At 70.4% G+C, this 53,915-nt stretch carries 42 protein-coding genes and 1 pseudogene (1 of these 43 cut by a window edge); 22 read left to right on the top strand and 21 right to left on the bottom strand.

Going from position 1 to position 53,915, the window contains the following annotated elements:
• Positions 1-521: 521 nt before the first annotated feature.
• A complete protein-coding gene (locus IE226_RS34970) occupies positions 522-881 on the top strand; it encodes a GvpU-like protein (protein ID WP_190085488.1) in 360 nt (119 codons plus the stop codon).
• A gap of 285 nt (positions 882-1,166) precedes the next feature.
• Positions 1,167-1,547 carry an FKBP-type peptidyl-prolyl cis-trans isomerase gene (locus IE226_RS34965; protein ID WP_190085487.1) on the top strand — a complete coding sequence of 127 codons (381 nt, stop codon included), beginning with the start codon at positions 1,167-1,169 and terminating at the stop codon, positions 1,545-1,547.
• 75 nt (positions 1,548-1,622) lie between these two features.
• On the opposite strand, the gene IE226_RS34960 is transcribed toward IE226_RS34965, so the two are convergent.
• Positions 1,623-2,366, bottom strand: coding sequence for an MBL fold metallo-hydrolase (locus tag IE226_RS34960; protein ID WP_229871723.1), 744 nt, complete (start codon positions 2,364-2,366; stop codon positions 1,623-1,625).
• A gap of 268 nt (positions 2,367-2,634) precedes the next feature.
• On the opposite strand from IE226_RS34960, the gene IE226_RS34955 reads away from it, so the two are divergent.
• Entirely contained in the window at positions 2,635-3,039 is a 405-nt protein-coding gene (locus IE226_RS34955) for a MerR family transcriptional regulator (protein ID WP_190085485.1), read from the top strand.
• 54 nt (positions 3,040-3,093) lie between these two features.
• On the opposite strand, the gene IE226_RS34950 is transcribed toward IE226_RS34955, so the two are convergent.
• A complete protein-coding gene (locus tag IE226_RS34950) occupies positions 3,094-4,650 on the bottom strand; it encodes a glycoside hydrolase family 32 protein (RefSeq protein WP_190085484.1) in 1,557 nt (518 codons plus the stop codon).
• 176 nt (positions 4,651-4,826) lie between these two features.
• On the opposite strand from IE226_RS34950, the gene IE226_RS34945 reads away from it, so the two are divergent.
• From IE226_RS34945 to IE226_RS34930, 4 genes are read left to right on the top strand one after another with little or no spacing between them, the layout of a single operon-like run.
• Positions 4,827-6,245: an extracellular solute-binding protein gene (locus IE226_RS34945; RefSeq protein WP_190085483.1), complete on the top strand. Its 1,419-nt coding sequence runs from the start codon at positions 4,827-4,829 to the stop codon at positions 6,243-6,245.
• Positions 6,242-7,186 carry a carbohydrate ABC transporter permease gene (locus IE226_RS34940; RefSeq protein ID WP_190085482.1) on the top strand — a complete coding sequence of 315 codons (945 nt, stop codon included), beginning with the start codon at positions 6,242-6,244 and terminating at the stop codon, positions 7,184-7,186. The genes IE226_RS34945 and IE226_RS34940 overlap by 4 nt, the downstream gene beginning before the upstream one ends.
• Before the next feature lie 24 nt (positions 7,187-7,210).
• Positions 7,211-8,035 (top strand): carbohydrate ABC transporter permease, encoded by an 825-nt coding sequence (locus IE226_RS34935; protein WP_190085497.1) that lies wholly within the window; start codon positions 7,211-7,213, stop codon positions 8,033-8,035.
• Positions 8,032-9,453, top strand: a complete 1,422-nt coding sequence (locus IE226_RS34930; RefSeq protein ID WP_190085481.1) for a glycoside hydrolase family 32 protein — start codon at positions 8,032-8,034, stop codon at positions 9,451-9,453. Before IE226_RS34935 ends, IE226_RS34930 begins: the two co-directional genes overlap by 4 nt.
• Positions 9,454-9,571: 118 nt before the next feature.
• Here the strand turns inward: IE226_RS34930 and IE226_RS34925 are convergent, their stop codons facing one another.
• Positions 9,572-10,621: a LacI family DNA-binding transcriptional regulator gene (locus IE226_RS34925; protein WP_190085496.1), complete on the bottom strand. Its 1,050-nt coding sequence runs from the start codon at positions 10,619-10,621 to the stop codon at positions 9,572-9,574.
• Between the two features lie 166 nt (positions 10,622-10,787).
• Here IE226_RS34925 and IE226_RS34920 point away from each other — a divergent pair, with 166 nt between their 5' ends.
• A complete protein-coding gene (locus tag IE226_RS34920; protein ID WP_190085480.1) occupies positions 10,788-11,822 on the top strand; it encodes a LacI family DNA-binding transcriptional regulator in 1,035 nt (344 codons plus the stop codon).
• 218 nt (positions 11,823-12,040) lie between these two features.
• Here IE226_RS34920 and IE226_RS34915 read toward each other — a convergent pair whose 3' ends face one another.
• Positions 12,041-13,426, bottom strand: coding sequence for a glycoside hydrolase family 32 protein (locus IE226_RS34915; RefSeq protein ID WP_190085479.1), 1,386 nt, complete (start codon positions 13,424-13,426; stop codon positions 12,041-12,043).
• 162 nt (positions 13,427-13,588) lie between these two features.
• On the opposite strand from IE226_RS34915, the gene IE226_RS34910 reads away from it, so the two are divergent.
• From IE226_RS34910 to IE226_RS34900, 3 genes are all read left to right on the top strand, one after another.
• A complete protein-coding gene (locus IE226_RS34910) occupies positions 13,589-14,935 on the top strand; it encodes an oligosaccharide MFS transporter (protein WP_190085478.1) in 1,347 nt (448 codons plus the stop codon).
• A gap of 104 nt (positions 14,936-15,039) precedes the next feature.
• Positions 15,040-15,993, top strand: a complete 954-nt coding sequence (locus IE226_RS34905) for a carbohydrate kinase family protein (RefSeq protein ID WP_190085477.1) — start codon at positions 15,040-15,042, stop codon at positions 15,991-15,993.
• Between the two features lie 185 nt (positions 15,994-16,178).
• A complete protein-coding gene (locus IE226_RS34900) occupies positions 16,179-17,366 on the top strand; it encodes a beta propeller repeat protein (RefSeq protein ID WP_190085476.1) in 1,188 nt (395 codons plus the stop codon).
• 76 nt (positions 17,367-17,442) lie between these two features.
• Here IE226_RS34900 and IE226_RS34895 read toward each other — a convergent pair whose 3' ends face one another.
• Complete coding sequence (locus IE226_RS34895) at positions 17,443-17,997, bottom strand: cytochrome b (RefSeq protein ID WP_190085475.1); 555 nt, start codon at positions 17,995-17,997, stop codon at positions 17,443-17,445.
• 241 nt (positions 17,998-18,238) lie between these two features.
• On the opposite strand from IE226_RS34895, the gene abc-f reads away from it, so the two are divergent.
• Entirely contained in the window at positions 18,239-19,891 is a 1,653-nt protein-coding gene (gene abc-f, locus IE226_RS34890; RefSeq protein WP_190085474.1) for a ribosomal protection-like ABC-F family protein, read from the top strand.
• 87 nt (positions 19,892-19,978) lie between these two features.
• Here the strand turns inward: abc-f and IE226_RS34885 are convergent, their stop codons facing one another.
• Together IE226_RS34885 and IE226_RS34880 are read right to left on the bottom strand one after the other, a co-directional pair.
• On the bottom strand, positions 19,979-21,064 hold the full coding sequence (locus tag IE226_RS34885) for a sensor histidine kinase (protein WP_190085495.1): 1,086 nt from the start codon (positions 21,062-21,064) through the stop codon (positions 19,979-19,981).
• Positions 21,057-21,752 (bottom strand): response regulator transcription factor, encoded by a 696-nt coding sequence (locus IE226_RS34880; RefSeq protein ID WP_190085473.1) that lies wholly within the window; start codon positions 21,750-21,752, stop codon positions 21,057-21,059. Before IE226_RS34880 ends, IE226_RS34885 begins: the two co-directional genes overlap by 8 nt.
• A gap of 86 nt (positions 21,753-21,838) precedes the next feature.
• On the opposite strand from IE226_RS34880, the gene IE226_RS34875 reads away from it, so the two are divergent.
• Both IE226_RS34875 and IE226_RS34870 read left to right on the top strand, forming a co-directional pair.
• Positions 21,839-22,909, top strand: a complete 1,071-nt coding sequence (locus IE226_RS34875) for an endonuclease/exonuclease/phosphatase family protein (RefSeq protein WP_190085472.1) — start codon at positions 21,839-21,841, stop codon at positions 22,907-22,909.
• A gap of 118 nt (positions 22,910-23,027) precedes the next feature.
• Positions 23,028-23,660 (top strand): DUF2461 family protein, encoded by a 633-nt coding sequence (locus IE226_RS34870; protein WP_229871722.1) that lies wholly within the window; start codon positions 23,028-23,030, stop codon positions 23,658-23,660.
• Positions 23,661-23,703: 43 nt separating this feature from the next.
• On the opposite strand, the gene IE226_RS34865 is transcribed toward IE226_RS34870, so the two are convergent.
• From IE226_RS34865 to IE226_RS34855, 3 genes are all read right to left on the bottom strand, one after another.
• Positions 23,704-24,075 (bottom strand): iron chaperone, encoded by a 372-nt coding sequence (locus tag IE226_RS34865; RefSeq protein WP_190085471.1) that lies wholly within the window; start codon positions 24,073-24,075, stop codon positions 23,704-23,706.
• A gap of 83 nt (positions 24,076-24,158) precedes the next feature.
• Positions 24,159-25,082: a hypothetical protein gene (locus IE226_RS34860; RefSeq protein ID WP_190085470.1), complete on the bottom strand. Its 924-nt coding sequence runs from the start codon at positions 25,080-25,082 to the stop codon at positions 24,159-24,161.
• A gap of 10 nt (positions 25,083-25,092) precedes the next feature.
• A complete protein-coding gene (locus tag IE226_RS34855; protein ID WP_190085469.1) occupies positions 25,093-25,488 on the bottom strand; it encodes a hypothetical protein in 396 nt (131 codons plus the stop codon).
• A gap of 81 nt (positions 25,489-25,569) precedes the next feature.
• Between IE226_RS34855 and IE226_RS34850 the strand changes: the two genes are divergently transcribed.
• Positions 25,570-29,352: a CHAT domain-containing protein gene (locus IE226_RS34850; RefSeq protein ID WP_190085468.1), complete on the top strand. Its 3,783-nt coding sequence runs from the start codon at positions 25,570-25,572 to the stop codon at positions 29,350-29,352.
• Between the two features lie 182 nt (positions 29,353-29,534).
• Here the strand turns inward: IE226_RS34850 and IE226_RS34845 are convergent, their stop codons facing one another.
• A complete protein-coding gene (locus tag IE226_RS34845) occupies positions 29,535-30,449 on the bottom strand; it encodes an NmrA family NAD(P)-binding protein (protein WP_190085467.1) in 915 nt (304 codons plus the stop codon).
• A gap of 100 nt (positions 30,450-30,549) precedes the next feature.
• On the opposite strand from IE226_RS34845, the gene IE226_RS34840 reads away from it, so the two are divergent.
• On the top strand, positions 30,550-31,125 hold the full coding sequence (locus IE226_RS34840) for a TetR/AcrR family transcriptional regulator (protein WP_190085466.1): 576 nt from the start codon (positions 30,550-30,552) through the stop codon (positions 31,123-31,125).
• 38 nt (positions 31,126-31,163) lie between these two features.
• Here the strand turns inward: IE226_RS34840 and IE226_RS34835 are convergent, their stop codons facing one another.
• Complete coding sequence (locus tag IE226_RS34835) at positions 31,164-33,251, bottom strand: NACHT domain-containing protein (RefSeq protein WP_190085465.1); 2,088 nt, start codon at positions 33,249-33,251, stop codon at positions 31,164-31,166.
• Between the two features lie 456 nt (positions 33,252-33,707).
• Between IE226_RS34835 and IE226_RS34830 the strand changes: the two are divergent.
• The 4 genes and pseudogenes from IE226_RS34830 (at position 33,708) to IE226_RS34815 (ending at position 39,300) form a co-directional block, all read left to right on the top strand.
• Positions 33,708-35,272, top strand: a pseudogene (locus IE226_RS34830) (adenosine deaminase family protein).
• Between the two features lie 333 nt (positions 35,273-35,605).
• Positions 35,606-37,243: an NAD-dependent malic enzyme gene (locus IE226_RS34825; RefSeq protein WP_190085464.1), complete on the top strand. Its 1,638-nt coding sequence runs from the start codon at positions 35,606-35,608 to the stop codon at positions 37,241-37,243.
• Between the two features lie 290 nt (positions 37,244-37,533).
• Positions 37,534-38,133 carry a GOLPH3/VPS74 family protein gene (locus tag IE226_RS34820; RefSeq protein WP_190085463.1) on the top strand — a complete coding sequence of 200 codons (600 nt, stop codon included), beginning with the start codon at positions 37,534-37,536 and terminating at the stop codon, positions 38,131-38,133.
• 339 nt (positions 38,134-38,472) lie between these two features.
• Positions 38,473-39,300 carry a S1 family peptidase gene (locus IE226_RS34815; protein ID WP_229871721.1) on the top strand — a complete coding sequence of 276 codons (828 nt, stop codon included), beginning with the start codon at positions 38,473-38,475 and terminating at the stop codon, positions 39,298-39,300.
• Positions 39,301-39,341: 41 nt separating this feature from the next.
• Here IE226_RS34815 and IE226_RS34810 read toward each other — a convergent pair whose 3' ends face one another.
• Positions 39,342-41,240, bottom strand: coding sequence for an SMI1/KNR4 family protein (locus IE226_RS34810; protein ID WP_190085461.1), 1,899 nt, complete (start codon positions 41,238-41,240; stop codon positions 39,342-39,344).
• A 206-nt stretch (positions 41,241-41,446) separates the two neighbouring features.
• On the opposite strand from IE226_RS34810, the gene IE226_RS34805 reads away from it, so the two are divergent.
• The gene (locus IE226_RS34805) at positions 41,447-42,184 is read left to right on the top strand and encodes a D-Ala-D-Ala carboxypeptidase family metallohydrolase (RefSeq protein ID WP_190085460.1); all 738 of its coding nucleotides are present in this window, start codon (positions 41,447-41,449) and stop codon (positions 42,182-42,184) included.
• 148 nt (positions 42,185-42,332) lie between these two features.
• Here the strand turns inward: IE226_RS34805 and IE226_RS34800 are convergent, their stop codons facing one another.
• The 8 genes from IE226_RS34800 to IE226_RS34765 all read right to left on the bottom strand — a co-directional run bounded on the left by IE226_RS34800 (position 42,333) and on the right by IE226_RS34765 (position 52,522).
• On the bottom strand, positions 42,333-43,238 hold the full coding sequence (locus tag IE226_RS34800) for an aminoglycoside phosphotransferase family protein (protein ID WP_190085459.1): 906 nt from the start codon (positions 43,236-43,238) through the stop codon (positions 42,333-42,335).
• Between the two features lie 134 nt (positions 43,239-43,372).
• Positions 43,373-44,209, bottom strand: coding sequence for an EamA family transporter (locus IE226_RS34795; protein WP_190085458.1), 837 nt, complete (start codon positions 44,207-44,209; stop codon positions 43,373-43,375).
• Positions 44,210-44,215: 6 nt separating this feature from the next.
• Entirely contained in the window at positions 44,216-44,743 is a 528-nt protein-coding gene (locus tag IE226_RS34790; protein WP_190085457.1) for a MarR family winged helix-turn-helix transcriptional regulator, read from the bottom strand.
• Positions 44,744-44,880: 137 nt separating this feature from the next.
• Positions 44,881-48,072 (bottom strand): glycoside hydrolase family 38 N-terminal domain-containing protein, encoded by a 3,192-nt coding sequence (locus tag IE226_RS34785; RefSeq protein WP_190085456.1) that lies wholly within the window; start codon positions 48,070-48,072, stop codon positions 44,881-44,883.
• 86 nt (positions 48,073-48,158) lie between these two features.
• Positions 48,159-49,337: a glycoside hydrolase family 76 protein gene (locus tag IE226_RS34780; protein WP_229871720.1), complete on the bottom strand. Its 1,179-nt coding sequence runs from the start codon at positions 49,335-49,337 to the stop codon at positions 48,159-48,161.
• Between the two features lie 52 nt (positions 49,338-49,389).
• Positions 49,390-50,250 (bottom strand): carbohydrate ABC transporter permease, encoded by an 861-nt coding sequence (locus tag IE226_RS34775; RefSeq protein ID WP_190085455.1) that lies wholly within the window; start codon positions 50,248-50,250, stop codon positions 49,390-49,392.
• Between the two features lie 2 nt (positions 50,251-50,252).
• Positions 50,253-51,212 (bottom strand): carbohydrate ABC transporter permease, encoded by a 960-nt coding sequence (locus IE226_RS34770; protein ID WP_190085454.1) that lies wholly within the window; start codon positions 51,210-51,212, stop codon positions 50,253-50,255.
• The gene (locus IE226_RS34765) at positions 51,209-52,522 is read right to left on the bottom strand and encodes an ABC transporter substrate-binding protein (RefSeq protein WP_190085453.1); all 1,314 of its coding nucleotides are present in this window, start codon (positions 52,520-52,522) and stop codon (positions 51,209-51,211) included. The genes IE226_RS34770 and IE226_RS34765 overlap by 4 nt, the downstream gene beginning before the upstream one ends.
• Before the next feature lie 289 nt (positions 52,523-52,811).
• On the opposite strand from IE226_RS34765, the gene IE226_RS34760 reads away from it, so the two are divergent.
• Positions 52,812-53,915, top strand: partial view of a class I mannose-6-phosphate isomerase gene (locus tag IE226_RS34760; protein ID WP_190085452.1) — the 5' portion only. Its footprint extends 606 nt past the window's final position; only the first 1,104 of its 1,710 coding nucleotides appear in the window; the start codon lies at positions 52,812-52,814; its stop codon lies beyond the right edge, outside the window.

Below are 53,915 nucleotides of genomic sequence, written 5' to 3'. Positions count from 1 at the left end.
CGGCGGCGCACCACTCGCGATCATCAAGGAGTACATCGAGAACCAGAAGCGCCCTGGATGAGGCAGACAGTGCAGACCCGTGCGCACGTGCGGGTCAGAGCAGCGTTAAGAAGCGCTTCCGGCCCTGAAGGGCCGGGGTTCCGCGCTAGATCCCGCTGAAGCGTGCTCGTATCTTCCGCCGCGATACGCGTCCGACTCCACGAACTCCTCGTACGCCCACTCATCCACGGCGTAGCGCGCCGGTGCGGTGCAGCGCGCGGGAGAACACCACTCCGGGTGCTCCATGACGCCACCGGTAAAGACTTCAGTCTGCTCGTGCACGTGCCCATTCTCCGTCCCCCCGCCACCGAAGCTCCCAGCACAGGCGTCGCGGGCTCGTACTCCTGCTCCCTGGCAGACATCGTGCGGTCACGCCACCCGCCCCACCTTGACGACGGCACCCTGTGAGCGCTCGTCCTCCCCGATATCGCCGCGGCACCGCCGCTCAAGAAGCCGGCGGGCGGGGGAATATAATCTCGCCCATGTCGAAGCCTGACGATCTGCTCGTTGACGTCGCCGCCCTGGTGGAAGCCGGGCAGAGCAACCAGATGTCCCTGACCGTGGTCACCGGTGGTGCTGTCATCACCGGCCGCCTTGCTCCCGAGGCGGTGTGGAGGCAGAGGGTGTCGGAGGTGCTGACAGACTCGGACCGCCTGGCAGAGTTCTCCGCCGTCTTCGATGCCCCCTCGAAGAAGGACGAGCCGCCTGCGTACCTGCACTTCCACGTCGCCCGCATTCTGCAGGGAACCGTGGGGATCCCCGAGACGGGCGGGATGTACCGCGTGGCGATCGAAGACATCAGCGCCTGGACCGTGGGCGACTTCAGCTATTCCGACCACTGAGCAACCGCTCGGCACGAGCCCGCTGCACGCGACGGGGCCCGACCGGCTCGCGCCGGGAGGGCCCCGCTACTGTCCAGGTGCCGGCTCGTACCCGGGCAGGAGTACGGGCTCGGCGTACCCACGACGGGGCACGCCCCGTCACGCACGGCGGGCACCGTCCTGCGTCGGGTTCACGCACTACAGGAGAACCGCCTTCACCGCAGCACGATGATCTACCCCATAGAGTGATCCTGCGCCCGGCTGGTCCGTGTGGGGGCTTTTGGGCGGCGAGCGAATGAGGCGGCGATGAGTGAACTGACGAAGCCCGAGATCGACCTTCCGGAGGGGGATGCTCCCGCCGAACTGACCATCCGCGACCTCGTCGTCGGGGAGGGCCTCGAGGCGAAGCCGGGCAGAGTTGTCCAGATTCACTACGTCGGGATCACCTTCGCGTCCGGGGCGGAATTCGACGCCTCCTGGGACCGGGGCCAGACGTTCAAGTTCGCCGTGGGCGGCGGTAAGGCCATCAAGGGCCTGGACCGCGGGGTGAGAGGGATGAAGGTCGGTGGCCGGCGCGAGATCATCGTTCCCCCGCGCCTCGGCTACCGCAACCAGTCGCCCTCACCGCTGATCCCGGCAGGCTCGACACTCCTCTTCGTCGTGGACCTGCTCTCCGTCGCAGCCTGAGATCCCGCAGCATGTCGATGTGGTCGGTGTGCTGGGCAACGCCGGCAGCGAAGTCGCGGATCGAGGCAGGGTCCGTCAGGTCACAGGCAACTGCTGGGCCGCTCGGTGGTCGTGGGTCGGGATGATCGTGACTCGGTTCCTGGCGGCGTGCAGGCGGTGCAGCGTCCGGAAGGTCTCGTGCCGGTCGTCGTCTGCGAGCCCTCCGGGGTAGCCGGCCTTTTGCCGGATGAGGTCGATCTGGTCGGTGTGCCAGGCTGCGTCGCCGGCGAGCAGTACCCAGCCCGTTGCCGTGTGCGCCAGGACTCCGACGCTGCCAGGGGTGTGTCCTGCGAGGTCGACGAGCACGACGGAACCGTCGCCGAAGAGGTCGTGGCTGGCGGAAAACGTGAGGATCGGCGGGCCGTCCAGTTCGTAGGGGACGATGCCCCGGCCGCGCAGGGCCTCGCGGACGCCTCCTACGGGAGCGATCGAGCCCCGCATGACCCAGTCGTGTTCACGGCGGTGCAGATGTACCGGCAGGTCGGGAAGATCGAGGAGGCCGCATACGTGGTCCCAGTGCGCGTGCGTCGGCAGCGCGAAATCCAGGCCAGCGAGCGGTCGTTCGCGCAGTGCGGTAACGGTGGGGACGGTGGCGGCCGGGGGACGCATCGTGACCCGCAGGATCGCCGGCAAGTCGGCAACAGCGCGGCTGTCGACATCGAGGCAGACGCTCGGATCCACGACGAACGTCGCTTCCGGGTGTGTGATCACGAACGACAGCAGGGAATTCGCGATGCGTCGCGGCTGCCGCAGCCCTTCCACGATCAGTGCGGTGGGCACGGACCGTGGCACCTGTCGCAGTGCGGAGACGGTGACCGAAACCGCCGTGTCCGGTAGCCCCGCGTCGGTCAAACCGCGCAGGAACCGCTGATCGGGGCGTCGGGGACGGACAAGACCCGTTGCCAGACTTGCAACCGCGCCACAGCATGCGGCCAGCGTCGGTGATCTCACAGCGTCAGACATCGCAGTGTTGTCCCTCTCGCGATCGGGTGGTGCGTTCGATGACGGGACGGTATAACTTCAGGCCGACCTGAAGTAAAGGGGTGTGATGTCCGCAGTGGAGTCGAAGATCGGCGATGCGGCTGCCTTGCTCGGGGTGGCCACCCATGTCCTGCGACACTGGGAAGACATCGGGTTGCTCACCCCGCGCCGGCTGCCCTCCGGGCATCGCGTCTACGACGACCAGGCCATCGGCCAGGCCCGCCTCATCCAGATCTGCCAGCGGGCCGGGCTGTCACTCTCCGAGATCGGTCAACTTGCCGCGGGGGAACGGGGCGACCGCATCGGTCTGGTCAACGCGAAGCGCACCCGGATCGCCGAACGCATGGCCGACCTCGAACTGGCTGACCGGTTCCTGGCCCACCTGGTGCGCTGCGTACACCCGGTCATCTCCGACTGTCCGGAGTGTTCCGCTCTGGTGGAGCGGGGCGCGCGATCAGCGATCACCCGGTGACGCGGCATGAGCGGGCGCCCGCCCCCGTTCCGCAGGGGCGCCCCGCCGCACCGCTCAGACGGTGAACTCCCGGATCACGGTGTTCCTGAAGACCGCCTTGCCGTCGATCGTGAACAGCGCGAGCCGGGTGTCCGTGAGGTAGGGGAACGCCTCCATCGAGTGGGTGTGGCGGCCGTCGTCGAAGAACACCTCGACCGAGGTGCGATCGACCAGGACGCGCAGCCTGACCTTGTGGGCCGATGCGTCGAAGGGGGTCTTGCTCTCCTGCCACTTGCCGGAGGTGTCGGGGTTGGCGGCGCCCCGGCGGTTCACGAAGGCGTAGTCCCCGTACACGCCCGCGTCGATGTGCCGGCTGCCGTCGGCGGACCTGCGCAGCTGGACGCCCGCGCCGGTCAGCTGGTCCCAGGTGATATCGGTGGACAGTTCGTACGCCGTACCCGTGTAGTCGAGTACCAGTTGGCCGTCGACGGACACGTCGCCGAGGTCGACGGTTCGTGAGACGTGCTGGTCCAGGGCTTGCACGGGGCGGGATGCCAGGTAGTGGGTGCCCGATGCGGCGCGGTGCAGGGTGATCTCGCGGACGATCGAGTCCGTGCCGTTGAAGCCGTCGGTGTCGATGGTGGGGGTGGTGTTGGGGTAGTCCCAGTTGTTGAGCCAGCCGATCGCGTAGCGGACGGCCGGGTCGACGTCGCCGTTCGGGGCGTGCTTTTCGAAGGTGACGGCGCCGTACCAGTCGAAGCCGTGGTCCAGCCACTGCGGTTCCGGCGCGTCGGGGGTGAACGTGGTGCCGTCGAACTCGCCTGTCCAGTACGCGTAGGTGTTGGGCAGGCCGGCCGCCTTGCCGTTGGCGCTGACCCCGAGCACCCATTTCGCGGTGCCGCCGTCGGCTGTGGTGATGCGGAACAGGTCGGGGCACTCCAGGACGCCGATGCCCTCCTTCACGAAGCCGCCGACGTACGTCCAGTCCTTGAGGTTCGCGGAGTGGTAGAAGCCGACCTTGGTGTGCTCGGCGAGCACCATCACCCAGCGGCCGCGCTCCTCGTCCCGGATCACCTTGGGGTCGCGGAAGTCCTTCACGCCCGGGTTGGGGACGGCCGGGTCCGTGCCGTGGTTTTTGAAGGTGCGGCCTTTGTCGGTGGAGTACCACAGGTACTGGGCCTGGGTGTTGGCGGTCTGGTCCGGCTCCATGGTGGCAAGGACGACGACCGCTCCCGCGCCGAAGCCCGCGGTGTTGTCCGCGTCGACCACGGCGGAGCCGGACCAGACGTCGCCGTTGAGGGTCGTGTCCTTGGGGATCGCGATGCCCCGGTCCTTGAACGAGACCAGGTCGGTGCTGGTGGCCAGGCGCCAGGCCGTGCCGGTGGTCGTGCCGCCGGCCAGGTAGTCGGCGTTGTAGAGGTAGTAGTAGTGGTACTCGCCGTCGATCCAGATCGGCTTCTGCGGGTCGTTCTTCCATTGGTCGGGGACGCTGAAGTGGTACTCGGCGCGGTAACTCGCGCCCCGCTTGCCGGGCTTGCCGGGGCGGGCGGCCGCCGGTCCCGCGGGTATCGCGGCCAGCGCCGCGCCCACGGCTCCGACCCGGATCAGCGCCCTTCGGCTCATGTCACGCATCGTTCCTCGCTTCTCTCCTGCCGCCGTGGCCACGGTGGTCCACGCTGGATCAGGACTGTAGACCTAACTCGTTAAAGGTCAAGCGATCGGGAGGGTTGACAGGGGAGTTACCCGGTTCTCATCATCTGGGTCACAGTTCTTTACTAACACGAGTTAGGCCCCTACGAGAGGCCCCGATGACCGACTCACCACACTCAGGTCTCCCCCGCCGCACCCTGCTCCGTTACGGCGGCTACGGCGCCGGCGCCGCCGCACTCGCCGGCACCGCCGCGAGCTGGGACCGGCTCACCGGCGCCGACATCCCCGGCCGGGACGGCGACTCCCTTGTCGTCGCCACGCTCGGCTCCGCCTTCGACCCGGCAGCGCAGCGCGCTCTGCGCGAGGGCTTCCAGAAGCTGCACCCCGACATCAAACTGCGCCTGCTGCCGATCCAGGCCACCGACTGGTCCGACTTCTTCGCCAAGATCCTCACCCAGATCGCCGCGGGCACCCAACCCGACCTCGTCTACGTCGCCACCGAGGGCGTGCAGCTCTTCGCCCAGCGCCTCGGAGTGCCGCTCGACACCTGGGTCAAGCGCGACGCGGACGAGCTGCGCGAGTACTTCGCGGACGTCCATCCCTCGCTGGTCGAGTCGATGATGTACGAGGGCAGCCTTTATCAGCTGCCGGTCGAGTTCAACGCGGCCGACATGTATCTCAACACCGCGGTTCTGCGGAAGGCCGGCGCCGAACTGCCGCCGCCCGACTGGACCCGCGACCAGTTCACCGCGCTGCTCAGGGAGTTGAAGCGCGGCGGCGGCTCCCACTTCACCCCGTACTTCTGGACCAACCGCCTGTGGGGCGGCGTCGTCCCGTGGCTGTTCGCCAACGACACGAACGTCCTCGCCGAGTCCAAGGCACCCGGCGGCGACTGGCTGTGGAACGACTTCTACCCGGCCGACCAGCGCCGCGGCCGGGGCGGCGGTTACCGCTGGCGCACTCCCCTGGCCACCCATGAGCGCGTCGAGGAGGTCTACGACTATCTGGCCTCGCTCATCCGGGACCGGCTCTGCTCGCGCCCCGAGGGCGGCAACGGCGACAACCTGGTCGGCGTCTTCTCCACCGGCCGCGTCGGCGTCACCCCGGCGGGCGGCTTCTGGGCAGGCGGACTGCACGACGCGGGCATGCGGCGCACGGGCTACGACGTGCAGCACTTCCCCCGCTGGCGCACCCAGCGCCACCAGTTCGGCGCCGCCGGCTATGCGCTTCTGCGTACGTCGAAGAAGCAGGACGCGGCCTGGGAGTTCATCAAGTACTCCGTGCGCAAGGACGTCCTGGCCGAGCTCTTCCTGGCCAACCAGACGACCCCGGCACGGCGTTCGATGGTCCAGGCGGCCCGCTACGCCAAGACAGGGCCGACGAACTGGCAGGTCTTCTACGACACCCTCGACAAGTTCCCCACCACAGGACCGATTCCGGCACCGCCGCAGGTCGCCGAGGTCGAGCAACTCCTCCTCAAGCACACCGGCACCGCGCTCGGCGATCCGCGCGGGGTGCGTCCCGCGCTGCGGCGGCTGCAAGGCGATCTGGAGAAGGCCATGGAGCGTGACGTATGACGACCACCCAGCACAGGGCAGAGGCCAAGGCCGCCGTCAGGAAGCCGGAGCCCCGGCCCAGCGCACGGGAGCGCGGAACACGCCTCCTGGCCGCGCTCTTCCTCGCGCCGACCGTCATCGGCGTCCTGGTCTTCACCGTCGTACCGATCGCCGGGTCCGTCGTCCTGAGCTTCTTCCACTGGAACGTCATCGACTCGCCGACGTTCGCGGGGACCGACAACTACCGCGCGGCCTTCACCGACGACACGGTCCTCGTCTCCTTCTCCAACACCCTCGTGTTCATGTTCTTCGCGGTCGCCCTGCAGCTGCTGCTCGCGCTCGTCCTCGCCCTCGCGCTCGACAACCGGCTGCCCGGCTGGCTGCGTTCGACGTTCCGCTCGGCGTTCTTCTTCCCGCTCGTGCTGTCCGCGGCATCCATCTCGGTGGTCATGAAGTACCTCTTCAACCAGGAATTCGGGGTGATCAACTGGCTGCTCGGCCATGTCGGCATCGACCCGGTCCCCTGGCTCACCTCGGAGGACTCCGCGATGGCCGCGGTCGTCCTGGTCTATGTGTGGCAGCAGTTCGGCTTCTCCTTCCTGCTCTTCGTCGGGGGCCTCAACAACATCCCCAAGGAGATCCACGAGGCCGCGTCGCTGGACGGCGCCACCGGCATCCGCAAGCACCTCGCCATCACCCTGCCGCTGCTCTCGCCCACCCTCCTCGTCGCCTCGGTGGTGGGCATCATCAACGCCCTCCAGGTCTTCGAGCAGCCCTACGTCCTGACCGACGGCGGACCCGGCGATTCCACCCGCACCGTCGTGATGGTCATCTACCAGAGCGCATTCGAGCAGCTTCGGTTCGGCGAGGCCTCGGCGGTCGGCGTGCTGCTCTTCGCCCTGATCCTGGCGGTCACGGCACTCCAGTTCCGGCTCAGCCGGCGATTCGTCCACTACCAGTAGGCCCGGGTGATCCCTGTGAACCGTATGACGTACGGCCTGTCCTCATGGGCGCGGATCGCCGGTCTGGGCGTCGTCGCGCTGCTCACCCTCGGCCCGGTGATCTGGACCGTGTCCACCTCGCTGCGGGCCCCCGCCGAGTCCTTCGACCTGCCCCCGCAGATCATTCCGTCCGCGCCGACGACCGAGGCCTACAGCCAGGTCTTCGCGCAGATCGACGTATGGCTGTTCGCGCTCAACTCGACCCTGGTGACCGCGCTGATCGCGGTCGGCCAGATGATCACCGCGGGTCTTGCCGGTTACGCCTTCGCACGCCTCGAATTCCGTTTCAAGAAACCGCTGTTCGGGCTCGTCCTCGCAACGATGATGGTGCCGCTGCAGGTCACGATCGTGCCGGTGTTCCTGATCCTGAAGTCCATGGGCCTGACCGACACACTGCTCGGGCTGATCATCCCCGCCTGGCCCACCGCGTTCGGGACGTTCCTGATGCGGCAGTACTTCCTCGGCATGCCCAAGGACCTCGGCGAGGCGGCGATGATCGACGGCGCGGGGCCCTGGCGGATCTTCCGCTCGGTGTACGCGCCGCTGGCCGCGCCGGGCCTGGCCATCGTGGGCGTCCTCGCCTTCAACTACCACTGGAACGAGTTCTTCCGCCCACTGATCCTGGAGACGTCGACCGACAACTTCACGCTGCCGCTCGGCCTGGTATCCCTCCAGGGCAACCTCGGCACCGGATCCGTGTCCGTGGTCCTCGCGGGCGTCGTACTCTCCATGATCCCCGCCATCGCCGTCTTCGCCGTCGGCCAGCGCCCGCTGCGCGAGGGCATCACATCCGCAGGAGTGAACCGTTGAGAAATCCCCGCACCGACACCGACGTCCACGCCCCGCGCTTCCGGGTCAGGCCACCCGCGAACTGGATCAACGACCCCAACGGCCCCTTTTACTGGCACGGCCGCTACCACCTCTTCTACCAGCACAACCCCGACGCTCCGGTGCACGCCAACATGCACTGGGGCCACGTCTCCAGCGCCGACCTCGCCCACTGGGAGCACCACCCCATCGCGCTCACCCCGACACCGGGCGGCCCGGACGAGGGAGGCTGCTGGTCGGGATGCGTGGTGGACGACGCGGGCGTGCCCACCGCCGTCTACACCGGCGTGGACCTCGCACATACCGGGCTCGGCACCATCTGCCTGGCCCACGCGTGCCCCGACTCCCCGGATCTGACGGCCTGGGTCGCGCTGCCCGAGCCGGTGGTCTCCGCGCCGCCACCGGGCCTGGACGTGACGATGTTCCGCGACCCGTTCGTCTTCGAGCACGGCGGGCGCCGCTGGGCACTGGTCGGCGCGGGCCACGCCGACGGCACGCCGTCGGTCCTCCTGTACGACTGCCACGACCTCACGTCCTGGCGCTTCGCCGGGGTGTTGGCGGACGGGCACGACCCGGTGGCTCAGAAGGCGTTCGGCGGCGGCGCGGTGGGCTGGGAATGTCCGCAGCTCTTCGAGGGGCACGGCGGCGACTGGACGCTGGTGGTGTCGCTGTGGGACGGCTCTCCGATGTCGACGGCCTACCTGACCGGCCATCTCCTCACGTCCGGCGATGGCACCTTGACCGGCTTCACGCCTCGCGCCGGTGGCCCGCTCGATCTGGGCAGGGACTGCTACGCGCCGGCCGTGCTGCACGACACACAAGCGGGCCGGAATCTGCTGTGGGGCTGGGCCCGGGAGGCGCGGGGGCAGCAGGAGGTGGACGACGCGGGCTGGTCCGGTGTCCTGACGGCGCCGCGGGTCATCGACACCCACCCCGACGGCACCATACGCGTCAGCCCGGCACCGGAGCTCAAACTCCTGCGCGCCCGGACGCCGTTCGTGACGCAGGCGGGCAGTCGTACGCCGCTGCCTCTCGCGTACGACATCGAGGTCAGCGCCGTCGCGTCCACCACGGTCACGCTGCTGCGGGCCGCGTCGGGCGCGGAGCTGACGCTGAGACTCGACCCGGCGGCGGGCACGGCGACGCTGGTTCGCACCGGTTGGCCCCGCGCACGGCCCGACGACTCGGCACCGATCACGCTGACGACACGTCCAGCCCCACCCGGGGGACTTGACGTCCGCATCCTGGCCGACGGCTCCCTGCTCGAACTCTTCGTGGCGGACCGCGCGGTGGCGACAGAACGTATCTACCGACGCCCGGACGACGTCGCCGAGCTGACGGTCGCCGGAGAGGGCGCGCGGGTCACCGGCTGGGAAGTCATGGCGCCCGGGCACGAGTGAGCGAGCCTCGGCCAGGCACGCCCCGAAGAAACGCGGGAGGGACTGCGGCACATGCGGCTACGGCGCGTGGGCGCGACTCCGCCACCACGCGCCCGCGGACGGACCGCGCCCCGCGCCCTCACGCACGAGGCGGCCCCACCGAGTCACGCACCACCACCGGACACTTCAGACGCCGGACCTCCACGGCAGGCGGTGTGGCGTTCTCTATGGCGTCCAGAAGCAGCCCCGTCGCCACCTCGCCCATGGCACGGTGCGGCAACGCGACGGTGGTCAGCGGCGGGTCCAGGAACCCTGCCATGTGCTCCTGATCGTCGTAGCCGACCAGCGAAAGTTCACCGGGGACATCGATGCCGAGCCGGGCCGCGGCGTGCAGGACGCCCGCCGCGACCCGGTCGTTGTAGCAGACGATGCCCGTGGGGCGCCGCTCGGCGGGCACACCGTCCAGCAGGCGCATCGCTCCCGCGTAACCGGCGGAGATCTCGCCTCCGCCGCGCACGATCCGGTCCTCGCCGACGCGCTCTCCCACCGTCCGCAGCGCGTCCCGGAAACCGCGCAGGCGCTCCGCCGACGCGATGTCGTCGAGCCCGCCGACCAGGGCGATCCTGCGGTGCCCGGCGTCGAGGAGGAGCTTGGCCGCAGCCCGGCCGCCGGACCGCTCGGCGGGGATCACCGCGGCCAGCGAGCCGTCGTCGGGCAGACAGTTGGCGAGCACCGCGAAGGTGCGCTTCAGGCCCGCGGGGACACGGACGGAGCGCAGGGACATGGCGGCGTAGATGATGCCGTCCACCCGCCGGTCCAAAAGCTCGGCGATGGCCGCTTCCTCCTTGGCGAGGTCGCCGGTGGAGTCGACGGTGAGCACCAGGTGCTCGCGGTCCCAGGCGGTCTCCATCGCGCCGCGCAGCAGCGCCCCGGCGAACGGCGACGAGGCGATGTGGTCGGTGACCAGGCCGATCACGGCCGTTCGACGGCGGCGCAGGCCGCGGGCGACGGCGTTGGGCCGGTAGCCCAGTTGCTCGGCGGCCTTGCGGATGCGCCCCTGGGTCGCGGGAGAGAGATTGCCTTCGGCCCGGCCGTTGAAGACGAAGGAGACGGCGGTGTGCGAGACACCGGCAAGACGCGCGACGTCCTTCGACGTCGGCCGCTCGGGCCTGCCCGCGTCCCTGCTCACGCTGTCGGCGTTCTCGATGTTCCCCGCCCCCCTTCGATGCCGCACGGCTGTTCCGCCTTGATCCACGTCAGCCTAGCCGCGCCCCCTGTGTCGCGACACGGCCGGACGCTCCGGCGATACTGGCGGTCACGATTGTCGCCCGCAGTCACCCACCAGGAGGAGACACTTGAGCCGCCCCACCGCCCGCGATGTCGCCGAGCTTGCCGGGGTGTCACGCGCCGCCGTGTCTTTCGTCTTCAGCGGGCGCGCCGCGGGGAATCTCTCCGCCAAGACCCAGGCGCGGATCAGGAAGGCCGCCGATCAGCTCGGTTACCGCCCCGACGAGGTGGCGCGCTCGCTGCGCAAGCAGCGCAGCGCGGTGATCGGACTGCTCAGCGACGAGATCGCGACGAGCCCGTTCGCCGGCCGTCTTGTACTCGGCGCGATGGAGGCGGCCCGTGAGCGCGGGCACCAGGTGCTGCTCATGGAATCCCGCCTCGACCCGGCCGCCGAGTCGGAGGCGGTCGCCGAACTGCGGGCCCGCCGGGTGGACGGGATCGTGTACGCGACGATGTCCATGCGCCGCACCGCCGTACCCGATGGCATCGATCCGTCCCGCACGGTGCTCGCCAACTGCCTGCCGCGCGAGGCCGGTTCGTACGCTTCGGTGGTGCCGGACGAGCGCAAAGGCGGCCGTTCCGCGGTGAACGTGCTCATCGAGGCGGGGCACCGTGACATCGCGCTGCTCGGCGGCTCGACCGGCGACATCGCCGCGTCGGACCGGACACGCGGCTTCCGCGACGGACTGCGGGCCGCCGGGATCACCGCCCGCGAGGAGTGGGTGATCCGCGCGGGCTGGCAGATCGACGAGGGGTACGCGGCGGCGCTGCGGGTGCTCGACCATCCTGCCCGGCCGACGGGCGTGGTCTGCGCCAACGACCGGGTGGCCACGGGCACGCTGCTCGCCGCGGCCCGCCTGGGCATCGACGTACCCACCGAACTGTCGGTGGTCGGCTACGACGACCAGGACCAGATGGCCGACCACTTGGTCCCCGCCCTGACGACGATCGCGCTCCCGCACCACGAGATGGGCGCGACCGCGGTCCGCATGCTGCTCGACGCCTCCGAAGCGGATGAGCCGGTGGACCGGGAAGCCGCGCGCCGCCTGCCGTGCCCGGTGGTCGCCCGGGACTCGGTCCGCCCGCCGGCAGGGGCACGCTGAGGGGCCAAAGCGGCGCGCTCCCGCAAGAACCGGGGACCTCAACGGCGGGACTTGCTCCGGGATGAGGCGGGGTACGGATCGATCCGGATGCGTCCCCGATGACATACGCGGCGCCCGTGCTGCACTCCCGGGTCGGCGGCAGCAGGTGGCGCCTGCGGTCTCACTGCACCAGCAGGCTCAGGCCGCTGTGCAGGAAGCGGTACCGGTAGTGCCAGGGATCAGGGCCTGCTGTCGTACATCCAGGCCCGCGTCTCCACCTCCGCCGAGCCCCGGACCACCGTCACCCCGTATCGCCCCGTGGGGGCGGGATACACCTTCTCCGTGAGCATCGCCCGCTCGTCGACGAACGCCTCGATCAGCGGGCCGTCCACCAGGACCCGCAGGTGGGATCGTGTGCCGCCGGGCACGGTCGCGATCGCCTCGGGCGTGCGGGGCAGCGGATGCAGGGCCGTCGCGGGGGTGGCGGTGCGGTCCAGGACCAGTGTCCCGCGGGTGGGGTTCAGCCTGAGGGACACCGCGGCGCCGAGGCTCAGGACGATCTCGCTGTCGGGCCGGTCGACCCGTACGTCGAGTTCGATCTCGTACGCCGCGGGCAGCTCCGCGCCGACGGGCAGCGGTGTCCCGCGCAGCGCGGTCAACTCGCGGGCGGGGACGAGACGCAGGGTGCCGTCCGGGTGCACGCCGATCTCGCGCGGGTGGGTGAGGCAGCCCGCCCAGCCCGCTGCCCGGGACTCCTGCTCGGTGCGTGACTCCCAGCTCCAGCCCCACAGCAGGGTGCGGTCGTCCTCGACCAGGGTGGTGGGGGCGTAGAAGTCCCTGCCGTGGTCGAGCATGCCGCCGGTCGCGGGCACGAAGCGCAGGCCATCGCCCGCCGCCCGCAGGTCGCCGACGAGATACGACGTCGAGTACGTGATGTCGTCGATCCACAGCGAGAGGAGCAGCACCCAGCGACCGTCGCCCGTCGGCAGCAGTGCCGGGCACTCCCATGCCGTGGCGGGTCCGGCGATCCGGCCCGCCACCGGGTCGGCGCCGTCGACGAGCGAACCGGCGTAGGTCCACTCGGTGAGCGAGTCCACGCGGTAGAGCAGCACGTCCCCGGTGCCGCTCCCCCGGTGTCCCGCGCCGATCAGGGCCCAGCGTTGCCCTTCGCGGGAGAAGAGGTACGGGTCGCGGAAGGCGACGAGGTCGAGGCCGGGCGGTGGTCCTGCGACGACCGGCTCGGGGTCGGCCTTCAGCTCGGTGATCAGGTCGTCCGTGGCGCGGGCCAGCATCACCGAGCCGATGCCGTCGTCGCGGTCCATGCCCGTGTAGACGGCGGTGGGCACCCCGTCGTCGACGACCGCGCAACCGGACCAGGCGCCGCGTCCGTCCCGGCCGCCGGGGGTCGGTGCGAGCGCGATGCCCTCGTCGGTCCAGGTGACCAGGTCGGGGCTCGACGCATGGCCCCAGTGGATGTCGCCCCAGACCGGAGCGCCGGGGTTGTGCTGGAAGAAGAGGTGGTAGCGGCCGGCGTGGAAGAGCGGTCCGTTGGGGTCGTTGCACCACTGCCCGGCGGCAGGACGTACGTGGTGGCTCGGGATGTTCCGGTCGTCTGCCTCAGTCATGGTGATGTCACTTTCTTGAAATCGGCCTCTTGCCAACCGGAACCTAACACGTGATAGTTGACCCGCCCTAGCACGTGTTAGGAAAGGCCAGGAACAGTTCGTTCCGGCATCATGAGCCGGCGCTGCGCGGGACACCGCAGTGCCCAGCGCGAGGGAGCGCCCATGACCACCCAGAGCCCGGCGGCCCAGAGCCCGGCAACCCGGGGCCGAGCGGCCGAGAGCCCCGCCGCGACCACCCCGGGGAAAAGCAGGCGCGGCCTGAACTTCACCCTGATCAGCGCGGCACTCTTCATGTTCTTCGTGACCTGGTCGCTGTCCTGGTCACTGTTCTCCATCTGGCTCACCCAGGACATAGGCCTGAGCGCGGGCCGCAGTTCCCTGGTGATCAGCGCCAACGCGATCGGCTGCCTGGTGACCATGCCGGTCTACGGCTTCGTCCAGGACCGCCTCGGCTTGCGCAAGAACCTCCTGTACTGGATCGGCGGCCTGATGCTGCTCGTCGGCCCGATGTACATCTACGTCTACGGCCCGCTCCTGCAGAGCCATTTCGCGCTCGGCCTGATCGTCGGCTCCGCCTATCTGGCCATGGCGTTCGCGGTCGCCGTCGCCACGCTGGAGAGCTACGCCGAACGGCTCGGCCGCTTCCACGGCTTCGAGTTCGGCCGGGCCAGGATGTTCGGCTCGCTCGGCTGGGCCGCTGCGACCTTCTTCGCGGGGCGCCTTTTCAACATCGACCCGGACCTGAACTTCTGGGCCGCCTCCGTCGCCGCCGCCGTCTTCGTCGTGCTCCTGGTGGCCATCCGCGTGACGAACGGCCGCCGGGCCGCCGCCGTCGACCACGCCGCTTCATCCGTCTCGGCCGCCGACGTGAAGTCGCTCCTCACATACCCGGCGTTCTGGGGGCTGCTGCTCTTCGTGGTCGCGGTGACGGCGACGTACAACACGTACGACGCGATGTTCCCCTCGTACTTCGCCTCGCTCTTCTCCACCACCGCCGACGGCAACCGCATGTACAGCGACCTCAACTCCGTCCAGGTCTTCCTGGAGGCGGGTGGCATGGCGCTCGCGCCGTTCCTGGTCAACCGGTTGGGGCCGAAGCGGTCACTGCTTGTCTCCGGCTGCGTCATGGCGACCCGGATCTGTCTGTCCGGCCTGGTCACCGATCCGGCCGCGATCTCCGCGGTGAAACTCCTGCACGCGGTCGAGCTGCCGATCATGCTGATCGCGATCTTCAAGTACATCAACCGGCATTTCGAGCCCCGGCTCTCGTCCTCGATCTACCTCGTCGGCTTCCAGCTGGCGACGCAGCTCGGCGCGGCCGCCATCTCCCCGCTCGCGGGCATCGGCTACGACAGCATCGGCTACGCCCACACGTATCTGATCATGTCGGGCTTCGTCGCCGCCTTCACCCTGATTTCGGTCCGCACGCTGCGGGCCGACGGGAAGGGACTGCCGCAGACCGTGGCGCCGGTGGCCACGGAACCCGCTCCCGAACCGGCCAGGGTCTGAACCCCTCCCCTCCGCACGAACAGCTCCAGCACCAACAGCTCCAGCACAAGCAGCCATGCACGAGCGAGCCTCTGCACACGCGGCTGCGCGAAAGGAAAACCCCTGTGATCGTCGTCGCCGGTGAAGCACTGATCGACCTGGTGCCGCAGGACCAGGGTGACGTGACCGCGCCCCTGCTGCCCGCGCGCGGCGGCGGCCCCTACAACACGGCCATCGCACTCGGGCGGCTCGGGGCGGGGGTCTCCTTCTGCTCGCGGATCTCGACCGACGCGTTCGGCACCTCGCTCGTCGAGCGGCTGCGCGCCGAGCGGGTGGGCACCGGACTCATCCAACGCGGCCCCGAGCCGACCACGCTCGCCCTCGCCTCGATCGACGCGGGCGGCTCGGCGGCGTACGGCTTCTACGTCGAGGGCAGCGCGGACCGGCTTTTCGAGCTGCCGGGCGAACTGGCCGCCGACACACGGGCGTTGTCACTCGGGACGTGTTCGCTCGTCCTCGAACCGGGGGCGAGCGCGTACGAGGAACTGATGCGACGGGAGGCGGAGCGCGGGATCTTCATCGCACTCGACCCGAACATCAGGGCCGGCCTCATTCCGGACCCGGACGCCTACCGGGCCCGTTTCCAGAGCTGGCTGCCGCATGTCTCCCTGCTGAAGCTGAGCGAGGAGGACGCGGCCTGGCTGGGGCCCGACGTCGGGGGATGGCTCGCGGCCGGACCGGCCGCCGTCGTGATCACCCGCGGCGGCGACGGCCTGACGGTCTTCACCCGGGACGGCCGGGAGCTCTCCGTGCCCGGCGAACGTATCGACGTCGTGGACACGATCGGCGCGGGCGACACCGTGAACGCCGCGCTGCTGTACGCGCTGTCCGAGCGCGACCTCCTTTCGGCGCGGGCCCTTGCCCCGGTCCCCGACCACACCTGGCGGGAGGTGCTCGCCTTCGCCGCCCGCGCCGCTGCGATCACCTGCTCACGGGCGGGGGCTGAGCCGCCGTACGCGAGTGAGATGCGAAACGGCGCCGGCGCCTCCCGACAGATCCCGCGAGCAAGCGCCTGGTGAGCATCGGATCGGCGCCTCCGACAGCACAGCTATCCGCCGGGGTCTTCAGGGCCCCGCCGATGAGCGCGCCGGATCCCGAAGCAGGACTTGAGCGGGTCAGATCCCGCCGCCCGCGTCGTAGACTCCCGATCACCTAGGGGAAGGTGACTCACATGCGGCGGTGGCTTGCTACGGCACTGGGGTTGGTGACAGCCCTTGCGGCGACCGGCTGCGGAGGCGCGAGCGACGCGCCGCCGGCCAAGCCCCATGGCAAAACGCCCAACGCCTGGACCTACGGTTACGCCGCCAAGGATCTCAACTCCTCCGGCGTCAATATCGCCGCAGTCTCGGCCGACGATGCCTGGGCCATCGCCGTGCAGCCGGTGACGGGGCAGATCGACAACCAGACGATGACCCTGCTCCGCTACGACGGAACCTCCTTCCGCCCCCAGAAACCGCCGCCCGGCATCGAGACGTCCAAAGGCGGTTCCTACCGTCTGGAAGCCTCATCGCCCGACGACGTCTGGCTGTTCCAAAGCAGGATGGAGACAGGTCTGTATATCGCGCACTGGGACGGAACGCGGTGGAAGCAGGTCGCCGCCCCGGACGGCATCACGGGCGTCAGCGATGTCGCGGTCCTGGGCCCGGACGACACCTGGGTCGCGAACGGAACCGACAGCATCCGGCATTGGGACGGCGCCCGCTGGACGGTGATGTCGCTGCCGGCCCCGGTGGAGTTTCTCGCCGGCAAGCCCGGCGGCGACGTGTGGGCGTCCGGACGTACCGAGGACGCGGAAGACCGGCTTGCCTACGGCGGCCCCGTGGTCCTGCACCGGGACGGCAAGACCTGGAAGAGGGAGCACCTGCCGGCCGTCGTGCCCCCGGCGGGGCTGTCCGCCTCGCTGGGCGTGAGCCCGATGGCGCTCTACGCGCCGGCACCGGACGACGTCTGGGCCATCAGCCGCCTGGCCGGGGAGGACGACAACGGGGACGCCGTCTATCTCAAGCCGTTCGCGCTGCACTGGGACGGCACCCGTTGGAGCAAGGCGTCGCCCGACGACTGCGGCCCCTGCGGTGTCCCGGCCGGTGACACCGTGCTGACCGCGACCGGCATGCACGGAGACAACGGCGACGGCGACACCGTGCTCTTCTCGCCGCGCCACCGCCCGGCGCACGGCACCCCGCGAAAAATCGGCCGGCCCCCGTATACCGCAGGCCACAGCGGCAAGGTCACCGCGACCGACCGCAAGCAGAAGCTGCGGTTGCGGGAGATCACGTCGATTCCCGGCACGAGCGAGGTGTGGGGCATCGGTTCGATCACGCTGGAAGGGCACGGCGATGCCAACTTCAGCCGTGCCGTGATACTCCGCTATGCCGCGGGCGCAGCGAAGTGACGGCAGGGCGGCTCTTGCACTGCCACAGCCCCGGGCCGGTGCCGGCGTGACCTGAGCGACTATCAGAGCGCGCACTTCAGACCATGCGGCGCAGCAGACCGTCGCGGTTGAGCAGTTGGTGTTTGAGTACCAGCCCGACGTGCAGCGCGAGCGCCGCGAAGAAGGCGATGTGCGCGCCGATGTGGGCGACGAGCAGGTCGTCACCGGAGAGCACCAGGGCGATACCGGTGAGCGGGATGGCGAACGTGGCCGCGTACAGGACGGTTTCGGTGCCGTGTGCCAGGCGCCGCTCCCGCGGGGTCAAGGCCGGCGCCCAGGGAGGGAGCGGCGTGGCCAGCCGCCACGCGAGCCGGGCGGCGCCCAGGAGCAGCACTGTTGCCCCCAGTACGACGTGCACGGTGAGCAGCATGTCGTCGCCGATGGGGTCGTACCCGTCTTCTCCGCCACGGCCCCGCCCCCGGCCGGGGTCCCCGCTCCGTCCGCGCCCCCGGCCACGGCCCCGGCCGCTGTCGTCGGCGTCGAGCAGGTAGCCCACCGCGAACTGCGCGGCCATCGCCACGAACACCGTCCAGTGGAGCACCTTCGTGACGATCCCGTAGCCGTGCGCACCATTGCGCAGCTGATAGCTCATCCCGACAGCGTGCCCCGCCACCCGCTTCCCCAGGCGTACGGCGGTCAGACGGAAGGTCGCCCGCGGAACACGAACGTGGCGCCCCGCAAACACATTGAAACGAGACGCTTCGTCTTGTTAAGGTGGGGTCATGGCTTTCCTCTTCTTCGTCTGAGTCCGGGCACGGCCCCTGCCGCCGTTTCTGCTGCCCGTAGACGCCCGTAGATGCCCGTAGACCCTTCGTACACCCGGGGAAAGTCCTATGCGCGACCGCGCTCATACCGCCCTGCCCACCACCGCCCCATCCGTGGCGCAGCTGTCCGTCAAGTCCCTCACCAAGTCGTACGGCACCCGCACCATCCTCGACCAGGTCTCCTTCACCGTCCGGCCGGGCGAGAAGGCCGCCGTCATCGGCGAGAACGGCTCCGGCAAGTCCACCCTGCTGCGACTGCTCGCCGCGGCCGAGACGCCGGACGCCGGGGAGGTCACCGTCCGCTTCCCCGGCGGTATCGGCCACCTCGCCCAGACCCTCGCACTCGATGCGGACTGCACCGTGCAGGACGCCGTCGACCTTGCTCTGAGCGAACTGCGCGCCATGGAACGAAGACTGCGCGCGGCAGAGGAGTTGCTCGCCGACGCGTCGGACGAGGAACTCACCGCGTACGGCGACCTGTTGACCGCATACGAGGAACGCGGCGGATACGAGGCGGACGCCCGGCTGGATGCCGCCATGCACGGGCTCGGCCTGGCCCGGATCACCCGGCAGCGCCTGCTGGGCTCACTGTCCGGCGGCGAGCAGTCGCGCCTCGCGCTCGCCTGCGTCCTGGCCGCCGCCCCCGAACTGCTGCTCCTGGACGAACCGACCAACCACCTCGATGCGGCGGCCGTGCGCTGGCTGGAGGAGCACCTGCGCGCACACCGCGGCACCGTCATCGCGGTCACTCACGACCGCGGTTTCCTGGAGCGCATCGCCACCACGATCCTTGAGGTCGACCGGGATGACCGCACCGTGCGGCGGTACGGCGACGGCTGGGCCGGCTACCGCGCCGCGAAGGCCGCCGCCCGGCGCGGAGCCGAGCAGCGGTACGCGGACTGGGTCGAGGAGGTGGCCTGCACGGAGGAGCTGCTCGATGCCGCGGGCAGGCGGCTGGTCACCACCGGCCGGGACCCGAAGCAGGGCTTCGGCAAGCATCGCCGCTCGAGCGAGGCCAAGCTCGGCGGGCAGGTGCGCTCGGCGCGGGAGCGCCTGGATTGGCTGCGGCGCAACCCGGTGGCGGAGCCGCCGGTACCGCTCCGGTTCACGACGGCACTGGCATCGGCGACCGGCGGCCAGTCCCCGGGTGCACTCGCCGAGCTCGACCACATACGGGTCGGGGAACGGCTGCGCCTGGACGGGCTGCTGACGATCGAGCCCGCAGGGCGCCTCCTTGTCACGGGCGAGAACGGCGCGGGCAAGACGACGCTGCTCCGCGTCCTGGCGGGCGACCTGCAGCCGGACGGGGGCACGGCGCGCCGCCCCGCCCGGATCGGCTACCTCGCCCAGGAACTGCCCGGGCACGCCACGCGGCTGCCGCTGCTCGCCGCATTCGCCGCCGGACGGCCCGGACTGCCGGAGGAGTACGCCGAACAGCTCCTGTCCCTGGGCTTGTTCCGCGAGCAGGATCTGCACGTCCCGGTCGCAGCCCTGTCCGTGGGACAGAAGCGGCGGCTGCAGATCGCGACCCTGGTGACCCGGCCCGCGGACCTCCTCGTCCTCGACGAGCCGACCAACCACATCGCACTCGACCTGGTCGATGACCTTCAGACGGCGCTCGCGGCGTACCCGGGGGCGGTGGTCGCCGTCTCGCACGACCGTGACTTCCGCGCGCGCTTCGAAGCCGAGCAGCTGGAACTGCACGCCGGCCGCAGGCGCTGAACCGCTCCGGGAGTACCTCAAGCCCGCGGTCGATCACTGGCGGACGACGCCCTTCGCCGCCGGCTTGAGCCGCTGATACCAACCGACTCATCCTCCTGGTGCCGCGGGCAATTCCACGGTGATGCGAAGCCCGCCGTCGGGGCGTGGGGCAAGCGTGAGGGTTCCGTCGTGTGCCTCGGTGATGGTCTTGACGATGGCCAGGCCCAGGCCGACGCCTGCCTGGTCGGCGTGGATGCGCTCGGTGCCGCGCTGGAAGGGTTCGGTGAGGGTCGCGACCAGCCGGGGGGTGAGCTGCTCGCCGGTGTTCTCGACCGTGAGCACCACGGCCTCGGGGCGGACGCCGGTGTGGACCCAGACGGTGCCCTGGCGCGGCAGGTTGTGGACAATCGCGTTGTGGACGAGGTTCGTGGCGAGCTGCAGCAGGAGGGCCGGCGAACCGGTCACGGGGGCGATGTCGCCGCTGGTCTCGAGGACGACGCCGTGCTTTTCCGCGAGCGGGTGGAGCGTTTCGGCTGCTTCCTCCGCGACGAGTGACAGGTCGACGTGTTCCGGGGTGAAGGACCGCTGCTTGGCGCGGCTGAGCAGGAGCAGTGCCTCGGTGAGGTCGATGGCCCGGGTGTTGATGGCGTGGAGGCGGTCGACGAGTTCGCCGCTGTCGTGCTGCGGATCGGCGCGGGCGACATCGATGAGCGCCTTCGAGATCGCCAGCGGGGTACGCAGCTCGTGGGAGGCGTTGGCGGCGAATCTCTGCTGTTCCGCGACATGTGCTTCGAGCTGCGCGAGCATCATGTCGAAGGTGTCGGCGAGTTCGCGGAACTCGTCCTTGCGGCCCGGCAGACGGATCCGGTGGGACAGCGATCCGGCCGCGGCCGCGCGGGTGGCCTGGGTGATGCGGTCCATGGGCGCGAGCATGCGGCCGGCGAGCAGCCATCCTCCCAGGAGACCGAAGACCAGGAGGAACATCATGACCGCGGCTGCCGTCGGCGCGAACCCGCGCACGAGGTCGGTGCCCGGACTCTGTTGCCACGCCCCCTCATCGTTGGTCCGCAGCCATCCCTTGCGCAGCAGGAAAAAGCCCGCGGCACCGAGCAGCAAGGCCCCCGCAAGCATGAGGAACCCGGCGTAGCTGAGGGTGAGTTTGAGGCGCACGCTCCAGCCGGGCTGCCTATGCACAATCATCGCTCCCGCGCCCGGTGGCGGGCGTCGTGTCGATGCGGTAGCCGACGCCCGGCACGGTGGCGATGAGCCAGGGTTCGCCGAGGCGTTTGCGCAGGGCGGATACCGTGATGCGTACGGCGTTGGTGAACGGGTCGGCGTTCTCGTCCCACGCGCGCTCCAGGAGCTCTTCGGCGCTGACGACACCGCCTTCGGCGGCGACGAGGACTTCGAGGACCGCGAACTGTTTGCGGGTGAGCGCGATGTAGCGGTCGTCGCGGTAGACCTCGCGGCGGAACGGATCGAGGCGCAGGCCCGCGATCTCTCGCACCGGTGGCCGGTTGTGGGCGCGTCTGCGATCCAGGGCCCTGAGCCTGAGCACGAGCTCCAGGAGTTCGAAAGGTTTCGTGAGGTAGTCGTCGGCGCCGAGTTCGAACCCGGATGCCTTGTCGTCGAGCCGGTCGGCCGCGGTGAGCATGAGGACGGGCATGCCGCTGCCGGAGGCGACGATGTGTTTGGCGATCTCGTCGCCGGAGGGGCCGGGAATGTCGCGGTCGAGGACGGCGATGTCGTAGGTATTGACATTCAGTAGCTGCAGAGCGGTGTCGCCGTCACCGGCGATGTCGGCCGCGATCGCTTCCAGGCGCAGGCCATCGCGGATGGCTTCTGCCATATAGGGCTCGTCCTCGACGATCAAGACACGCATGCCTCAAGGCTACGAGGCGGCACATATCGCCGGTGTATCGAAATCCGCATACGTGCCGGCAACACCAGGGTGCTTTCACTGGCGCCATGCCGCGTACTCCAGCACCAGCACCAGCACGATCGACGGCCGGACAGGGCGGCGCGGCGGTCGACGACGAAAGACCCCAGCCCGCGGGCGGCTCCCGGCCGGGCCCGTGGAAGCGCGGCCCGGTACTCACGGCGTGTGCGCTGCTGCTCGGCCTGCTCCTGCTGCTGCACCAGAAGCTCACGGACTGGGCCGGTCTGGGCAGTCTGGTGGAGACCTTCCTGCCGTGGTTCGGTCTGCTCGTCCCGGTGCTGCTCGCCGCGGCGCTCCTGCGCCGTTCCGCCTCCGCGCTGCTGGCGCTGCTGCTTCCGGCCGTGGCGTGGGTGAGCCTCTTCGGCGGGCTGCTCGGCGACAAGTCCCATGGGAGCGGCGACCTCACCGTCGTCAGCCACAACGTCGCCGCCGAGAACCGCGACCCGGCCGGCACCGCCCGTGAGCTGGCCGCCTCCGGCGCGGACCTGCTGGCACTCGAGGAGCTGACCGACCAGGCCAAGGGCACGTACGAGAAGGAGCTCGCGGAGGCGTACCCGCACCACACCGTGCAGGGCACGGTCGGGCTGTGGAGCAAGCTGCCGCTGTCCGGCACCCGGCCGGTCGACGTCCTGAGGGGCATGGTCGGCCCGCTGGCCAAGAAGCTGCGGCCCGAGAACATCCCGGTCGACCCGCCCAGGGCGCTGCGCACCACCGTGACCACCAAGCAGGGGCCGCTGGCGGTGTACGTGGCCCATCTGGGTTCGGTCAGGGTGACGGCCGGAGACGGCTTCTGGACGGACTCGCGCGACGCCGGCGCGACGAAGCTCGCCAAGGCGGTCGCCGCCGAGCGCAGCGAGAGGGTGCTCGTGCTGGGCGACTTCAACGGCACCATGGGCGATCGTGCGCTCGACGGCCTCTCCTCGCAGTTGCGCTCGGTCCAGGACGTGGCCGGGGACGGCTTCGGCTTCAGCTGGCCGGCGAAGTTCCCGGTGGCGCGGATCGACCACATCCTGGTCCGCGGTGTGGAGCCGAACAGTGCGTGGCTGTTGCCGGCCACGGGCAGCGACCATCGGCCGGTGGCGGCCGGGATCAGCTGGTGAACGCCGCGTGATTTACGGCGATCACATGCGTAGACGGCCGGGCGGCGCAGGGCGATGAGCACGAGGACCTCACTCCGCTCGCTCCCCGCGCGGACCGTGCGTGGGCTAACCTGCCCGCATGCGCGGAGAGTTCACCGGCTGGCCGGAGCAGGCCATGGACGTGTTATGGCAGCTCCAGGGCGAACCGACCCACGCGACCCGCGAGCGCTGCAGGGCGGACCGCGAACGTCTGGTGCGGCAGCCGATGATCGCCCTGCTCAACGAGGTCGCGGACGCCGACCCCCGATACCAGGACTTCTCCGTCTGGCACTACCGCACCAACTCCTGGTGGTGGCAGCACCAGAGCGCGTTGATCCGGCTCGGCCGCAAGATCGAGATCGGCCTCCGGTTCTCCCTGGACGGCCTGCGGATCCAGGGCGCCTGGTGGTACCCCGATCCCGGCCAGGTGGACATGTTCCGCACAGCCGTGGCCTCCGAGGGGAGCGGCCGCGAACTGTCCGCCATCCTCAATGAGGTGCAAAAGAAGGGCTACGACATCTCCGGGGACGTGATGAAACGCCCTCCCCGCGGCTATCCGACGAACCACCCCCGTACGAACCTGCTGCGCCACCGTTCGCTGATCGCCGCCCGTCCCCTCGGCTGCGAAGAGTGGCTGCACACCCCCGAGGCCGTCGACCGGGTCCTGTCGGCCGCCGCCGATCTGGACGCCCTGCTGATGTGGCTGGTCCGCCACGTAAAGCGCGCCGCCTGACGTCACGAGGGCGCGGCATGGCACGGGAGGGGCGGCGGTGCGCTCACATCCACAGCACGCCGTCGTCCTCGTGTTCGCGGACGCGGTAGGCGATCATCCGGCGGAGAAGGTCACTCGGCACCGGGCTGCCGTAGGGGAGCTTGACCGTGCCCTTGCCTGTTTCCATGGCGCTGAGTTCGGTGTCGAAGGCCTCGCGGGTGCTGGGCGTGAACGCGAAATTCGCGTGCTTCGCGTGGCCGCTGATCATGAACAGGATTGTGCCCGACGGGTGCACCCAGGCGGGATGGCCCCACTTGATGGCCTCCTGCGCCTCCGGCACGGCCTCACGGACCAGTGCGTGCAGTTGCTGGAGCAGGTCGCGGGCCAGGCCGGTGAACTCGTCGATGTACGCGTCGATCGTCCGGGGCTTGTTCACGTCGCCAGTCTGGCAGGCCCTGCGTGTGATCCGGCCCGTGCCACGCGAGATGACACGCCGTGGAGCCGACCCTGCCCGCGCTCTCACTCGGCTTTCCTGAACAGTTCCGACATCCGGTCCCCCGTCTCGTGGTCGAGCAGCCCCGTCGAGTCCGCCCCGGTCAGGCCGATCCGCTCGGCCAGTTCCCGGCCGTGGACGTCTACGGCGGCCTCGATGAGTCCGGCGAGCGCCTCCAGGGCTCCGCGGGCGCGGGAGCGGGCGAGCGCTGCGCAGCCGACGGCGGCCAGCAGGGCCGGCCACCACCAGCAGGCGAGCAGGGCGTAGCCCACGGCCCATGCGGCAAGGCGGGCGGCGGCGCTGAAGGAGTCGTGCGCCGACTGGATGTGGCGTACGGCGGGTTCGGGCAGGATCAGCCACAGGCGGGGCCAGAGAGCAGCGAGGTCCACGCCGTAGGCGGCCTCTACGCGGTCTGCCGTGGCCTGCATGCGGTCGCCGTACCAGGTGGGGCGGGTGGGTTCGCGCAGTGCCACCCGGTTGCGGGCGTCGGTGAGGGCCTGGATCTGTGCGAAGGGCTGGGCCGAGGTCGCCACCGCGTCGCCGTCTTCGGCGTCGGTGCGCGTGATGGGGTAGGCCGCGTCGAGCTGCTGCTCCCGGCGCGCCCACCGGTGTCTGCGTCGCCCGACGAGGGCGTGCGACAGCGGGTCGCGGGCGAAACGGAGCCAGTACTGTTCGATCGCGCCGCCGAGGAACTGCGCGGCGAGCGAGGCCGCGGACGCGGTGAGCAGGACGAGGGCGACCAGGAGTGCGGCGGTCCCGGTGTGTTCGAGGGCGGGACGGGCGGCGAGGTCGTTCAGGGTGGTGCGCAGCCCGTCGATGTCGTTCCAGTGGCGGTGGCCCAGGGTGGTGCCGACGGCCGTGGCGGCGAGGAAGAGGGCGCCGGGCAGGACCAGCAGGTTCAGCCAGCGTTCGGTGAGTTTGCCGCCCAGGGTGGCGAGGAGAGGGTTCATGCGGGCGGGGTCACCGTGCGGGGCCCAGTCGGCCCTTGCGCATGCGGGTGTCGTTGACGGCGCAGTGCGGGGCGGGGAGCAGGTCGCGGGCCCGTGCGACGCGGTCGCACTGGGCCGGTCCCGGGCAGAGGGCCACTTTGATGTGGGGCGTGATGCCGGGGACTTCCCCGCCCCGGGAGCCGTTGACAAGACCGCGTGCGTCGCCTGCCTGGCGCAGCAGCGTGTCCAGGGCACGGAAGCCGGCGGTGAGTTCGTCGGAATCCGCGCCTGACCGCAGCAAGTCCCGTGTCTGCTCGGCCGCCTCCCGGATGCCGGGCTGGCGCAGGTCCTCCGGCGAGCCGAGCAGCGCGCACAGCGCCGCTGCCGCCCTGCGGTCGGGTCGGGGCAGGTCGGGAGATGCAGTCATGGTCCAAGTGTGCCGTAATGCAGGCAGAGTTAAGGGGCAGTTGATGCGCCGTCGGAGGCGACGGCTGGGGGGAGCGAAGCCGTGAGGTATGAACGGGAGTGGTTCTTGCGGGCGGTTCGGGTGCGCCTGGACCGGGCCCGGGCGGCGGACGGGAGCGTGGACGCGGACGTGGTGTTCGGTCCTTTGGCGGATGCCGAGCTCCGGGGACTGCTGCGGACCTGCGACCTATCGACCGACATGGAGGTCCGGCACGCGGCCGGCTGGCTGTGCGCCGCGCGCGCGATGGCCGCCCCGGGGTTTGGCGGCGCCGTCCACGGGTCCATGTCCGGCACGCTGCTCTACCCGGTGTGGGTCGCCGAACCGGGCCTCGTGCCGCCGGAGTTGGCGGCGGGTTATGCGGCCAACGATCCCGCCACGCATCCCGATCCGGCCGGCGCGGACGGCCCCCACGAGTGGGCGGCCCAGGTCGCCGCGTTCAAGATCGTCGTGGAGGGGCGGCAGCACACTCCGCCGCCGGACGCCTCCGAGTCCGTGCGCCGGCTGCACGAGTTGGCCGTGGTACTGGCCGCCATGCCGCTTCCGCGCGAGGCCCGGATCGCCACCTCGATCGGTCTCGGCAGCCTCGCCGTCCTTTCGACACCGGAGTACGACTCCTGGTTCCCGGGCCGGCTCAGCGGCCTGGCCGACATCGTGACCCTCACGGGGACGACCTGGCCGTTCGGGGATCTGGCAGACGCGGACCCGGTCCGGTTCGTCCACGGAGCCCTCAAGCGCATCCCGGCCGGCTCCCCCGAACGTCCCCGCGTCCTCGACGGTCTGGGGCGCCGGCTCCTGGACCGCTACCTGGACTCGCACGATACCGAGGACCTGCACGAGGCGGTGGGCATCGCCCGGGACGTACTGGCGCAACTGCCGCCCGGCGACCCGCATCTGCCCCGTGGCCGCAGCTCCCTGGGGGCAGCGCTTGTGCTGTTGCGGCAGGTGGAGGGCGCGACGCCCGAGGAGTGCGACGAGGTGGTGGACGTGTGCCGCCGGGCTGTCGCCGGCCATCCCGGGGGAACGGCGACGGCTGGCCACGATCTGGGCATGGCGCTCGTCCTCAGGGCGCACCACACCGGCCGCACTGCGGATCTGGACGAGGCGATCACCGTGTTCACCGAGGCCCTGCCGGCGGCAGGGAACGCGGGGCAGACCGCTGCCCTGCGCAACGCACTGCGCAACGCACTGCGCGCCCGCTCCGTCGCGACCGGCAACCGGGCCGATCTGGACGCGGCGCTCGATCTCACCGACCGCTCCCCGGCCTCCCGGGCCTCCGGGGACGCGGCGGACGGCCGGCAACTGCCGCTCCTCGCTCCCGCGATGGCCCTGTACAGCCGCTACCTCCTCGCCCCGGAGGCGAACGGGGCGGATCTGGAGGAGGCACTGCGCCAACTGCGGCACGCCGAGGGGCTCATGCCGCCGGGCCACCCGGACCGTCCCACAGCGCTCGACGACCTGGGCCTGGTGCTGGTCGCCCGCTATCAACAGTCGGGAAAGCCGGAGGAGTTGAACGAGGCCGTGCTGGCTCATCGGGAGTCGGTGGCCCTCACCCGGGAGGGGCACGGGTCGCTCGGACTGCGGCTGCTCAACCTCGGTACCGCGTTGAATCTGCGGCACCTGCTCACCGAGGACGGCGACGACCTGCGCGAGTCCCGGGAGTGCCGGCGACGGGCCTTGGACCTGCCCGGCATGGGCCCGGCGCATCGGGCGGCCCTTTTGAGTTCGACCGGGCTCAGCCTCATGACGGGCTTCGGGCGTGCCGCCGATCCGGTGGCCCGACTCGATGAGGCGGTACGGCTCCTGAGGCAGGCGCTCGCCCTCACCCCGGAGGGCGACCCGAGGCTGCCCCGGCGCCGCCACAACCTCGCCGTCGCCCTGATGGTCCGTGTCTCGCAGACGATGCGGATCGGCGAGGCCCGCGAGGCCCGCGAGCTGACCGACGCGGTGATCGCGGCGCTGCCCCCGGACTCCCCCGACCTGCCCGGTGCCCTCACGGTGGCCGCGGGCGCACGGCTCCTGAGCCCCCGCGCCCTGCTCTCGTCGGCCGGCCGGGAGGAGGCTGTCGCGCTGTACCGGCGGGCGGTCGAGGCCACCCCGCCCGGCCACCCCGCACGCACGCAGCGCCTGTCGAACCTCGGCGGCGTCCTGCGCGCCCCGGGCCCGCGCCGCCGTCGCCGCCCGGCCGACCTCGTCGAAGCGGCCGAGCGGTTCCGGCAAGCGGCCCTGGAGCACCAGTGCGCGCCCGTCCTGCGCCTGGACGCGGCCCGGTCCTGGGGCGAGGTCCGAGCGGAGCTCGGTGACTGGAACGGCGCCCTGGACGGCTTCGTCGTGGCGGTCGACCTGCTGCACTCGGTCGCTCCACGCCACCTCGTCCGCGACGACCAGGAGTTCCTGCTCAGCCGTACCGTCGGCCTCGGCGCCGCCGCCGCTGCCTGCGCGGTGCGCTGCGGCCGCCCCGGGCTCGCGGTCAAACTGCTCGAACAGGCGAGAGGCGTGATCCTCTCCCACGCCTTCGACGCCGACAGCGATCTGACGCGGCTCCGGGAGAGCGCTCCCGGCCTCGCCGACCGCTTCGAGGAGCTCCGGCATTCCCTCGACACGGTGACCGACAGCCAGGGCTTCCTTGCCGAGGACCCCTCCGGCCCCGTCGACGCCCGCGCCGACGCACGGCAGCGTCTGGCCGCCGCGTGGCGCGACCTTACCGCCCGGATCCGCGCCGAGCACCCCGAACTGGGCCTGCTGCGTCCGGTGCGGGAGTGGGACGAGGAGGAACTGCGCGCCACTGCCGCTGCGGGCCCCGTGATCCTGGTCAACGTCTCCCCGTACGGCAGCGACGCCCTCATCGTCACCGAGCACTCCATCGACGCCGTTCCGCTGCCGGGCCTCGACCCGCAAACGACGGCAACACGTCGGCAGACCTTCCAGGACGCGCTGATCCGCATCGAGACACCCGGCACCTCCCGCAAGCAGGCGCAGCGCGCGCAGCAGGACGTACGAGAAACCCTCGCCTGGCTGTGGCAGGCGGTCACCGGACCGGTCCTGGACCACCTCCCCGCGGCGACCCGCGTGTGGTGGTCGCCCGGCGGCCTGCTGGGCACGCTGCCGCTGCACGCGGCGGCGCCCGCGGACGCCGCTCCCGGCGCCCTGGACCGGGTGGTCTCCTCCTACACCCCCACGCTGCGCGCCCTGCACCACGCCCGCCGGCGCGCCGCCCGTCCCACGGGCACCGGAACCCTCGTCGTCAGCGCCGCCGGGGCCGCCGGACAGGCCCCGCTCCCCGGCGCGCGCCGCGAGGCCGAGCACCTGGCCCGCCTCCTCCCCGGAGCCACACTCCTCGCGGACGCCTCCGCCACACACTCCGCGGTCGTCTCGGCCCTGCCCCGCCACGCCTACGCCCACTTCGCCTGCCACGCCCTGGGCGACCTGGAGCGCGCCTCCGCCAGCCGGCTTCTCCTGCACGACCACACCGAACGCCCGCTGACCGTCCGCGACCTGGCCCGTCTGCGGCTGCCGTCGGTCCGGCTCGCCTACCTGTCCGCCTGCGACACCCTGCGCACCAGCCCCGAACTCGCCGACGAGGCCGTCCACATCGTCAGCGCGTTCCAGATGGCCGGCTTCCCCCATGTCGTCGGCTCCCTGTGGCACGTCGACGACGGGGTCGGTGCGGATGTCGCACTCCACGTGTACGACGCCCTGAACAGGGGCGACGGCACACTCGACGTCGCCCGCACGGCCGAGGCCCTGCACCGCGCCGTCCGCGGCCTGCGCGACACCTATCCCCACACGCCCAGCCTGTGGGCGTGCCAGGTGCACGCGGGACCCTGATGACCCGCTGTCGGGAGACCCGGCCGCCCGGCCCGGCCCGAGAGGGTGCCTCCTGACGCTCGTGGACTTCGACGCCAGTGAACCGTTCAGGAGGCCCTCGCTTTATCCCTGCACCGCCAGAGGCCTCCCGAACGGGAATCGCGGGCGACGAACTGGCTCAGCCCAGCTGCCGACCAGGGCCGTTAGCGGGGCGCGGCCGTCAGATGTTCGCGCGCGTAGTCGGCGAACGTGGTCGTCGGGAGCCCCAGGGCCCATGCGAACTCGGGGCGCGCCGGCTGGGTGACCGCGTTGTTCCACTCGTGTCCGGCGCCCCACGTCGGCATGCCCGCCGCGAGGGCCTCTTCCACGTTCATCGACGGCGCGATGACCGATACCCCCCACGTCGCGGACAACGTCTGCGCGACCTGTGTCATGGTGAGCCGGTCGCCGGCCAGTTCCAGCTCCACTTCGTGGAACCGGTCGGGGTCGGCGAAGGCGTGGGCGGCGGCCACGCCGATGTCTTCGCACGCCACAAGTGCCAGTTCGGTGTCCGGGTCCAACACCGTGGCCAGACCGCCGCCGGGTCCGTCGGGCAGCAGCGCGGCGATGTTTTCCATGAAGAACGCGGGCTTGAGCACGCTCCAGCGGTCGAAGCCCGCACCGCGCACCGCCTCCATGATGGCCTGCTTGGTGCCGAAATAGCCTTCCAGCGCGGCCCAGCGGCCTTCGCTCCAGCCGGGGACGCGGGTGTGCTCGCCGACGCCGCTGGTCGAGGACTGCACGAACTGTCCTACGCCCGCCTCCTTCGCCGCATCGATGAGATGGGTGGCCTGGGCCAGCTCTCCCGCGAAATCGACACTGGTCTCGGTCATGGGCGGCATCTGCACGGAGAACACGGCGCGGGCTCCTTCGACCGCCGGGTCCAGGGAGTTCCGGTCGGAGAGATCCGCCTTTACCAGTTCGGCGCCCAGCGCCTCGATGGCCCGGGCGGGCTCGGAGTGCGGGTTGCGTACGAGGGCGCGTACCGGTGTGCCGGCAGACAGGAGGGCGCGGGCGGTGGCCCCGCCCTGGCGGCCGGTGGCGCCGGTGACAAGGACGGGTGCGGCGTGGGTGGTCATGGTCTTGCTCCTCACGATGCGGAGACATAAGTGGCGGGCCCCGCCGTTTACCTTCGGGCTAAGATATGGCGGGGCCCGCCGTTTAGCAAATGAGGAGCACATGACCGCACAGCGATCGGATGCCCGACGCAACTACCAGCGCATCCTTTCCGTCGCCGAAGCCGAGGTCGCCGCGCACGGCGCCGACGCCTCTCTCGAACAGATCGCCCGCACCGCCGGCGTCGGATCGGCCACCGTGCGCCGCCATTTCCCCACCCGCCAAGCCCTGCTCGAAGCCGTCTTCCAAGAGCGCATCGAGAACCTCTGTGAGCGCGCCCGCCGCCTGGGCGAAACCGACGACAGCCGCGCCGCACTCCTGGACTGGCTCCACGGTCTCGTCGAGTACGCCGTCTCCGCCCGCGGCCTCGCCGACGCCCTCACCTTCGAGCCCCCCACCGACCGGCCCGCGTCGCACTCCTGCGGCAGCGCACTCGAAGAGGCGGGCACCCCCCTGCTCGAAAACGCCATCCGCGAGGGGGCAGTCAGGCGCGGAGTCACCTTCCACGACCTGCTCACCCTCAGCGTCGGCATCGCGCTGGCCACCGAACACCACAGCGAACCCGCGGCCCGGGCCGATCGCCTCTTCCGCCTCGCAGTCGAAGGCATCAGCCCTGCACAGGGGGCCACCACGGCCTGAAGACCACCACGCTCAGGGAGTCACGGCGCCGGCTGCACTCACCCGCGCGGAGAGGCACTGCGGGCGAGGTGATCCTGCAGTTCGCGGTGGCGGAACTGGTACGCGGTTCCCGCTACCCGGACGAGGCCGGCGTCGTAACACCAGGTCAAAAACCGGCCCAGACGCCAGGGGAGCGGTCGGCGGGTCCAGTTTCGAGTGCGCAACAACAGGCCGACGTACCACAGACCCGTCGGCGCCAGCATGGGGCTGAAGAGGAACCCGCCCGCCACTCCCCCGGCAACGGTGAGGACGAGAGTGGCGGCGACACCTTTGTCACCGGCCAGCGCCGCCGCGAGCATCAGCTCGGAGAAGATCATGGCCGGGGCCAGGAGGCTCCAGACCAGGTGGCTTCTGATGTTGAGGGCGGGGTGCGAGCTCTCCGGCGCCGCCGGAAGCGGGACGGAGAACAGCAGGCCGAGTGCGCCGACGCAGACGATTACGGTCATGGCTATCTCGGCCGCCGACAGGGAGGTGCTTCCGCTGACGACTGCCGCTATCAACACGCCCGGAAGGACGACTGCGTAGCCGAGCCCTTCCCTGAGCCGTTGGGTGAAGGTCCGTGGCGCGGTGCGCACTTGGTGGTTCCGGTGGTTGTCCTCCAGCCCGGACCACGTCTCAGACCAGATCCAGGCCGCGAACAGGCTCGTGATGACCAGTGCGGTGAGGAAGGGCCAGGGCGCGAGAAGAGGCCCTTGGGTGGAGAGCAGCGCCAGCAGGCCGGCGGCACCGGTCAGCGATAGCGCGACGGCGGGCAGCACCAGCGTGGTGCGCGGGTGGCGCGTGTCGGCCAACGGCCAGAGGCGGGCCAGGACAATGTCGGTGCCGGACAGCCGGTGTCCGGCAATGGCACGGCCGGTGGTGGCGTTGTGCTGGAGGTAGCGGGCGAGGGTGGTGAGCCAGTCGCGCACATGCTCGGGGTCGAAGTGGGAGCCGCGGGAGCGGGGGAAGAGCTCGGCCGTCGCGGGGATGAAGAGATCGAGGAGGTGCGTGCCCACCGCGTCGGCGCTGTCCAGATGCGGCGCCAGCAAGTGGCGTGGGGCGCGTGCGTAGGCGCCGGTGGAGGGATGCCGTTGCTCGTAGACGGTCGCGGCGAGTGTCAGGCGCCAGAGAGTGGCGAGCCCGACGGCGAGCGGTCCTGTGGGGTTACGGTCCAGGGAGTCCAGGACTTCTGCCCAGCGGGAGAGGTCGTCGACGCGGGAGTTCAGGAACCGGCGGGCCTCGGTGGCGGTGACCGGCTGAATCTCGATTCGTGCCGCGTCGTGAGCCCACACCCTGGCCTCCTCCAGTGCGTCGTGCGTGTCAGTGCGGCAGGTCAGGATCAACTCCGCCTTGTGCACTCCTTGCTGGTAGCCGTTCAGAGCCCGCAGGACTTGGGCGGAACGAGAGCCGTAGCCCGGGCACGACACGGTGTCGAGCTCGTCGAGGCCGTCGAGCACAGGCAGCACGCGCCGTGCCGTGACCAATACGTCGGCGGCCTGTCTCGGCAGGTGGTAGACGCGGACGAGGTGGCGTGCGACCCACGCCTCCACGTCGAGATGAGGCTCCAGAGAAGCCAGGGAGATCCGCACGGGAACCGGCTCGTCAGGGCCGCGCTGCTCCAGCAGGCGCAGCATCAACTGCACCGCCAGCACGGTCTTCCCCGCACCAGGCACCCCGGTCACGACCATGCGTCGCGGCCGCAGACGGTGGAAGTAGCCGGCCACGTCGGCCAGAGTCCCGCCACCGTCGGCGCCGAGCGCGGAATGTGTGGGCGAGGGCCGGAAGACGAAACGTACGTCGACGGTGCGGTCGTGGCCTCCGAGCAATTGTCGGCGGGCCTCGCGTTCCACCGCCAGGACCCGGGACGCCAGGCGTTCCGCGGCCTCGGCGAGATCGGTCTCCTGCCAGTGTGTCGAGCGCAGGGTCATGAACGCGCCCCACACGCTCACCACGAACGAGCTCGTAGCGACCGCCGCGCCGAGGGGGTCGATGTCGCCTGTCGGCGACCCGAGCGCGCGCACCAGCATCGCCACCGTGCCGCAGCAAGCCACCAGTGTGGCCGATCCGAACCCGAACGTCCGCCCCCGCACGCTGACCATGAGATCCATGATGGACGAATCCCCGCAGCTCGGCGGCATTACCGGGCGGACCGGCCATCACACGCGCTGCCGTCAGGCCGACCGGAGGCCTTCGATGCCTCCCCTCTGATGACCGCTTGCAGCAGCCGGCCCCTGTTCGTGCACACGATGGACGAGGCGGTCGGCGCCGAGGCACCGGATGCGGGAGGGATGTGCTGGTCGCAGCCGACGCGCACGGCCGCGAGGCAGGGGTTGCGTGTGACCACGGTGCACTGCTGTCTCCAACCGGAGCAACTCGCTCTCGCCCGGGCGCCGCCGCCCGCTTCGGCGGCACCACCCCCGGGCGCAGCAAAGCGCAACACAGCACTCGGTCGGGTGGTTTCCGCATGAACGGCGGTGTGTGTCCTGCGGGCCGCTTCGTGTCGCGGCGAAGATCCGTAGGTGATCTTCCACCTCCTCGCCGGAGCACGCACGCACCGGGGCAGGCTGCCGGTCGGTGCAGCTGCCCTGGCCGCCTTGTCGTCCCTGTCTCTGCTCTCTCCGGCCGCCCATGCCACAGACCCCGCCCCGGTCGGGGGCGGCTCCGCCGGTCCCGGCGTCGTACGCTCTGCCGCGGCGCCGCGTCTGCCCAGCGCAGGTGAACTGCGCACCGACGCATACCTGCAGACCCTGCGTCACGACCCCTCCGCCGCCCGGGAATTCTTCCGTGCCCTGCCCAAGGGGGCAGACCTTCACAACCACCTCTCCGGTGCCGTCTCTACGGAGTACCTGATCGAGCTCGCGGGCCGGGACGGACTGTGCATCGAGAAGAAGACGATGACAGCCGTCGAAGGCCCGTGCGGCAAGGGACAGCGGCCGGCCTCCGACGCGCAGTCCGACGCCGCCTTCCACCGCTCCCTCTTGCGGGCCTGGTCGATGCAGGATTTCCCGGCCGGTAAGCCCGGGCACGACCACTTCTTCGCCACCTTCGGAAAGTTCGGCGAGGTGTCCTGGCGCCACACGGGCGAGCTCCTCGCCGAGGTGGCCGAAACGGCGGCCGCGCAGAATCAGTTCTACCTGGAAACCATGATCACCCCCGCCTCCGGATCCGCGAAACGCCTGGCCGACATGGTCGGTTGGGACGCCGACCTGGAACGCTTCCACGAGAAGCTGCAAGCCGACGGCAAGCTGGACCGCATCGTCGCCGAGGCGCGGCGCGACGCCGACAAGGCCGACACGGAACGCAAGGCCGCAGGCCGATGCGCTGGATCTCTCAGGTCTCCCGCGGGAGTTCGCCCGAACGCGTCTTCACCCAGATGGCACTCGGCCTGAGGCTGGCCGAGAAAGACCCCCGCTTCGTGGCCATCAACCTGGTGCAGCCCGAAGACGGCGAGAGTGCACTGCGCCACTACCGGCTCCAGATGCGCATGCTGGACTACCTCCACCAGCAGTACCCCAAAGCCCACATCACCCTGCACGCGGGCGAGTTGTGGCCGGGTCTCGTCAAGCCGGAAGACCTCACCTTCCACATCAACGAGGCCGTACACACCGGGCACGCCGAACGCATCGGCCACGGTGTCGACCTCGTCCACGAGGACGACTGGCAGAACCTGGCCCGCACCATGGCGCAAAGGCACGTGGCGGTCGAGGTGCCCTTCACCAGCAACGCCCAGATCCTCGGCGTCGCCGGCGAGGACCACCCCTTCAACGCTTATCGGGCCCACGGCGTGCCCATCGTCCTGGCCACGGACGACCCCGGCATCTCACGAACCGACATCAGCCACGAGTACCGGTACGCGGCCGACACCTACGATCTTTCGTACCCGGAACTGAAGGACCTGGCCCGCGCCTCGCTGGAATACGCCTTCCTGCCCGGCCGCAGCCTGTGGCGCGATCGCGGCGCCCCGGCGGACTACCAGCGCGCAGCGCGCTGCCGGCACGACGTGCCGGGCGACTCCTCACCCTCCAGGGCGTGCGCGAGCCTGCTCGCCGCCAGCCCGAAAGCGGCCGTGCAGTGGCGCCAGGAAGCGGCCTTCGACCGCTTCGAGACCCGCCGCACCCACGCAGGCTGACTGAGCACAGCCGGCCTACCGGCCCCGATCTTCGGGACCGGTAGGCCGGTACCTGGCCGTTTCCGGCCCGTGCAATCCGGACGCAGAGGAAGAAAGCGGCACCGACCCCGAAGCCGCGAGGGCTCTACAGATGTGTCCCCCATGCGCGTCCTGGAAGGGCCGATCATGCGCCCGACAGCGCTGACCGCCCGACGGCGCTGACAGCGCGTGATGGCCTACCGACCCGGCCCTCTGACTGACCGAGGGCAAGAACGGAGTGTCCGCCCCACGCCGCCCACTGCAGGTGGCGTGTCGAGGGCGCGATGGCCGGCATTTCCCCGCGACTATGGCTTGATGAGCGATCTCGCCGGTTGCGGCCTGCTGTCCGATCCGCTGCGTACGAAGGGAACCGCGTTCACCGAGAGCGAGCGCGCCGAACACGGGCTGCGCGGGTTGCTCCCCTACGCGGTGACCAGCCTGGACGAGCAGGTCCGCCGCTGCTGGGGCCAGATCGACCGGCAGTCTGACGACCTGCAGCGTTATGTGTATCTGCGCTCCCTGCAGGACCGCAACGAAACCCTCTTCTACGCCGTACTCGCCCACGACGTGGCAAGGGCACTCCCCCTCGTGTACACCCCGACCGTCGCCGAGGGATGCAAACACTTCTCCGAGCTGTGGCAGCGTCCGCGCGGGCTCTACTTGTCCTGGCCGCACCGGGATCAGCTGGTGGAGATGCTGCGCAACCGCCCCCGCAAGGACATCGACGTCATCGTCGTCACCGACGGGCAGCGCATCCTGGGCATCGGTGACCAAGGGGTGGGCGGGATGGGTATCCCGGTCGGCAAGCTCTCGCTCTACACGTCGATCGGGGGCATCGACCCGGCGCGTACCCTTCCGGTCCTGCTCGACGTCGGCACCGACAACGCTGATCTGCTCGATGACCCGTTCTACCTGGGATGGCGGCATCGCCGCATCAGCGACGACGACTACTTCGCCTTCGTGGACGCCTTCGTGGAGGCGGTGCAGGCCGAACTCCCCGAGGTCCTGCTGCAGTGGGAGGACTTCGCCACCCCGCACGCGGCACCGATCCTGGAACGCTACCGAGACCGGCTGCTCACCTTCAACGACGACATCCAGGGCACGGCCGCCGTCACGCTCGGCGCGCTGCACGGGGCGAGCAAGATCGCCGGCACCCCGCTGAAGGAGCAGCAGGTGGTGATGGTCGGCGCTGGGTCCGCGGGCATCGGCGTGCTGGACATGGTGCGTCAGGAGATGGTCGACGAGGGCCTGTCGGACGCGCAGGCCCGCGCCCGCTGCTGGATCCTCGACGTCGACGGCCTGCTCACCACCGACCGCGACGACCTGGCCGAGGACCAGCGTGCCTTCGCGCGTGATCCTGCCGACGTCGAGAGCTGGGGTGTCCAGGGAACCCCGCAGTTGGCGGATGTCGTGGAGCACGTACGGGCGGGCGTCCTGCTCGGGCTCTCCACGGCAAAGGGCGCGTTCACCGAGGAGATCGTGCGGACCATGGCCTCGAAGGTGGACCGGCCGATCATCTTTCCCCTGTCCAACCCCACGGCGAACGCGGAGGCCCGGCCGGCAGATGTGGATGCCTGGACCGACGGCAAAGCTCTGGTGGCGACGGGCTCGCCCTTCCCGCCCCTGCACCGGGACGGCGTCGACATCCCGGTCGCACAGTGCAACAACGTCTACGTCTTCCCTGCCGTGGGACTGGCAGTGACCGCCGCGCGGGCGAACCGCGTGACCAACGCGATGATGCGGGCTGCGGCTCGCGCGCTCGGTGACGCCTCCCCGGCCCTCGTGGACGCGAAAGCTCCGCTGTTGCCGGCGTGGGCGGATGTCCGGGACACAGCCGATGACATCGCACTGGCCGTGGCGCGGCAGGCCGTCGCCGACGGCGTCGCCCCGGACGCCTCCGACGACGAACTGCGCACCGCGATTCGCGGCACGCGCTGGACACCCGAGTACTGAGCGACGCGAATCGCGGCGGCAGCCATGCCGCCCGGGGCGAATCCGGCCGCGCACGGCCCACTTCACGGCGAGCGGCGACGTCGCTGTGTATCGAGGGGCATCGAGGGATCTTCCGGGAGCGGCCGATCCGGAAGCCCCCGGCAGAAACTCCCGTCACGATGCGAAACGGCTCCGGCCGCGCGCACAGGGCCGATACTGATGATGACACTCGCCCCACCAACCGGCCGGCCCCGCACGCGGGCCTGAGGGCGGGGACGCAGCTTTGCCGATGTCTTTGAGGGGAGCCGTTCATGAACACGGCGAAAGACCTGTTCATCATCGCCATGGACGTCAAGTATTCCGTGGGACAGGGCGACCTGTCCCTCGCCCTCGCGGGCGCCGAGCTCATCGATCTCATCGAAGCGGGGGCCATCGCCATGGACGGCGACCGCATCGTGCCGACCGGACAGCCGACGCCGGACGACCGGCTCATCAGCGAGGCCGCGGCAGGACTCACCCGACAGGCACCCTACGAGCAGATCGAGGACTGGCTGTGGCGCCGGGGCCGTGACCTCGCGGCCGCCTACCAGACCGCCCTGGAAGACAGCGACGAGCTGAAACCGCAGCGAAGCGGCCGGCTGCCCTTCGGCCCGCGCCGCGTGGAACCGGTCGATACGCCCGCGCGCCGCCGCGCAGCCGACCGCTGGAAAGACGAGGAACCCGTCCTGACCGCCCTCGCCTCCATCGTGGGCATCGCCGACGAACCGTCCGACATCGAGCCCGGCCTCGCCGACGAGTCGGTGACGACCGTGCTGGCCGCCGTCCACGACGCGGTGATGGAGCTGGAGGCCGTACGCCAGAGGCGGACCATCGAGAACTCGGCCTACGCCAACCTCTGGCGCGGCCCGTAAGCCGCACCCGCCCTCGGGGACGCGTCTGCGGTGCCCCTCCCCGCACGCACTGAGGAAATTGCCCGCAGCTCCACTGCCTCCTCATGATCGGGCTGCTGCGACCTGCGCTCCGGGCCGGGACCAAGTCGATGTGGTCCAAGCCCGGAGCAGCGGACGATGAGTAGTCGCGGCGCCGACCGGCGGCGCAACGAGCCCTCCGGAAGGGAGCGCGCGGGGGTTCTCCCCACCCCGTACGGACCCGCTGACCGCACCTGCCACAGGCCAGCTGACCGGATGGTTCCGCTCCTCTTGATCGCGGAGGCTGAGCACATCGCACCAGCCCCCTTGATCGGAGAACCCGTGCTCAGCCCGAAGCCCTCGCGCCGCACGACGGCCCGCACCGCCGCCGTGGCCGCCCTGGCCGCAGCGGCCTGCGCCGCCGCCATGACCCCCAGTGCCGAAGCCATCGTCAACGGGACGGATTCCACACAGCGTTACCCCGCCATGGTGTCGATCCCGGTGACCGGCAAGGACGACCCCGCCTTCAAGGGTGTCTGCGGGGGTTCGCTGATCGACTCGCGGTGGGTGCTCACCGCGGCCCACTGCGTGGACCCGGCACTTGTCACCCCGGACGGCACCGTCCGTATCGGCAGTGAACGCAGGACGACCGGGGGCACGGTCCGGTCCATCGCGAAGACCGTGTCCCACCCTGGCTACCGCAACGGCGAGGACAGCGGACCGAACCGCAACGACCTCGCCCTGCTCCGCCTGAACCGCCCGGTCACCGAGAAACCCATCCCCCTCGCCGACAAACCGGGGCGGCCCGGCACCCCCACCCGGATCCTGGGCTTCGGCACCACCGACGACACACCCGACCCCGCCGGTTGGGTCTTCCCCGTCCGCCTCCAGGAACTCGACACCCGCAGAGGCGCACCCTCACAGTGCGCACCCGGCTACGCCGGCAGCACCCGCCTGTGCACCATCAGCCAGATACCCCGCGCCATGGCCTGCAACGGCGACTCGGGCGGCCCTCAACTCCAGCGGAATCCCAACGGGCGCTGGGAACTCATCGGCGTCACCTCGGGCCCCGGCGCCCCCGGCCTGCGCTGCAGTCAGGGCCCGGGGCTCTACACCAGCGCACCCGCCTACACGACCTGGATACACAAAACGACGAAGCACAACCGCTGAGAGGAAGCACGGGGCACCCGGGATGCCGTCGACGGTCCCGATCAGGACCGAGACCGTCTGAAGCTCAGGTAGGCGAAGCCCTCCCCTTCGCGCGGAGCCCGGGTCCAGGACCGGGTAGTGCACATGGGGAGGCTGCCCCGGGTGAGTGCGAAACAGGGCAGGGAGAGTCCGAGTTCACTGTGCATGGCTTCCAACACGCGTGTCTCGAAGTCGAGTTGCGTGCCTTGTGCGCCGAGCAGCCGGGCGGGCCTGAGGGCGTCGGGTATGGAGCCGGAGACCTGGATGTCCGCGCCCCGCACGGTGAACGCGCAGAGCTCCTGGCCCCGATCGGCCACCGACAGGTGGAAAGCGGCCGGGTGACTGTCCTCAGAGCGGCTCAGCGGCGCGCGCCAGACCACCACGGCACGGCCCGATGCGGATGCGGTCGGTGCGAGGGACTCGAACCGGGGGTTCATGCTGCGCCCGGACTGGCCGTCGAAGGCGAATGCCCACCCCTCGGCGGTGCGGCCCACGGCGGCCTCCGCGCGGTCCTCCCACAGCTCCACGCCATCTCGCTCGTGGTTCTGTCGCATTCGCCGATACGCCTTGTGCGCCTCCACGGGCGTGCTGAGTTCGGCGCCCTCCTCGCCGATCAGGGCCGGCATCGTCGAGGGGTCGACGCCCTCGACCCAGATGCAGCGGTAGCCGTCGAACGGCCGCCCGTACGGCCCGTCTGTCGTCAGCCAGGCAAGGCCCGGCGGGTCGAGGTCCGGCACCGGTTCGGGAAGGGGGCCCTGCTCACCGGCCCTCGGGGTCGCAAGGATTTCCCGCCCGCGTTCCGGGGTGATCAGTGATGCCAGAATCGGATCGGCCAGCAGTCCCAGTGGCGCGATCAGCTGCGGTCCGGGAGCTTCCCAGTGCACGAGAGCCTTGCGCAGCACGCGCCACGCGGCGTCGGTGGCACCCCAGCGAGCCGACTCGCGGGCTTCGGCGACCGCTCGACCCCACTCGCCCGGCGGCGCATAGCGATGGGTGCCCTCACGCATCGTGTGCAGCAGGTCCTCGGCGGCTTCCCGGTCCACGCCACGGGCGGCCATCATCCCCAGCCAGTGGTCGTCGCCGCCCAGTCGCCATGCGCCGGACGCCACTTCCAGGGCATGCACCGGAAGAAGCTCGGCAAGATAACGAGGGTCGGCCACCAAAAAGCCGTAGTCCTGAGCGCTGCGCGGAGCCTGCAGATGCCGGATCTGGGACAGCAGCCAATAGCTGTGCGGTCTGCCGAAGGAGCTTGCCTCCTCGAGCAGGGGCACGGCGTCCTCGTAGCGTCCGCGCAGAGCAAGGAGACGGGCGGTCTCGACGCGTGCGTCCTGTGCCCGTGTGGTCGCGTTGTCGAAGTCGGGGCGTTCCACCCGATCGGCGTGGAAGCTTCGGTACATCGCCTCCATGAGGGCGCGAAACGATGGATAGCGGTCCGGCAATTCACCGCTCCAGCCTTTGTAGATGTAGAGCGCCCATTCGCCGTCGTCGTCGCGGTCGCCGGGGTCGAGCAGGGCCAGCGTCATGTCGGAGTCCGTCTCCAGCCGGAGCGACCGCGCCCACATCCCGGCCAGCAGCACGTCCTCCTCACGCGGGTCGTCGTCCAGGTTCTCCGTGTACAGAGCGGTCAAGTCGTAGGGGTCTCGGCTCCAGTCGATGTCCGCGACTCCGCCGAGCTGATAGACCCCGGCCGTCTGGTCCACGTGCCACCCGTCGCTCACGGCAAGAAATTGCCGGTACGAGGGGGGCAGCCGCAGCCCCAGGCGCTTCTCGGCGGCGGCTATCTCTGCCTCGCTCGCTCCGGGGCTGCCCGGAGAGACGACCTTGTCCTCGTCGTCGTCCTCCTCCTCATGGTCCGCGCGCGGAACCCACTCCTCCTGCCAACGGCCGAGGAATGTGTGCCAATTGAAAGACTCGTCGCTCATGGAGAGGAGCTTGCCATCAGGCACTGACAGCCAAAGAAGCATCACCGTCGCTCGCCGGAGCCTGCGGAAGCCCCGCCCGAACCAGCGACCGCCAAAGGTCCGACAAATGACGGCCGTTCACGCCCCGTTGACGTGCGCCGCCCACCCCGCCAGGCTCGGAACGCACATGCGTATCCCCCCTCCCCCGCCCCCCATGGAGTGCTCTGATGACCAGACGCACCGCACGACTCATCCTCTCGATTGTCATGCTCATCGCCGCAACCCTGGGCGGCGTCGTCGCCACTACCGGGACTGCCCAGGCCGATGGCTGCTACACATGGTCGCGCACCCTGTCCTCGGGGGCCTCGGGCGCCGACGTAACGCAGCTGCAGATACGGGTGGCAGGCCATGCCGGCAGCGGCGGCGCGCTCGCCGTCGACGGCGCTTACGGACCGGCTACCACTGCCGCGGTCAAACGATTCCAGACGGCCTACGGCCTGGCCGCCGACGGCGTGGCCGGCCCGGCGACCTTCGACAAGATCTACGCCCTCCAGGACAACGACTGCACACCGATCCACTTCACCTACGCCGAACTCAACACCTGCAACTCCACCTGGGCCGGAGGCGCAGTCAGCGCGAGTACCGCGAAAGCAAACGCGTTGCGCACCATGTGGAAACTCGAGGCACTGCGGCACGCACTCGGTGACCAGCCCATTCGCGTGACCAGCGGCTTCCGCTCGCATGCCTGCAACGACGCGGTCGGCGGAGCGGCAGGCAGCCGCCACCTGTACGGCGACGCGGCCGACCTCGGCTCGGGCCCGCACTCACTGTGCCGCCTCGCCCAGCAGGCCCGCAATCACGGCTTCAACGGAATCCTCGGCCCCGGCTACCCGGGCCACGGTGACCACACCCACCTCGATCACCGCGCAAGCCGCTTCTGGTCGGCGTCGGCCTGCGGCATCTAGCACACCCGGTGGCGCCCCCGTGTCTTTTGGGGGCGCCACCGGTCGGCCCAACTCGTCCACCAGAGACGGCCCAGTGGCGGTGGGTCCAGACAATCACGCAGGGCGAAGCCGCCGGCCGAGCAGTTGGCGGAGGTGCGGGCCCTTCACGTCACGCGAGCGACGTTTCCGCCACGATACGTTCCAGGGTTCGCCGGCCCATCCGGCTCATGGCGGGGTTGCTTCTGACGTAGTACCAGACCAGCCCCATCGCCTGGATGAAAGCCCACGCCTTGCCGCGCTCCCATTCGAGGTCGTCGCTGCCCAGGTGATCGCGGAGCACCTGCCGCGGCCCGGCCTCGAGCAAATGCCACGCGCTGACAAGATCCAGCGAAGGGTCAGCCGGACCGAAGTCGCCGACGTCGAGAACCCCCGCGAGCCGGCCGGCGGAGACCAGCACGTTGCCGGGAATCAGATCGCAATGGGCCATGGCGTCCTCGACCGCGCCGCGCGGCAACTCACGCAACGTGGCCCAGATACGGCGCAGTTGAGGGACATCCAGGAGCTGCTCGCTGTGTCTGAAACAAGTCTCCATCCACGCGTCATGGGACTGCAGGTCGCCTCCTCTCCCCGTGCCGGCGAACGTGCGGCCCTGCGTGTCGATCGCGCGCAGGTCACCGATGAGGTCGGCCAAGTCACGGGCAAAAGCGGGAGATTGGCCCGGATCCTCGTGGGCGGCCACCACACCCGGCAGCCACGTCTGCACCGACCACCCAAGCGGGAACCCTGCCCCTGGTTCACCGAGCGCGACCGGCTCTGGAGTGGGAAAGCGCGTGCGCCCTGCCAGCTCGCGAGCGGCTTGCGCTTCGGACTCCAGTCGGCGCCGCGTCGACTCGGGATCTGCGGACTCGAGAGGGAACCGGGCCGCGAGCCGATCGCCGATACGGAAGATGGCGTTGACCGTACCCTGCGAGGCGACGCTTTTGACCGGCAGGCTTCGCCACTCGGGAAACTGCTGCTCTACCAGCGTGCGCACCGTCTCAGGCGTCACCGTCAACTGGTTGGCGTGCATCTGCATGGTGTAAGCATTCGCCTCACGTGCATCTGCTGCAACTCATTTCTGTCGCGCGACGGTGCCTGCCGGAGATCCGCGGGTGTGCCGGCCGGTCTGACGCCCGGGGGGTCAGACCTGGTGGTCCTCGCCAAGCGCCATCAGCCGAGCGTCACCAGGCCGATTGCGACGCCTGCCGTGACGAGGCCGAGCAACTGTGTCCTTCTGAGTCGTTCCTTGAGCACGATCACGCCGAGCACTACGGGCAGCACCGGATAGAAGGAAGAGAGTGCCACGGCGGTGACAGCCAACTGCTGCCGTACGGCCTGGAGATAGAGGACGAGCGCGAGAGCCGCTGCCATGCCCGTGACGCCCGCTCCCACCAGATGGCCGGGCGCCGGGCGGGAGCCGGTCCGATGGGCGAGGGCCAGGGGCAAGAGGGTGACGACCGCGGCCAGCCGGCCGGCGGCGATCGGCCAGATACCCTCGTCGCCGGCGCGCGCCAGGCACAGGTACTGGACGGCTATGCCGCAACCTGCGATGAGCCCGTCGGTCATCGCAGTGGCGCCTTCGGCGGGCGAGTCCGACCGCTCGTCCCGGCTCACCAGCCACAATGCCGGTGCCGTCACGGCAAGACCGAGCCAGGAGAGGGGGGAGGGGCGCTCAGCCCAGAGCACTACGCCGACCAGGACCGGCAGCGCGACCCCGGTGACGGCGCTGACGGGCACCACGGTGCTGATCGTGCCGCGGCTCATGCCCCGGAAGAGGAAGGTCATTCCGATGCCGGTGCCCACCCCGGACAGGGCGCCCCAGACCAGGTCCGGCAGCTGCGGGGCGCCGGTGCTGAGGAAGGCCCCGACGACGCATGCGAACAACAGCCCGCCGACCTGCCCGATGAATGCCATCGTCGCGAAGTGCGCACGGCGGGACAGCAGGCCGCCGGCGAAGTCACTCGCGCCGTAACTCAACGACGAGGCGAGCGCCAGGACTGCACCCATCAGCGCTCACTCCCCGGCCCGGCTATCTCGCTCGGCCTGTCCGACCGGGCACACGGCGCCGCTCACGCAACCGGCCCGATCGCACAGCCGACACATGCGGTGTGCGCTGTCCGCCCCCTGGTAGAGGCGGGTGAGGAGCTTGTCGAGAAGGCCCGCGAGTTGTGCCTGCTCTGCTGCGTCGAGGGCGGATACGGCATCGTCCAACGTCCCGCCGCGTGCCTCGAGCACGCTTCGGGCTCTGCTGCGGCCCTCGCTCGTGAGGGTCACCGAGACATGGCGTCCCTCTCCGGGGCTTCGCTCGGCGAGCCCGGCAGCCTGGAGTGAGTCGACCAGACGGGCGGCCGCGGACTGGGTCAGCCCGATCCTTCGCCCCAGTTCCGTGCCGCCCAGGCCCGGCGAACCGGCCAGGACGACCAGAGCGGCTGCAGAGCTGCCGCCCAGGCCCGTCGTCCCGGAGATCCCGTTCAGCGTGCCGTCCACCAGGGCCAGGGCGGTCGCACCCAGCAGATTCGCCACTCGCCGCGTATCATGCATGACTCATGCATAACACCGGGAGACGGGCGGGGCAACTCCCGAGGCCCGGCGAACGCCTCCGGGCCCCAAAGGCCAGGCGTACGACTCCGGGCCCCAACTGCGCGGGCTGCCCGCCCTGTTCACTGGTCGGCTTCGCCTCACCGGGGGTCCGGACTCTCAGCCATCGTCAGTGACACCGCCGTGGTGCCGAGCCGGGGTACAGGGACCGGCAGGGAGCCGTCCGGCTCGGCGCGCAGTCTGGTGCCCTCCGTGCCGAGGTAGTCGGCGGATGCCGCGGCCGTGACGGCGAACCCGGGTGTGAGGCGGCAGGTGACAGGCTCCTCCGCGAAGGACTGCAGGCGCACGAGCAGGCGTCCCGGTTCGGGCACGGTCAGGCCCACGACCCGTACGCGGGCGTCGTCGAGGGTCAGCAGGGAGTACGTGGTCTCGGGGCTGGCTTCGGGCGTCCGGCCGGCCCGTACCGCCAGCAGGGGGCGGCTGGCGACGGCGGCCGTGCGCATGCCGAGCACCGCGACGCCGAGAGCCGCACCGCCGGGGGCCGTCCCTTCCTCCCAGCCGACGCTGTAGCGGAAGACATGGTCGAATGCCTGCTGCGAGGGGAAGTTGGTGTCCCAGATGTTGTTGTGGACCCACGAGAAGACGGTCCCGGGCTCTTCCTGGGCCAGTGACTGCGGATACGGCGCGTAGGGGATCGCGACCCCGCCCATCTGGATCAGCGGCGCGTCCTGGGTGGCCAGTGCCGCGCCGGTGCCGTTCTCCTGGAGGCTGACCCAGCGGCGGATGGCCCGCATGTGCCGTGCGGAGCCCGGAACCGTGGGCAGTCCCGTTCCCGTGACCCCGCCCGTTGCCTCCATCCGCAGGGCCGGGGAGTGCATCGCGAAGGGGAAGGCGAAGAACGCGCTCTCCTTGGTCAAGGTCGCGGTCTTGTCGATGCGGTTCTCCAGGTCGATCCGTGCGCTCGCGCGCGGCAGATGGACCGTGACCCGCAGCCGCCGGGTGCCGGCCGGTGCGCATTCGTAGACCAGGGTCTCGCCGGTGGCGTCCGATGTCCGTTCCACCAGGGCCGCCGGGGGCGCCGTCCTCCGGGTGGCCAGGAGGTGCATCGAGGCGTCGGCGGTGGTCTTGCTCGACTGGTGGTTGAACCCGCCGGCCGTGGCGTACTCGTCGTACAGATAGCCGTTGAAACCGACGGTGGCGTCCTGCCGGACCAGTTCCGCACCGGTCCGCTTGTCCACGATCGAGTCGATGCACGCGGACGACAGATCGACATGGACGCGCAGGAATTCGTTCTCCAGGACCGTGGGGGCACCGGCCGGAGCGCCGTCTTTCGCCTGCGGCTCGGCCGCGGGGACGGGGGCAGGCTCGATGTCCACCCGGACCGCTCCGTGCGCAGGTACGCCCGGCAGCCGGAACAGCAGAAAGCGCCCCGCAGCACGGTGGAGTTCGTTGCTCTGCTCTTCCTCCACCATCTCCAGCGGGGTGCCGTCGCGGGCGTCGACGACCCGCACCGCCTCGTCGAGGGGGACCGTGCTCTCGGGGAGAAAGAGCCGGACCGTCTCGGAACGCTCCCAGCTGCACGTGTTGACGACGTAGTAGCCGACGAGGGTCCCCGCGCGCGACGAAAGCCGCTCCCCCAGTGCGGCGCTCGCGGCATCCAGCAGGGTGCGTGCCCCGTCGTGGGCGTTGAGGGCCTGGGCGTACTTCCAGTGCCACTGCCGCTCGCCCGAGGCGTGACCGTGGTCGCCGTGTGTCCAGGGATCGCCCGCGCCCCAGGTGTGCTCGTTGAACAGAGAGGCGGCACGGTACACCTGCGGCGCGGCCCCGGTGATCCGCGCCCCGTCCGATACCCCGTCCGGCACCCCGCCCGATGCCGTGTCAGATATCCCGTCCGATGCCCCCAGGATCTCCGCGTACCCCGCGACGGTCTGCGCGTCGGCGAGCGCCGCCTGCCCGTCGCGGGTGGCGGCCAGCGGTACGGCGCCCGCGCCGACGCCGTCGACCCACCAGTCCGTCCAGTCGCCCTCGAACGTCTCGAGCCGGTCGCCGAGCCGTTCCTCGGCGTCGATGAAGAAGTCCTCGTTGCGCGAGGTGCGCAGGACGGGGAAGGCCCACTCCTCGTTCCACCGGCGCACCGTGTCGGCGATGATGCGGCGCGGCGGTCCGTTGTCCGCGAACTTGCCCAGGACCCGCAGGTGCAGGATGTCCCACGGGTACGGGTCGCCCTTGAACTCCTCGTCCAGGACGGGGAATCCGGGGATGCCGCGGCCCTCGTGCGGGTATTGGTGGTTCGCCAGCGCCGAGAGGTAGTGGGGCAGCAGGTCGTCGACGCGGTCGAAGGATTCGTCGAAGCCGAGGATCGACCCCTCCATGTAGGCGAGGCCGTGCGGGGTGTCGGTGCGCCACACGAGCAGCTCGCGCCCGCTGGGTGCCCGCCAGCGGAACAGGCGCGGCAGGTCCTGGCCGCCGACGTGGTGGGGCACCGCACGTCCTGCCCAGTTGTGGGCGACGGACAGGTAGCGGATCCCGCTGTCGGTAAGGACGTCGGGAAGGCCGACGACCTGGCCCGGCACGTCCGTCTGCATGGCCGTGGTGATGTCGATGCCCGCACGTCGGCGCAACTCGCGTATGGGGCGCAGGAGTTCGTGCAGTTCGTCGGTGGAGCAGGTCTCGGTGTGCAGATTGAAGGGCATCGCGGCAAGTTCGATTCGGCCTTCGCGTACCCGGTCCAGGAATTCCTCGACCATCCGCGGCGGCCGGTTCTGCGACCAGTTCTCGTAGCTGAAGAATCCCTCGACCGCCCAGCGGAACTTCGACTCGTCGGGCCAGTCGTCCGTGGTGCGGCACAGTTCGAGCAGGGAGTCGAGGTACTTGCGTCCCTCGGCGAGCACGGTGCTCTGCGGGTCGGTGTAGCCGATGTCCAGGTGGGCGTGCTGGACCAGGTGCAGGGTCCAGTGGCGCTGGGGGGTCAGCAGTACCTCGACGCTGTCCCCGTCGGCCAGCTCCGGCAGCTCGACCAGGATGGGTGTGGGCGCTTCCACCTCCGGTACCAGCAGCCGGGTCTCGTCGCCCGGTCCCGGCAGGACGTCGCAGCGCAGCGCACTGCCCGCGAGGGTGGTGACGCGGGCGCGGGTGACCGGTCGGCCGCCCGTGGTGACGCGGACGGACTGGAGCAGGCCTCCCGAGCCGTCGTGGCGCAGGAGCGGTTCGCAGGCGAGGCGGATCCGGTGTCCGCCGAGGACTCCCTCGGCGGACACCGCGCGGTCGCGCAGGATGTCGCGGGCCATGTTCGAGTCCCACCAGGAGGGACGGGCAAGTTCGGGGCGGGGCATGGGAGAGGTCTCCACTCGTGTGCGGTGCTGGGGCGTGCTGCTCGGGGCGGGTGGGGGTCAGGAACGGTCGGTGGCGAGGCCCGGCCTCAGGAAGGGTCGGTGGCGAGGCCGGCAAAGATCTGGATCATGGCGGACTGGTGGAGAGTCTCGGCCGGGGCGTCCGGGGCGTGGTCCCCTCCGCCGGAGGGCTGGAAGCGGAAGAGGCCGTCGGACGGCGTCCGGTTGTTCTTCCAGGTCTGCTCGGCGTAGGCGGCGGCCGTCTGTCGGTACGCGCGGTCGGGCCGTACCTCGTCGAGGATGCGGAGGTTGTCGAAGTAGAAGGCGTTGAAGATCGCCGGCTGGTCGTGCAGCCGCTCGCCCTGCTTCCAGTAGTCGAGCGAGCCGTTGGCGTCCTCGACGGCACGCTTGAGATAGCTGCGGTCCCCCGTCGCCTGGTAGAGGGTGGTCGCGGTGCCGATCATCGCGCCGGAGTTGTACGTCCACAGGGTCTTGTTGACGGTGCCGTCGTCGTCGCGGCTGTTGTCGTAGAGGCCGGGAGAGCGGCGCAGGCACGACCAGTTCCACTCGTACCACTTCTTCGCGCTCGCGAGGTATCGCTCGTCGCGCTCGATGGCGTAGAGCTCGGCGGCCAGTTGGGCCGAGAGGCCCGTCACGTTGGCGGCGCGCATGTAGTTGGCCGGGGAGTCGACCCAGTGCAAGCCACCGGGACACGTCTTGGTGGGGTCGTCGTCCCAGCCGCGGCCGACGACGTCGAAGGTCTCCGCCGCCCGCTCGAGGTAGGCCTTCTTGCCGGTGGCCCGGTACTGGTCGAGGAAGGTGAGTCCGACGACGGCGTTGTCGTCGTAGAAGACGTCACCGCCCTGGCCGAGCGGGGCGGGCAGGTAGGAGTCGTAGCCGGGCCTTCCGTCACGGGGGTTGAAGTACAGCCGCAGGGTCGCGAAGCGTTCGGCGGCGTCGCGGTCGTAGCGAGCGCCGACGCGCGGCAGTTCGGACATGTCGACGGTGGCCGCGGCCGCCTCGCGCAGGGGCCAGAGGTAGGAGTGGGGGTTCTCCTCCGCCTTGCGGGGCGTCTTCTCCAGGTACAGGCCGTGCTCCTGCGGGCCTTGGTAGAGGTGCCGTTGCAGGGAGTCGTAGCTGATCTCGGCGCGGTGGGCCCAGGTGGCGGGCGTGGTGTCCCGGTCGTTTTCTGCTGCTTGGGCGGGGCTTGCCCACAGCGCTCCGGAGAGGACGGCGAGGGCGAGGGCGGCGCGTGCGGATGTCTTCACCAGGGTCTGCCTTTCGGGAAGGTGGATCGGTGAGGGGTGGCCGGGGTGCGGGTCAGCCGTGCAGCTTGAGGCTGCTGACGAAGAAGCGCTGTGCGGAGAAGAACAGGACGACAGTCGGCAGCGAGACCAGGAGCGCGCCGCCGAGGACCACGGGCGGGCCGACGTTGGAGTAGTTGCCCTGGAGTTCGGCCAGTGCGGCCATCACCGGGCGGATGTTGCTGCTGGTGGACAGCGTGATGCCGAACAGCAGGTCGTTCCAGACGGCGACGAACTGGAAGACGAACGCGGCCACCATGGCGGACCGGGACAGCGGTACGTGGATCTGCCAGAAGATCCGCCACCATGACGCCCCGTCCATGCGGGCGGCCTCGATGATCTCCGGTGCCAGGGTCAGCGCGAAGTTGCGCATGATGAAGTACGCGAACGGGATGGCGATGGCCACGTACACCAGGAACAGCCCGAACTGGGCGTCGTAGAGCCCGGTGTCGGCGTAGGCCAGGAACAGTGGCCGCAGGAAGACCTGGAGCGGCAGGAGGGTGCCCGAGTAGATCAGCCAGAACCACAGCGTCTTGTGTTTGACCGGCATGACGACGGTGGCGAACGCGGCGGTGGTGGCGACCACGATGGCCGCGGCGGCGCTGGTGACGGCGTAGAGCAGGCTGTTGCCCATGGCGGGGCCGAGATCCGCCTGCGTCCACGCCCGGGACATGTTGTCGAAGAGACCGAAGCCCTGTGGCCACCAGTGCGGTGTCCCGCCGTAGTCGGCCGCCGGCACCAGGGCGTTGACCAGCAGGAGCCAGGTGGGCAGTGCCCAGGCCAGGGAGATGACCACCAGGGTCGCGTTGCGCAAGATCCGGCCCGGTGTGGGCCTCGCGCGCGGAGCGGACCTGCGTGTGGTGCGGATGGTGGTCATGATCAGTTGCCTTTCGGGGTCAGCTGACGCCGCAGGTACAGCCACGAGGCGATCAGGACGATCGTGGTGAGGACGACCGCGACCGCCGCGCCGGCTCCGGGGTGCAGGGCGAGGAAGGTCTCCTGGTACATCGAGACCGCGAGCGTCTCCGAGGCCCGGCCTGGCCCGCCCTGGGTGAGCACCCAGATCAGGTCGAAGGACTTGAGGCCGTTGACCAGGCTGGTGCCGACGACGATCACCGAGACGGTCCGCAGCTGGGGCAGGACGACGTACCAGAACTTCCGCCAGCCCGCCGCGCCGTCGAGGGAGGCGGCTTCGAGGGTTTCGGGCGGGATGGTCTGGAGGCCGACCAGGAAGAGGATCACGGCGACGCCCGCCGACTGCCACGTATTGGCGGCGATCATGACCAGGGTGTTGCCGGGCCATTCCAGGAGCCAGCCCCGGGCCAGTGAGTCCATGCCGAATGCCTGGAGCAGCTGGTTGGCGGCGCCGTCGGTGGTCAGGACGAAGTTCCACACCACGGCGACGGCCGAGCCGGACAGGGCGTAGGGAAGGACGACGACCAGGCGGGCCGCACGGGACCACCCGCCGGAGTGTGTCAGGACGGCGATGGCGAGGCCGAGCAGGAGCGGCAGTGCGACCGTGCCGACCACCCACATCAGGGTGTTCTGGATCGACCGGGTCAGTACGGGGTCGCTGAGGAAGAGGGTGTAGTTGTCGAGGCCGGCGAAGCCCGATACGCGCCGGTCGTCGAAGAAGCTGCGGTAGACGGTCGAGGCGAACGGGAGCAGCAGCAGTGCGCTCACCAGGAGTACGGCGGGAGCCAGGAACCCGGCCCCGGCCAGCTTCTCCCGCATCCGCCTGCCGGGCCGCCGGCCGGGCGGCGAGCGGTCCGGCCGCGGGCCGGGCGAGGTGCGTGACGCGGGGAGCGGCGATGGCCGCTGCTCGACGGAAGAACTCATGCCTCGTCCCTCTCCCACGCGGCCCACTCCTTCGACGCCCGGCTCGCCATGCTGCGCAGCGTGGCGCGCGGGGAAGAGGCGCCGGTCATGAAGCTGCCCAGGTCGTCGGTGTTGCCCTGGATGAGGTTGGGCGGGCCCGACTCGCCGTAGCGCGGCAGCAGCGTCCAACGCTCCTTCAGCGCACGGTCTTTGAGGCCGGCCATCACGGGGTTTCCGGGACGGGAGCGCGGGTTGGCCGAGGCGTCCTGGAGGAAGTCGGTCCACACCTTCTGGACCTTCGGGTCGAGCCAGTGCGCCGCGTTGGCCATCGCCGCGTCGTGCGAGACGGCCTTGCGCGGGACGGCGAGCACACCGGACTCGGTGATCACGGAGCGGCGGGTGGAGCGCTCGACGGGCGGCATGACGAAGGCGTCGAAGTCGACGCCCGGTTTCATGCCGGTGGCGGCGATCCCCTGCGACTGCCAGGAACCGTGCAGGAACATGCCCACCCGCCCGGTCTTCAGCGCGGCAGGGCCGTTGTTCTGGTCGAAGTCGGCCGGCGTCATCCAGCCCTTGTCCATGAAGTCCTGCCAGATCTGCAGTGCCTTCTGCGCCTGCGGGTCGGTGTACGACGCCTTCCCGCTGGTCAGCTCGGCGTAGAACTCGGGGTCCACTTTGCTGACGAGTTCCTGGAACCACTCGTACGCGGGCCAGTTGCCGGTCTGGGTGGCGACGAACGGGACGACGCCCGCCTTCTTCAGCACCTCGGCGTTGTGCAGCAGCTCGTCCCAGGTGTCCGGCGCCTTGAGGCCGTGCTTGCGGAAGAGGGCCGTGTTGTAGAAGAGCACGTAGTAGGACTCGTAGAGCGGTATCCCGTACACGGAGCCGCGGTAGGACATCGCCGCACGCGTCTGGGGAGTGACCCAGCCCTTGCGTTCGTAGTCGGCCCATACGGAGGAGAGGTCGCTGAGTTCCCCGGTGCGGGCCAGTGATTTGAGGAAGTAGCCCGAGGCCCACTTGATCATGTCGGTGGCCTTGGTCGTCTGCAGCGAGATCTGTGTGACCTGCTTGTACGACGTGGGGTTGGGATTGGACAGGGGACGCAGTGCGTACCCGGTGAGCTTCCTCAGCTCGTGCCCGGCCGCGACGTAGCCCTGGTCCCAGGTGGCGTTGTCGTTGGCGAGCGAGGTGGTGCCGGGCTTGACCGCGGTGCTGTCGCCCCGGGCGCAGCCGGCCAGTGCGGCCGCGGCGCCCGCGCCGATGCCCGCAAGGACGCCGCGGCGGCCGAGTGGGTGGGACGACCGCTGTGTCGCCCCGCCGATTGATCTCATGGGTTCCCTTCCCTGCGGATCCCGGCGGGGATCCCTGGCTCTGGGTGTGGTGGGTGGGAGGGCACGGGGCCCTCCGCGAGATCTCGCCGTACCGCGCGGCATCCGCGGTTCGGATGGCGAGGATGTTAACGACAACATGTAACCGAAACAAGAGTCCGTGACGGGATTCCCCGGAAGCGCCCATGCCTATCTGCGTCTACGGTCCACGCGGGGATACGGCTCCTTGTTCCCCCCTATGGTTATCGATACCATCGCGGCGGTTGCCCCGCTCACATCCCCAGGAGTACCTGTGCACTCACAGCCCCGACCGTACGAACGCAACCCCCGCTACCCGGCCGCAGGCGCCGTGGTCAGCGGGTGGGACGACGCCGTGGCGACCCTGCCCGACCGGCCGGCCGTGCTCGCCCTGGACGGACCCGCGGCCCTGGACTGGAACCAGGCCGCCCGAAGCATCACCGCGGCCCTGCGTGCGCGGTCCCTCGAAGGCGGCGTCCTCGACGTACGCGAGCGCTGGTCGTCGGCGGCCGTCGAGCGGCTGTGCACCCCGCACGACGACGCCGACACCTTCTTCCTGCCGCTCGCCGAGTTCGAGATGGCCGACCTGTTCGAGGGCGCGCCGACCGTCGCGCGACCCGCCGACGGCGTCCTGCTGGTCTTCGGCCCCGGCGCCGCCCTGTGCTCACCCGACCTCATCTGGTGGGCGGACCTGCCCAAGCGGTACGCCGAGAGCGCCGTGGCCTCGGGAACGCTGCCCGTGGGCGTCAACCTCGGCCGCCCCGACGTGCCCGGCGACCTGCGCCGCCTCTTCTACACGGACTGGCCGGTCGCCGACCGCCACCGCGACGCGCTCGCGCCCCGGATCGACCGGTGGATAGACCTACAGGACCCGCGGTCCCCCGCCTCCCTGGACGGCACGGCGGTCCGCGTCACCCTCGCCGAGCTCGCCCGGCAGCCCGTGCGCACCCGCCCGTACTTCAACTCCACCGCCTGGGGCGGAAAGTGGGCCGCCGAAGAGCTCGGCTTCGAGCCCGACAACGGCAACACCGCCCTCGGCTACGAGCTGATCGCTCCCGAAGCCGGCGTTCTCGTCGGCCCCGACGCCGGCGCACAGGTGGAGCTGCCCTTCCAGCTCCTGTGCGTCCTGCACCCCGAACAGTTCCTCGGCAAGGACGTGCACGAGCGCTACGGCACCTCCTTCCCGATCCGCTTCGACTACCTCGACACCGTCGGCGGCGGCAATCTGTCCCTGCACTGCCACCCGCAGGAGCAGTACATGCGGGAACACTTCGGCTGGCCCTACACCCAACACGAGACCTACTACGTCACCGCGAGCGACCCCGGCTCCCGGGTCTTCCTCGGGTTGCGGCAGAGTACGGACGTGGACCTGCTGCGC

Origin of the sequence: Streptomyces longisporoflavus (genome assembly GCF_014649775.1) — a bacterium.
GTDB classification, from domain to species: Bacteria; Actinomycetota; Actinomycetes; order Streptomycetales; family Streptomycetaceae; genus Streptomyces; species Streptomyces longisporoflavus.
Note: the sequence above shows the minus strand (reverse complement) of the source record. Positions and strands in the feature narration are given on the sequence as shown.

Excerpts from the sequence above, each read along its gene's own strand:
- IE226_RS34970 (WP_190085488.1), top strand. The coding sequence starts at position 522 with ATGTCGAAGCCTGACGATCTGCTCGTTGACGTCGCCGCCCTGGTGGAA.
- IE226_RS34965 (WP_190085487.1), top strand. The coding sequence starts at position 1,167 with ATGAGTGAACTGACGAAGCCCGAGATCGACCTTCCGGAGGGGGATGCT.
- IE226_RS34955 (WP_190085485.1), top strand. The coding sequence starts at position 2,635 with ATGTCCGCAGTGGAGTCGAAGATCGGCGATGCGGCTGCCTTGCTCGGG.
- IE226_RS34950 (WP_190085484.1), bottom strand. The coding sequence starts at position 4,650 with ATGCGTGACATGAGCCGAAGGGCGCTGATCCGGGTCGGAGCCGTGGGC.
- IE226_RS34945 (WP_190085483.1), top strand. The coding sequence starts at position 4,827 with ATGACCGACTCACCACACTCAGGTCTCCCCCGCCGCACCCTGCTCCGT.
- IE226_RS34940 (WP_190085482.1), top strand. The coding sequence starts at position 6,242 with ATGACGACCACCCAGCACAGGGCAGAGGCCAAGGCCGCCGTCAGGAAG.
- IE226_RS34935 (WP_190085497.1), top strand. The coding sequence starts at position 7,211 with ATGACGTACGGCCTGTCCTCATGGGCGCGGATCGCCGGTCTGGGCGTC.
- IE226_RS34915 (WP_190085479.1), bottom strand. The coding sequence starts at position 13,426 with ATGACTGAGGCAGACGACCGGAACATCCCGAGCCACCACGTACGTCCT.
- IE226_RS34910 (WP_190085478.1), top strand. The coding sequence starts at position 13,589 with ATGACCACCCAGAGCCCGGCGGCCCAGAGCCCGGCAACCCGGGGCCGA.
- IE226_RS34895 (WP_190085475.1), bottom strand. The coding sequence starts at position 17,997 with ATGAGCTATCAGCTGCGCAATGGTGCGCACGGCTACGGGATCGTCACG.
- abc-f (WP_190085474.1), top strand. The coding sequence starts at position 18,239 with ATGCGCGACCGCGCTCATACCGCCCTGCCCACCACCGCCCCATCCGTG.
- IE226_RS34880 (WP_190085473.1), bottom strand. The coding sequence starts at position 21,752 with ATGCGTGTCTTGATCGTCGAGGACGAGCCCTATATGGCAGAAGCCATC.
- IE226_RS34875 (WP_190085472.1), top strand. The coding sequence starts at position 21,839 with ATGCCGCGTACTCCAGCACCAGCACCAGCACGATCGACGGCCGGACAG.
- IE226_RS34870 (WP_229871722.1), top strand. The coding sequence starts at position 23,028 with ATGCGCGGAGAGTTCACCGGCTGGCCGGAGCAGGCCATGGACGTGTTA.
- IE226_RS34860 (WP_190085470.1), bottom strand. The coding sequence starts at position 25,082 with ATGAACCCTCTCCTCGCCACCCTGGGCGGCAAACTCACCGAACGCTGG.
- IE226_RS34855 (WP_190085469.1), bottom strand. The coding sequence starts at position 25,488 with ATGACTGCATCTCCCGACCTGCCCCGACCCGACCGCAGGGCGGCAGCG.
- IE226_RS34845 (WP_190085467.1), bottom strand. The coding sequence starts at position 30,449 with ATGACCACCCACGCCGCACCCGTCCTTGTCACCGGCGCCACCGGCCGC.
- IE226_RS34840 (WP_190085466.1), top strand. The coding sequence starts at position 30,550 with ATGACCGCACAGCGATCGGATGCCCGACGCAACTACCAGCGCATCCTT.
- IE226_RS34835 (WP_190085465.1), bottom strand. The coding sequence starts at position 33,251 with ATGGATCTCATGGTCAGCGTGCGGGGGCGGACGTTCGGGTTCGGATCG.
- IE226_RS34825 (WP_190085464.1), top strand. The coding sequence starts at position 35,606 with ATGAGCGATCTCGCCGGTTGCGGCCTGCTGTCCGATCCGCTGCGTACG.
- IE226_RS34820 (WP_190085463.1), top strand. The coding sequence starts at position 37,534 with ATGAACACGGCGAAAGACCTGTTCATCATCGCCATGGACGTCAAGTAT.
- IE226_RS34810 (WP_190085461.1), bottom strand. The coding sequence starts at position 41,240 with ATGAGCGACGAGTCTTTCAATTGGCACACATTCCTCGGCCGTTGGCAG.
- IE226_RS34805 (WP_190085460.1), top strand. The coding sequence starts at position 41,447 with ATGACCAGACGCACCGCACGACTCATCCTCTCGATTGTCATGCTCATC.
- IE226_RS34800 (WP_190085459.1), bottom strand. The coding sequence starts at position 43,238 with ATGCAGATGCACGCCAACCAGTTGACGGTGACGCCTGAGACGGTGCGC.
- IE226_RS34795 (WP_190085458.1), bottom strand. The coding sequence starts at position 44,209 with ATGGGTGCAGTCCTGGCGCTCGCCTCGTCGTTGAGTTACGGCGCGAGT.
- IE226_RS34790 (WP_190085457.1), bottom strand. The coding sequence starts at position 44,743 with ATGCATGATACGCGGCGAGTGGCGAATCTGCTGGGTGCGACCGCCCTG.
- IE226_RS34785 (WP_190085456.1), bottom strand. The coding sequence starts at position 48,072 with ATGCCCCGCCCCGAACTTGCCCGTCCCTCCTGGTGGGACTCGAACATG.
- IE226_RS34775 (WP_190085455.1), bottom strand. The coding sequence starts at position 50,250 with ATGACCACCATCCGCACCACACGCAGGTCCGCTCCGCGCGCGAGGCCC.
- IE226_RS34770 (WP_190085454.1), bottom strand. The coding sequence starts at position 51,212 with ATGAGTTCTTCCGTCGAGCAGCGGCCATCGCCGCTCCCCGCGTCACGC.
- IE226_RS34765 (WP_190085453.1), bottom strand. The coding sequence starts at position 52,522 with ATGAGATCAATCGGCGGGGCGACACAGCGGTCGTCCCACCCACTCGGC.